Genomic DNA, 56,816 nt, shown 5'->3' on the forward strand with positions numbered 1-56,816 from the left:
GAATATTTTACGGCATTCTCCGCTAATGCTCAGGCGAATATCCCTGAAGGACGTTCTTAACAATTTAACAAGGGTTTACCACAAAATGGTGCTGGTTTATTAGCGTCAATTTGTGGGGATCCCTCAGCCCCAAAGCCACCCCATCAGAATCTGTGATAATGGAGAGGTGAAAGTGAAGAAGGTTTAAGGGCGAGAAATTTACAGAAATGTAGGCGTACAAAGAGAACCGTAATGACGAACAAGGACGACTCGGTTGGCAGGACGATGCGCCCGGTTTATCGGCCAGTCAGCAATAACGTCCAGGACATGCCGGAAATCGCTTTCAGATTCCACATCGTTCAGTTTGCACGTCCCTATCAGGCTGCACATCAGCGCCATCGCGGACTGACGGCCAGGCGAAGCGGCCGCGCTCCAGCCGTTTGGCCAGCAGGCACAGCCCGTCACTGGCAGACCACAGCCGTATGATCTGACTGCCGCTGCGGCCCGGGAAGATGAAGACGTGGCCGGACATCGGATCGTCTTTCAGCGTCGTCTGCACTTTTGTGGCGAGGCCATTGAAACCGTTACGCATGTCGGTGATACCGGCAACCAGCCAGATTTTGGTGCCTGTTGGTAACGGGATTACCGTTTGAACGCCTGTATCAGCAGGGTCAGCAGATTTTTGCTGACAGTGCCCTTGAGGCAGAGCGTTCCGTGCCGGAACGTTACCTCACAGCCAATATTAAGGGTTCCCGGGTCCTCTGCGAGTGGCTCTGACTATACGGCAGCTGCATCGAGAGTCACAGGAAGTAGCTGAGGACTCTCTGAAGAGAGTAATAGCAGCTTTCCCTCACGCTATTGTTGGTGCCATTTAAACAACAGATTGGCGTAAGTGCCATTGCAAGCGCCAGCTTTTAAATGAATTTCCCGGGTTCGCAGGGGGCAGCAACGCGCTGCTGTTTAAATTCAGGAGAATAATCAGGGCAGTCTTTACGCCTGCCGGGAGTCATATTTTTCTGCATATCTGACACTTCGGTTCCCACTACTTATTTGGTGAACATCACTTTGTCGGATGCTTCAGATTATGAGCAGACAGTTTGCGCTGTACGCTTACCTTTTTTGCATTATTCAGGGTGATTATTATGGCGCTTGTCGCGAGGGTGATAAGGAAAATACCCAATGCAATCATCGCATTAAATCCATAACCTTTAAAAAGCATTAAACCGGCGATACACCCGGACAAAAATGAAAAGACGGTGGTCAGATGGGTATGCAACTGTTTCTGTGCAAAACGTCTGTCGCAGGGTTCGGCACGAGAAACGAACGAAGAGACGTACGTGCCAAGTGCAATTCCGGCATCAGTAAGCGTACCTGTGATATGTGTTGATCGAACACGACCATTTGAGAGTTGAGTAGACGTCGCATTATGCAATCCCATCAGGAAAGCCAGCATCAATAATACTTCGCCATTATACTCAGGAGAATAAAACATTTTCTCAAACAGCGAAGCAGACGTCAGAGCAATTCCTTCAGCCAGGATAATCTGACAAAAAACCGTCCTTATTTTCCGCCTTTCTCCGGCAATGATAAATAATCTTGCCGACGTGCATCCAACAACAAACGCCATAATTAATCCAGCAAGAAAGATGAGGCTGTCAAAATCGGATGTAAAAACTTCAGTTGAAATTTGAGAGGTATTTCCACTCATATGTGACGGAAAAAAACCAAACGCGCCAAGCGCCATGGCATTAAGAATACCTGCCGTTGTCGCTAATGCCAGAGCAAGATAACGGTCTTCGGTATGTGAACGCAATTTCTTCTTTTTTATCAGCATATGATTCCCCTGTTACTGTTTTTCCGCACCATTTATGATTTCGCCTGTTGTAGATTTTTTAGCATAGTCGGTTTTAAGAAACGTAACGGTAAATACAGACTAGTCTGGACAGATAACACCCTAATTATATTGATATTTACAGTTATTTACAGGAAACGAAAAGGCGCGTAAAAATGTTAAAAATGGGTGTTCGCAGTTGATTTAATAAAACAACGAAAGACTGTTTCGCTTGTTTCCCCAGCCATGTGCTTTAACAACACTTCATGTTTATGGCAGGATACGCAACCAAACCCGTAACTGTGCAGACTGTCAGTCATATTTTTAAGGTTGTATCATGGCAAAAGTTGGTCCTAAATTTATTGTTCCTGTAATTATTGTGCTGGCTTGCCTGGCCTGGTGGCTCGTTCCGCATTATGATGCGGAAGAGGAAGCTTATTATGTATCAGTGCTCTGTGCAGTGCCTCAGCAAAATGAACATCAGATATACAATGCAATGAATAATGCTATCGAAGGCAGTAACTCTGATTATGCATTGCAAAAAATCCATTTTATCCCGGGACTGGCTAAACGTGTCATCACTGTCTGGAAAAATCTGACGCCCGACCAGCAGCAACTCGCCGCGAGTAATAACACGCAGTGCCAGCACTTGCTCACCCACAATAAATAACTGCGCAAAGGGTCACTTAATCATGCTGCAACGCAAAAACTACGCTGCGCTGGGCCAAATAACAGCGCCATATGTCCACGCCGTCAGCCATAACGGAACACTGTATGTTTCAGGCCTTACCGCCCACGGCACGACAGCAAGCCAGCGTGACATAGCAGCTCAGGCAGAAGCGATATTCGATCAGCTTGAGGTTATCGCCAGCGCTGAGCAAACGTCGTTAGAGAATTTGATAAAGGTGACCCTGTTCATTACTTCATTCACTGATATTGATGCGCTTCGTAAGGTATTGTTTAAACGCTATGGCACCGCTCTCCCAGCCAGTTCACTGGTTCAGGTTAACGCCCTCTTTGCACCTGAATTGTTAATTGAGATTGAGGCGATCATTGCACTTTAAGAAAAGTTCGCCCTGCCCTTTTCATACGTGTAATGTCACCAACGGGTAAGAACATGCTTTTCGTACAGCATGTTCTTAATGTATTTTCCATCTCCTATCCTTTTCTGACTTCACATCGTTTCAGATAAGTACGGTACACGTTTGCTCTGCACGTTGACGTGGTATTCCTCTTATGACGCCGGCTTTTATACTTTCCCCTCCTGGCTATCTGGTTTTCAGGCATGCTCAATGCGAAAGATGCTGGCTGGCTATTAATATTGCAGCGATCGCGCTTGTATTCATACTGACGAAAGCTTTTTGACATGCCATACAGATATGCCACATTGTCGTTGCGATATGAATAACAAACCGAGTGGCTGACGTTTCGCAGCTCGCTTATCAACCTGTCGCATACCTGTCATAACCAGAATTGCGGTTTATCTGCATAAGGCTTTCTCATTCAGACAAACTTGCTGGGCCTGTCAAAATGGAGCTGACTAGTGAAGTCCTATTTCGCGTGGGCCTGCGTAAAAGGGATTCATTCAGAAACCCATGACATGTGAATTTCAGCCTGAAATCGCCAAAGAGAAGCACTGATTACAGTGAATGTTTGAGTATTCACTGTAGTCAGTTCGCGTGAATAGATGACTGCGTTATTGGCACGCTTATTCTAGGAACAGATAAAAAAGACGGATAACAGCGATGCTGCGGCGATGTTAAGATCGAGGCAAGTGGCAGCTCTAAACCGCTTGATATTAAGGTCATTGAGCCGGCCTGAAAGACAAGCGCGCTGAACATGAATCACGGACAGCAATACGGGTACCGCAGGCTTGCGATATGCAGCAAGCCGCTAAAATGTCACGGTCATCTTAGCTGGACGCGCATTTTATAGTGCCGTGATTTCTTTAGTTTAACTTTTACCCGATTTCGCTTTGCGGCCTTCCGGATTATATTAATTCTGTATTTCTTCAATAACGATGCGAGTCAGTTTCAGCGTGATGAGTGGTAAAATACTGACTCAGGCGCGTAACCGCATTCACGGCTTAGCTTTTAGCGTCCGCCCGGAAAGGTTGATGACCAAATTTCAGCCTGAAATCGCCAAACTCATTTGGCTCACTGATTACAGTGAACACGTAGCAGACGTCCACTGTAATCAGTAATCAACTGCATTTTTACATATAGCCCCTCCAGGCTAAGCAAGAGATCTCATGTCATTGCCATACTCATCCCAGGCTGCGCACCGCGCCGTCAGTAAACGGCATATTCCTGACTAACAGCGGTACCAATGCGTGGCAAGTGATTCACTGTAATCTGTAGTGTGAAGCATCGGCAAGCGTCAAAGCCTGAGCAACATGCTCAGGGCACCTGAATACTGATTACAGTGAATTCAATATTAAAACCTGAGCTCCCATCGCTTTGTTCTTTTGAACATGATTAGCCGGAGCAGATGTAATAAGCCTTTCTTTGTTTTCTAAAAGTGAGATTAAAGCCAATGATGGTGTCACCTGCATTCTGGTGCCTGAAACGTTTTGCGGCCGATTCAACAGCAATGATACTGACGCAACCCGCAGGCTTAAGCGGTTTTATTGATACACCGCGAATTTGCATCATCATTCACAGCGCCTTACAGAAAACGGGGTGATATCATTTGTCTCACCTTTCCTCACTCGCTGGCCCCAGTCCTGCAGTGTGCGGGCGACTACAGGCTTCACTTTTAAAGAAAGGAGGGATGAGGGCGCTAATCAGCGTGTGAAAGAGATTCGGCCAAAATCGTGATGGTGCCATGCATTGACAACTTTGGCTTACTCATTACCAAATACTTTCCCGTTAGCACATCATCATACAGAGTGATTTATCCATCACAGCCTTAGTTATCCACTTTTTCTGTGGATAACTAAGGGATATTTTCTGTATATCGTCATTATTGATAATTTTATTGTTTATCAGATTTTCTCGCGGCAAATAAGTTTAGTGAGGATACGGTGTCAGCTCATATCGATGAGGTTTACATTGCTGGCAGTTTTAGAAAAATTTCAGGGTGAAATCGCCAAAATAAAAGCTATATAATACAAGCATATATAAGAGAAAATCGCAAATTTATCGCCGTTATAGCGTAACATCAAAGCATTCCATCACTCCTTCAAACTATCCTTTTAGTACGAACAGTCGAGAGACAGCACGAAGAGCTGATAAAAGCGTAAGCGGTTGAACAAATATCATCCATAAGATGATTATAAGACCGGATTTCTGAACGTCAGGCTTTCATTACAGTCTTACAGATCATGCACAATTTCGACCAGCACAACCAAGACCCGAAACAGAATTTCGGGCGAAATTTTACGGCAATGAGATAAAAAAGAACTTATTTTTCAATATATTAATCTCGACAATGAAGACTATTAGATGGCGATTTCAGCCTGAAATTGCGAGTGTAAATAGCAGCATAAACAAAGCAGGAAGGGAGGAAAGAAACCAGGCAAAGGCTATTTGCCTGGTCAGGGTTAGACGCTCATCGTGTCATGAATTTTTTCAGGGTTTCTGAGATCACTTTATCCAGCTCATCCTGCAGCTCTTTAGACTGGCGATTAAATTCATAACTGAACATCCTTCCTCGCGTTTTTTTACGCGCAAAACGATCTTTATCTGCGAAAGACCACAGCGCAATGGCAGTGGTTTTGTCTTTTTCGGGCTCTTTAATCAACGTCTGGCTACCCTGACGGATTAAGCGAAGAATATTATTCTTTAGCTCATCTTCAGCTAAATTTTCACGCGCTCTGACCACATCGATTTCAGCAGAAATCGCATTAATCAATGCGTCAACTGATTGCCCTGTTTCACTGAGCTTGTCTGAAGCCTGGAGCAGAGCTTTATAATCAGGATAAGTCAGTTCAGATTGATTGGGGAAAAGCGAAATCAGATCGGCAGGCACACTCGCCGCCTGTAATGCACGGGTCACTTTAGCCTGAGACAGCCCCTGATTTTCAGCTATTTCTTTTTGTGAAAGTCCGCCTTCTTTAAGCGCAAGCAAACGCATGCCGACCTCACGTAAATTATGTTCGCGCGCCGTCTGTATATCCTGAGCAAGCTTGCGTGCCTCATCTGACGTGATTGCAGCATCGGTAACCAACACATCAAGACCGGTTTTACAGTGCAACGCTGCGGCCCGTCGCCTTGAACCATCCAGTATCTCGATACGTTCGTCCTGCATGATGCCAATGGCAGGAAAAAACTGCTGGAGTTTGATGGTACGAATAATGTCGCGTAATGAATCAGGTGTAAGACCAGACTGGTCGCGACCATTGGTTTCCATATTTACGAAGGTTTTAGCAGCCACTTCGCTGGCAGGTATATGATTAAACCTGAACACGGCGCGTTTCCCCGTCGAAAGCACAAAGGTTTGTGAGGGGAGTTCAGAGGATTTTTCGGTAGTTAACGGCGTCTGGCTGAAGGTTCGACCAATCGTTATTCTTTTTGCACTCATAAAAACCTCAGTTCAGGCGAATAAATTCGATGCGGTCAAAAACCGCTTTTGCAAAATCTTCAGCGGCAGAACGCGCATTTTTTAGCGCTTCGCTGCTGCCCACATAGGTGGATGGATTAGCAGATATAACGGTGTCAAATGACTCTCCACATCGTTCAAAACCATCCAGTCGCGGAAGCGTTGCATCTAACATATCGCCGCCAAAAATTTCTTTAGCGAGACTGTGACACAGCTTATGGTCAGCTTTATTCGAGAGTTTCGACATAAAGCCGATATTTCCCTGAAGGCGACACTCTGCCCCCGATTCTTCAATGATGCCAATCAACTCAGGTAAACGCGTCAGATATTTGAGAGTAGAATGAAAATCCACCTGTGCAGGCGGCACCGGCGTCATGAGAAGATCAGAAGCAGCAATCGCGTTCTTTAAAAAGGCATCCAGATGGGGACCACTGTCGATGAAGATAAAGTCGTAATCTTTTTTGAGTTTTGAGACAACATTGTCATAAAGTACTGAATGAACATTCTGTCCTGGAAGATGCGTGGCACAGAGCTCATCCCAGCTAGATGCAATAAACGCATCATCGATGGAGGCGGGTAGCACATCCACGCCCGGAATGATGGACGATACGATAAACTCATTCACCAGCTCGTCACGGCTCACGTTCTGTAGCATGGCCTGCGCGGCCGTAGCCTCAACCAAACCGACTGAGCGTTCATGATTTAAAAACATGGTCGCTGAGGATTGTGGGTCAAGATCGATAACCAGAATGCGCAGGTCTTCATAGAGCAGGTGAGAGTGAGCGCGAAGCGCATGCGCCAGAGAAACTGTCGAAACGGTCTTAGATACGCCGCCTTTTAAATTTCCGACAAACAACGTAAAGGCTTCAGGATGGCGATCACGGTATTTCGGTACGCCGCGATGGTGATAGATATCAATGATATTCTGTATGGACATGGCGTATTTGACCGAACTTCCCGCAGCACGCTTATCAAACTGGTAGCCACTTTCTTCCATCTCATTGACAGCATAATCCACACTGGCGCGGGTTAATTTTGGCAGTTTAGCCAGCGCAGCCTTCGCATAAATCTGGTAATAACTGTTTTCCTGTAACTCAAGCTTTTGCGCCTGAATTTGTTCAGTAAGGCTCAATAGCATCCGTTCAGAACGCTGAGCAACTTTCATGACCTGACTGTCATCGTTAGCCATACTTACTCCAGATATGTAGGATTTACGACTTTATACCTAAATCCTGCACATCGGGCAAGAATTTATCTTATAAACGCTATCCTGTGTTTAATGCTGAACTTATGATTTATGTGACGCTATACACATAATTTACTGTAATAAGCATCTGCGATGCGTTCAGAGGTGGACTATACAGGAGGATGAACTTAATCCGTCTCGCCCACACAGCTGGACAAAGATACCGTGAGGCTATCTTCGCTCGGTTTATACAGGAAAAGTAGAACGTCAGTACGTACAACGAGAAGCGAACATTCACTGTAATCAGTAAAGCCCGCCGATCACATGGGCGCAAAACTGCGTAGCAAAGGGTCAGCAGCTACTGCGCTTGTGGCGTCACTGCTGGCGGATGTATTTAACGGGCATCTGACCAGCAGGTGCCTTTTAACCTGTATTCGTTCACTGTAATCAGTAAAAGATTCACTGTATTCAGTAGCGGATGAGCGCCGAGCGTGTGGCCAGAATCAGGATGACAGACAGCTAAAACAGCACAGCAGGTGATTCAGCATCAATATCTATTACTCAGACTCAGCGGGGGCGTTCTGGACCCATCCTGTGTTCACTGAAGCAAGCTGTGTCTCAATGCTAACTCTCTAAAAATCTGACAGAGCGAACATATACATCCGCAATGTTCACTATAATCAGTATCCCTTCCAGTTGCCTGCAGATGAAAAGCCTGACCACAGAGATGCCGCTATTTGCCACACGACTTGCTTCTGTCGCAACAGATGTGGAAAGGCATCGACTAAAACATTCACTGTAATCAGTAAGTGATGCCGGGCCAGCTTTAAGGCCGGACCTGGCGATAAAGGCGTAGCGATACAGACCGTGACGAGCCTTTAGCGAAAAATAAACAGGGAAGGGGAATGACGTAAACATTCACTGTAATCAGTAGGAGAAACCCCATACCAGCGTGGCAGTCTTTGTTGTCGGGTAGAGAAGTCCGGAAGAGGCTTCATCAGCCCGGTCCCCTGAATATTCACTGTAATCAGTAACACTTGCAGCCTTCAGAAGGAGAAAATGCTCATGGCATCAGGCTGGAAAGGCTATAAGAATGATACATTTCCCAGTAACATTCACTGTAATCAGCAGGAACCTCGTGACGAACAGAGGACAGATTCACTGGAATCAGTAAATGCATTTTGTCGGCTTAACCCGTCATAACATTCACTGTAATCAGTGTTCCACTAACCCTGTCACTTTTTTAGTGTGATTGTTCATTAATGCCAACGTGTTCAACCCTGCGTTGTCTAACCCAAAAAAATACAAATAAAATCAATTAATTAATAACAATATTCACTATAATCAGTTATATCATTCTCCACAAACGTTCACTGTAATCAGTGAAAGGCAGGGCGCGAATAAACGCAGCCAGTATTCACTGTAATCAGCAAGGCGAGGCAAAAAAGGATAAGCAGAAAATTAATAAAATAATAGTAAGCGCACACTTACTTGTAAGTCATTGAAATATTATTAAAATAAAATCAGATGGCAGACGTTCCAACAGCATAACTTCAGCGGCGTTACTGACTATAGTGAATGCCGCTGATTACAGTGAATGATTGTAGGTAAGGAGTGAAAGAAGTATATGAACTGGCGTGCAGTGTCACTTTTTAGTTAAAAGTGACACTGCAACGCAAAACTTACTGATTACAGTAAATGTGCGCGCTATTCTTCAAATTCAATGTCTTCAAGGGTATCAATGCCTTCAAGATTGCCGATACCATCCAGTTTAGGCGTCCTGCTGTGGATAATGAAAAACACAGAGCGTCCGCGTTTGACTTCAGAATAGTCGAGATAGCCAATCTCTTTAAGCTGCTCCATTGCGCGTCGCACAACGTGGTTCTGCGTCGTAATTTTAGATCCTAAATTCAGGCGCATACGCAGGCGTGCCAGTGATATAGGCGCAGGGTTGGTGGGAAGGCTCTCAAGGAACGTATAGAGCGCCTGAGCCGATTCTTTACGTTTCAGACGGGAGATGGCGCGTAGCTGAAGTAAAACCTTGTGATCGAAGTTATAGAGCTCAAAAAGCTTGGGATCAGCTTGTATGCGAACAATATCTTTTTCACGATCATAGTAGGCAGACTGAACAAGGTGCGTGTGATAGGCCTTACCGTTTCCTTCAAATGACAGGGTATTGGTCGCAATTCGCCGTAGGGATGCATCAAGCCGCTTACGTAAGGCAGCAGAAGAGTTTGCTGAAGGTATTCCACACATTTTAACGAAATCGATAAAGGGCAGCGTGACCGTATCGCCCTGAGTAGGATAACGCGAAAAAGACTGGATGATGCCTGCCCATGTCTTGAAATCATTATCCATATCCAGCCTGGCACCGGTGATGGTAATCTTTTCATACCCTTCCGCTTTCACCAGCGAGAGGTTTTTAAGTTCTTTCGTCGCATCCGTGGACGCCATCGCGCCTGAAATCCCGCGCGCGGTGGATTTAAGGGTTGGTACAAACAGTCCCAGTCGCATCAAGGCAACAGGCTGAACAGTGTTATTTTTATTGGGATGAAGCTGAATAACTTCACCGCTGTTTTTAGTCACAGACAGAAAAGGCTCTAGTAACGCTTTGTTTTCACTATCTTTATCTGCCATGGGATAAGATCTTCATTCTGTGGATGAAAAGGATCGTTTTCTGATTACAGTGAACATTAGCACTGATTATAGTGAACTTTCTACAGTGTGTAGTGAATAAAGTACTGATTACAGTGAATAGTTTGCTGATTACAGTGAACACCAACCCCCTCTCAGCCCTTGTGTGGTGCGGCCTGCAGCGATCGGGGATCTCTTTGGATCTATTATGGATCTCTCTATGATCGTTATATAGGAACTATTCACTGTATAAGTGGATAACTCAGCGAGAACAGATCATAGTGATGTTTCTCTGAATAGCGTTTTTTTTAAAAACGATAAGGTAACTGCCACCCGTCCCGGACAAACGCACTCACTTGTACCTTCATTTTTCAGAAACAAGTTCATCACTATTATTCATTTTTCATCAGTATTACTACGGCGTATGGTGACAGAATTTCGTCATTACTAAGGATCACGATCATGACTGACTTTGCCATTTCCCGTAATCCAACAACGGGTGAAATTCTTGCAAAATATCCAATGCAAACCGCTTCTGAACTGGAGCAGACGTTAGACTCAAGTGCCAAGGCCAGTAAAGCGTGGCGGCAAAGCAGCATGGACATGCGTGTCAACGTACTTCGTCAACTGAGCGAACAACTTCGCCAGCGTGAGCCAGAACTGACGCGAATGATAACCCTGGAAATGGGTAAACCTGTTGCACAGGCAAGAGCAGAGATCCTGAAATGTGCCAGTTTGTGTGACTGGTACGCTGAATTTGGCCCTGCCATGCTGCAAGACCAACCCTCACAGATTCCCGATGCGTGGCAGTCATTCCGGCCAATCGGGACTATTCTGGCGGTAATGCCCTGGAATTTCCCCTTCTGGCAGGTTCTGCGCGGTGCTGTAGGGATGCTGCTGGCGGGTAACACTTATCTGCTTAAACACGCCCCTAATGTCATGGGAAGCGCAATGCTGATGGCAGAGCTGTTCGATGCTACAGATCTGCCTGAAGGCGGTTTTAACCTGATAAACGTCGATAACGAAGGCGTTTCAACCGCAATCCGGGATGATCGCATCGCAGCGGTTGCAGTAACAGGCAGCGTCCGGGCGGGTGCCGCTATAGCTGCCCAGGCGGGTGCGGCGCTGAAAAAAACCGTGCTGGAGTTAGGTGGTTCAGATCCTTTCATCGTGCTGGCTGATGCTGATCTTGATGAAGCCGTTAAATCCGCAGTCACAGGCCGTTTCCAGAACACCGGGCAGGTTTGTATGGCAGCGAAACGCTTTATCGTTGAAGCGCCGATTGCGGAAGCGTTTGAAATGCGTTTTGTTGAAGCCGTTAAGGCGCTTAAAATCGGCGATCCGCTGGATGAACAAACGTACATTGGCCCAATGGCCCGTTACGATCTCCGCGATGAACTGGATGAACAGGTCAAAGCGAGTCTGCGTCAAGGTGCACGTCTGGTGTTAGGTGGCGAAAAAATAGCAGGGCAGGGCAATTATTATGCACCGACGATCCTGTCTGATGTAACAAGTGACATGACAGCCTTCAGGCAAGAGCTTTTTGGGCCTGTCGCCGCTATCGCAGTCGCCCGTGATGCGGATCATGCGCTGGAAATCGCTAATAACAGCGAATTCGGACTCAGTGCAACGGTATGGACGAACAACACCGATCGTGCTGAGCAGATGACGGCAAACCTCGAAGTGGGTGCTGTATTTATTAATGGCAATGGTGCATCCGATCCACGCGTGACTATCGGTGGCGTGAAGAAGAGCGGCTATGGTCGTGAGTTATCGCACTTTGGCGTCCATGAGTTCTGTAATATTCAGACAGTCTGGAAAAACCGGCGCTAACCAGTATTTTCTTATCCCCTGAGTCTACCGGCGCAGCAGTGCGCCGGCTTACTGTCTTTTCCCATCGGATAACAACATTGATTTCTGCCTGACACAAAACAGGATCCTTTGCAGAAAAACATCCGTTACGATTCAGCGTTATCGAACCAGCCGGGCAGGGGATCGGAAAGCGTCACCCAGTATCCCGGCCCCGCCGCCATTTCCTGAGGGGTTAACAATGCGTGATCAAGCGCAGCACGCACTGTCGTTTCATCCATATCAATGCCGATAAAAACCAGTTCCTGTCGTGCATCGCCCGTCCCGTCTATCCAGTTGTCGGTAATAAACGCGAGGGATTCACTGTCCTGTGGCCATTTATCACGCGGGATACTGGCCCACCAGCTGCCTGCATAGCCATGCCGGGCTATCGCACCCGCCTGAGACCACGACGCTGCATATTCAGGACGGCTGGCCAGCCAGAAATAACCTTTCGAACGGATCACCCCCTCAAGCTGATGATTAACCGCATGCCAGAATCGTTCAGGATGAAACGGACGTCTTGCGCGATAGACAAAGCTACGAATACCGTACTCTTCTGTTTCTGGCTGATGCTCGCCGCGAAGTTCTTTTAGCCAGCCTGGTGCCTGAGCGGCCTGGTCAAAGTCAAACAGGCCGGTATCCAGTACCTGATCGAGCGGAACATTACCAAAATGGCTGGTGATAATGCGCGCCCGTGGATTCAACCTGTGCAGCATCGCTTTGAGCGTACGTTGATCCTCATGGCTGATAAGATCGGTTTTGTTCACAATCAAAACATCGCAAAATTCAATCTGATCGATCAGCAAATCCACAACCGAGCGCTCATCCTCTTCGCCCAGTGATTCGCCACGCGCCTGTAAGGAGTCCAGTGAACGGTAGTCACGAAGAAAGTTATAACCATCCACAACAGTGATCATGGTATCCAGCCTTGCCACCGTCGACAGGCTTTCACCTTCTTCATCGGCAAAGGTAAACGTTTCAGCAACGGGCAGCGGTTCGGAAATGCCGGTTGATTCAATGACCAGATGGTCGAAACGATCTTCCGACGCCAGCCGTTTCACCTCCAGCAAAAGATCCTCACGTAGTGTGCAACAGATGCAGCCGTTGCTCATTTCCACCAGCTTTTCATCCGTACGAGACAGTGCCGCACCGCCATTACGTACTAAGGCTGCATCAATGTTGACTTCCGACATGTCATTGACAATCACGGCGATGCGCCTGCCTTCACGGTTATTGAGGATATGGTTGAGAAGGGTGGTTTTGCCTGCCCCGAGAAAGCCGGACAGCACGGAAACGGGCAAACGTTTGTCTGTGGGCGATGAAAGAGAGTGGCCTGACATGAAGTGATCCTTAAATGGCGAATATATTATGTTATAACATAACAAAATGGAGGCCATTTTCAATATGCTTTGTTGGACTCAGGGTTTCCATTTCTTTGCTGTTAAGACTGAAAGCGAACAGGCTGATGCGACTGGCTGAGCGTTAAACGGGTTCATATTTTAATTGTTATGTTATAACATAATTAATTCTGGGAAACATTATGTGGTAAACAGACATATCATGACACAATTCAAATACTGGTTTTTCGGTACGCTTACTGGCCTGCTGTTTGCGTCATTAAGTGCTTACGCCGATCGCAATCAGCCCGTTCGCATTGCCGCACCTTTCGAGATTAAAGGTCCCGATCCCGCCCTTTCAGGCGACATTCTGCTTCGTATGGATGTGGTCGAAACGCTGGTGGAAACGGATGAGAAAGGCAAGGCGGTACCCGCGTTAGCCGAAAGCTGGGACATTTCGCCTGATGGGCTACAATGGCGTTTTACGCTGCGGAGCAACGCCCATTTTCATGATGGATCGCCTGTTACTGCTGAGAGCGTCGTAAAATCGCTGAATACCGCCCGCAGTAAGCCAGGTTTACTCGACAAGGCACCCATTACGTCGGTCAGCGGAGAAGATCGGCGTGTGACGGTCACGCTGAGCGAGCCTTTCACGCCGCTGCTGGCGGTGCTGGCTGAAAGCCGTTCGCAAATCCTCGCGCTGAGTTCCTGGGACGATACCAATACCATTACGCGCGTCATCGGCAGTGGCCCTTTCCAGCTCGTCAGTTTCCAGCCACCTCAGTCACTGAGTGTAAAACGGTTTGAAGGATACTGGGGAGAGAAACCCAGCATTGAACGTGCCCGTTATTTGTCCGCGGGTCGGGCCGAAACGCGCGCATTACTTGCAGAAAGTGGTGATGCGGATTACGTCTTTAATCTGGACGCCGCCAGCCGTCAGCGCTTGTCACACAAAAGTTCACTACAGGTGCTTACCGTTTCCGTACCCCGTACGGTGATGCTGAAGCTGAACGTCGCTCATCCGTTCCTGAAGGAACAAACCACGCGCGAAGCGCTCAGCCTGGCGATCAATCGGAATGCGCTGTCTGCGGCCATATTACGCTATCCCGGTGCGGCAACACAGATGTTCCCGCCCTCTATGGCCGGGTGGCACAACGCGTCTTTACAGCCTCTGGATTATGCTCCTCAGCGTGCCGCCGCCTTACTGGCACAGTCCGGATGGATATCCGGCCGGGACGGCATGTTAACCCGCGCTGGCCAGCGCTTTACCCTCACGCTGCTGACATATCCCGATCGCCCCGAGCTGCCCTTAATCGCCATGGTCATTCAGCAACAACTGCGAGAGGTCGGGATCGAGGTCATCATTAATTCAACCAATTCCAGTGAGATACCCGCGCGTCACCATGATGGCAGCCTGCAAATGGCGCTCTATGCCCGTAATTTCGCCCTGACGCCGGATCCTGGCGGCACGCTACTTCAGGATTACGGTTCGCAGGGAGGTGACTGGGGCGCAATGAACTGGCACGACAACGCGTTTGATAAGGCGCTCAGCACGCTTTCACGTAGCAACGATCCTGATCAACGACAGCAGGCAAGAGCGGTCATCACCGCCGCATTACAGCGTGATTTACCGGTTATTCCGGTTGCCTGGTACCAGCAGTCAGCAGCAGCAAACGCGAAGCTCGCCGCCATAAAACTGGATCCCTTTGAACGCCATTTTGGCCTGCGTGAAATGAAATGGGTGGAATAATGCTTAAACAACTCGTCTGGCGTTTGGGTCAGGCTGCCTTTGTGATTTTTGCCGTCGGTATTTTAACGTTCGTTTTAGTACAGGCGTTACCGGGCGATATGGCGTGGCGCATTGCGTCGGGACGATATGGTTATGACCGGGTCGACCTGGCGGCGGTTACCCGCGTGCAGCAACAGCTGACGGACTTTTCCGCTCAGGGAAATGCACTATGGCACTGGATGTGGGATCTGCTGCGCTTCGATTTCGGGCGATCTCTCGTCTCAGGGGAGCCGGTCAGCAGTGAGCTGGGCTGGCAGTTAACACAAACCCTTGCTCTGGCCGGTGTAGCACTGCTGATGATGTTGATTCTCATTATTCCTGCGGGGGGCTGGGCAGGATGTCGGCCGGGCGGTGTTGTTGATCGGCTCATTAACGTGCTGGCACCCACGTTTAAATCGATTCCACATTTTGCCCTGGGTTTACTTCTGATTATGTTGTTTTCGCTGCGCCTGAACTGGCTACCCAGTGCGGGGCATGGGGAAGGGCAACATTTCATCCTCCCGGCGCTGACGCTGGCATTAACGCTGAGCGCGGTAGGGGCGCGTGTTGTCCGTGAGGCAACCTGTCAGGCAGTGAAAGCAGGCTGGTATCGCTGGGGAGCGCAAAAGGGCCTTTCCGCGCCGCACCTGTTTTTGCGACATGGTTTGCGCAATCTCAGTGTCCCTGTCGTCACCTGGATCGGCATGCAGTTCGTCTGGTTAGTGGAAGGTGTGGTGGTGATCGAAACTCTTTTTGCCTGGCCAGGTGTCGGACACGCGCTGGTACATGCGATTTTTGCCCGGGATGTTCCGGTGATTCAGGCCAGTGCGGTGGTACTGGGATTGACCTTTGTCACCTTAAATATGCTTGTTGATGGCGTGTGTTATGTCCTGGATCCCCGAGGTAAACGCGTATGACGTACCGCCAAAAAACGGGGCTGGTGATAATTTTAACCTTGCTGGCCTTTGCATGGCTGATGCCGTTGTTGAATCAGAACGATCCCCTGCAGCTGGATTTGTTACAGATGTTAACGCCGCCCTCGGGTAACGCGTGGCTGGGTTATGACCATTTAGGGCGTTCGATGCTGGCGCGCCTGAGTGCGGCGCTGCGATTGTCGCTGGGGCTGGCGGCCCTGTGTGTGATTACAGCAATGCTCATGGGGCTGCTGGCGGGAATAGCCAGCGCCTGGTACGGCGGATGGGTCGATCGACTTTTCGGTATGCTGGCCGACATGTGTCTGGCGCTGCCGGGCCTGCTGTTAGTCCTGCTGCTCGCCGCAATCGCACCTGACGCGCCGCTCATGTTATGGCTGGGACTTTCACTGGTACTGTGGGTGGAATTTTTCCGTGTGACGCGCGCCACGCTGCGGCCTGTGGTCATGTCGCCAGCCGTTCAGTCATCTTCACTGCTTGGCTTCTCCATTGTTTATCTCTTTCGCCGACATCTTTGGCCGGCCCTGTCTCCGTTATTGCTGACACTGACCGTCTATGCATTCAGCAATGCCATTATGGCCGTATCGGCGCTGGGATTTATCAGTGTTGGCGTACGTCCACCCACACCTGAGCTGGGCCTGATGATGACGGAGCTGTTCCCCTATGCCTGGGAAGCGCCCTGGCTATTACTGCAGCCTGTGGTTGTGCTGTTTATCCTGCTGGTGGGGCTGAATTTGTTGGTCAACAAGGAGCGCAAATGGCAAGCATCGTAATCAAACAGGTCGCCGTCTTCGCGGATACCTGCATTCTTGAGCCTGTAAGTCTGAGCATCCATCCCGGCAGGCCCGTCACCTTCATTGGTGAGACAGGATCGGGAAAAAGTCTGTTTGCGCAGGCCATTTTCGGCGCCTTACCCGACGGACTGCGGGCTGAAGGAACGGTAGTCATTGACGGGCAGCAATATAATCTGCGAACCGATCTGACAGCACTCCGTGCGCTGTGGGGACACCGTATTGCCGCTCTACCTCAGGAGCCCTTGCTGGCGCTTGATCCGACGATGCGTGTGAAAGGCCAGACAGAAGAGGGTTATCGGTACATACAGGGGTACACGCGTCAGGGCGCGCAGCAGGCGGCAGGTTTGGCGCTGGACTCGCTGGGGCTGGCCCACGCGGCAGAGCGTTTCCCCTGGCAGCTTTCCGGTGGAATGGCCCAACGGGTGTGCTTTGCCGCTGCGCGGGCGGGCGGTGCCACTCTGCTTATCGCGGATGAACCGACGAAAGGACTGGATGTGGCGCGACGGGACGAAATTGGTGACATGCTCAACCTGGCCGTAGCCCGCGGCGAAGCCTTGCTGACCATCACCCATGATATCGCGCTGGCCAGGCAGTTAGGCGGTGACATTGTCGTGATGCATAAGGGAAAGGTGATTGAGCAGGGCAATGCCACGCAAGTCCTGAATGCGCCGCAGAAGGCTTATACGAAACAGTTGCTGGCCGCCGAACCCCATGCCTGGCCACCGGCCACGTTGTTGCCCTGTGATGACACCCTCGTATTACGGGCCGAAGGGCTTACTCTGAAACGCGCCGGGAAAACGTTGTTCCGCAATGTAAATTTATGCTTTCGCGCCGGTGAAATCGTTGGGCTTTATGGTGAGAGCGGCAGTGGCAAAAGCAGCCTGGGAGATACGCTATCGGGCTTGATTAAGCCTGATAAGGGAACGATAACCCGACCGGGCAGGTTTCATCCGTTGCGTTATCAAAAACTGTACCAGGATCCTTCTGCGGTTTTTCCACCGGATATCACTATGGCCCAGATCATCGACGATCTGCTGCAGCGCCACACAATTCCGGTGAGGCGACGTGATGAGCGGATGCGCCAATTGGGGCTCGGACAGGCGTTGTTACACCGTCCGGCTTCAGGATTGTCAGGCGGTGAGCTTCAGCGGTTTTCGCTGCTTCGGGCGATGTTGCTGAATCCCGTGTTCCTGTTTGCCGATGAACCCACGTCGCGTCTCGATCCTGTGGTTCAGCAACAGACGCTGGCCTTACTGACTGATCTGGCCATGCAGCAACGCTGCGCCATTCTGCTGGTCAGTCATGATCTCACGCTACTTGAAAGGAGTGCACATCGGGTCATTTCCCTTGATGCGATTAGCCTGCCTGATGACTGAGGCAGAGCACCCTCAGATGTGCTCCATGACCAGCACGGCCAGCGTATCCGGCTCCAGCGCTCGAAAAATATGTTCAGTGTCGCCGGGATAGCTGATGTAGTCGCCCGGTGCCAGTTCGACGGGCGAGTCTGTGGGCCCGACCAGCGCGCGTCCCTGAGTCAAGATGAGATGCTCAATGGTGTTTGGCGAGTGCGGTTGCGAGCGGCGCTCGCTGCCGGGCTGTATGTGTAGCAGATAGATATCCCGTCGCGCGCCGGGCGGACAGGTTGCCAGCAGGACGGCTTTATAATCCGCCTGCTCGGCGGCAACGGCAGGGCCTTCACCGCGACGAATAACCTGCAGGCGGTTCGCTTCCGGCTCCATCAGGCGGGCAAACGGAATATTCAGGGCAACGCAAAGTGACCACAACGTCTCAATGCCAGGATTACCGTTCCCCGCCTCAAGTTGAGAAAGGGTCGACTTTGCTATGCCAGCCCGACGCGCGACTTCTGCGAGAGTCAGTCCTGCCCGCTGGCGCTCTCTGACTAAACTGCTGGCGATAATATCAATGGGTGTACTCATCCTGCATCCTGTTCGTTATGGCGAACGTATCGTTCATCTTGTAATGCTGCTGCGGTCCGTTCATTATAATGGGTATATCGTTCGTTATGGGATTTAATCGTGATGCTGGATAAAAAAGGGACGCTGGACAAGGGCGTGATAAAAGCCATTTTCCTTGTCTGTCTTGCCGATGGCATTGTTGGCCTGTCATATGGTTCGCTCGCTCTTGCAGAAGGTTTTCCGTTTTGGGTGCCGCTGGCGTTATCGACGCTGGTGCTGGCGGGGGCGTCTGAATTCCTGTTTATCGGTATCGTGGCGGGCGGTGGCAGTCCTCTCACGGCGGCAGCGGCGGGGCTGTTGGTCAATGCGCGTCATCTTCCTTTTGGTATCACTGTCAAGGATTTGGTCGGTCAGGGCAGACGGGGTCTGCTAGGATGCCACATCATGAATGATGAAAGTGTCGTGTTTGGCATTTCCCAGCCTACGCTGGCGCAACGTCGCCAGGCATTCTGGATATGCGGCATCAGTATTGGCGTAATCTGGCCTGTGACCGTAATGGCTGGCGCGGCGATAGGGCAGTTTATTCCGAATGTGTCTGCTATCGGCCTGGATGCGGTCTTTCCCGCGATCCTGATTGCGCTAATCTTTCCTGCCTTACGCAAAGCGCGCACCCGCATTCCTGCTATGACTGGTGCGTTTTTGTCGCTGGTGGTCACGCCTTTCGTACCTGCCGGTATGCCCGTATTGTTTTCCTTGCTTGGCCTCTTTACATGGAGATCGCGCAAATGAATCACGCCATGATTATTGCAGGTATTGCGTTGCTGGCTGCTGGCACCTACGCCATCCGTTTCGCGGGTGTTAAACTCGGCAATCGTCTGCCCGTCAGTGAACGAACCCAAAATATGTTATCCGATGCTGCCACTGTACTGCTGCTTGCGGTTGCGGCAACCACCACGCTGTTTGAAGGCCAGCATTTTGCAGGGATGGCCAGAGTGCTGGGCGTCGGGTTTGCCCTGTTCCTTGCCTGGCGTAGAGCTCCGCTGATTTTCATTATTCTGGGCGCGGCCTGCATGACGGCGTTGTTGCGCTACATGGGTGTACCCTGAATGCGCTATTTATCTTGCCGGACCCGGCGATAAATTGCGTGTCAGCCTTGACGAACAGCGTCGCTTAAAATACAACTAGAACCCGTCAGGGGAGTCTCGCCAGAGAGACTGAGAGGCTAATAGCGCCATGCGCGGCTTAGCGACCCTTAGAACCTGACCCAGTTGATACTGGCGTAGGAAGACGGGCATCTGCGCATCGCGTAGATGCTTGCCGCAGAGCCTGTTTCTGTCAGGCTTGTGCTTTTTCCCTTCTTGTATCGCGGGTCTCTGAGAGCTAACAGAGAGGCCAATGTGACTATCCTTATTCCGTTTTTACCCCATCAGGATGGCGGACAATGAGCCGCTGGTCAGTGCTGGGCAGCGGTGTATCCGGACTCTGTATCGCGACGTTACTGGCCGAACACGGCGAGAAGGTTGAAGTCATTACGCAACCGAATTGTCAGGCGGCGTCCTACTGGGCTGGCGGCATGCTGGCACCCTGGTGTGAGGCAGAAAGTGCGCCTCAGCAGGTCGTTGAATGGGGACAGCACGCTGCAGCGTGGTGGGCAGCCCGCGTAAGTGGCGTTGAACAGCAGGGCACACTCGTACTCGCGCCACCGCGTGACAGCGCCGAACTTACCCGGTTTGCCAGCATGACCCTAGCGCATCAGTGGGTTGCGCCAGGTGACATCGAACCCGCGCTGGAAAACCGCTTCGCCCGGGGATTATTTTTCCCGGCTGAAGCGCATCTCGATCCGCGTCAGGCAATGCAACAGTTACGTGCACGTCTGGTCAGCGCGGGCGTCAGTATTCACGCTGGCAAGCCCAGCGGACGCATTATTGATTGCCGCGGTATTCATGCGCGTGAGGCACAGCCAGCCTTGCGTGCGGTGCGGGGCGAAATGCTAATACTGCAAACGGATGAGATCACGTTTTCCCGACCTTTACGCCTGCTGCATCCCCGTTTTCCTTGCTATCTGGTTCCCCGGGCGCAGGGGCACTTTATGCTCGGGGCCACCATGGTTGAGAGTCAGGATACCAGCCCCATCAGCGCGCGCGCCATGATGGAGCTGCTGAGCGCTGCTTACAGCATTCATCCTGCGCTTGCCGAAGCGCGCATTATCGAAAGCGGGACGGGGTTACGTCCTGCTTATCACGACAACCTCCCCGACGTGCGTTATGAAAACGGTGTCTTTTCCATTAACGGTATGTATCGCCATGGCTTTTTGCTGGCACCGGTTATGGCCGAAAAGCTCATGCATCAACTTGCAACAGAGAGACTACTATGCGAATCGAACTAAATGGTCGTGCTATCGAGACGAAAGCCGGGACGCTTGCGGAGTTGTTAGAAGAGCAGGGCATTGACGCTGGCTGTGTGGCCAGTGCCCTCGATGGAACCTTTGTTCCCAGAGAGCGCTATGCCTCACAGTTGCTTGAGGCCAACTGCCGTCTGGAAGTGCTGTCGCCAATGCAGGGAGGTTGATCATGTTTTACGACTACAAGGGCGACTCCCGTTTTTTACTGGGTACGGCCGGTTATCCCTCACCGGATATTCTTCAGCAGGCTGTTGTGGCCTCCGGTGCGGATATCATCACGGTCAGTCTGCGTCGGGAAGGGAATCAGGGTGGGGCCTTTCGCGATTTACTGAATACGCTGAATAAGCGCGTGTTACCCAATACAGCGGGTTGCCATACCGTCAGGGAAGCCGTCACGACGGCGCATATGGCGCGCGAACTGTTTGCCACGCCATGGATCAAACTGGAAGTGATCGGGCACGCGGATACCCTGCAACCGGATCCTTTCGCCCTTGTGGAGGCCGCCCGTATTTTATGTGCCGAAGGTTTTCATGTTTTTCCTTACACCACAGAAGATCTGATTGTGGGCGAAAAACTGCTGGAAGCGGGCTGTCAGGTGCTGATGCCCTGGGGCGCGCCCATTGGCTCGGGGCAGGGGCTACGCAATATTGACGGTTTACGCACCATGCGTGCCTGGTTTAAAGACGTTCCGCTGATCATTGACGCAGGGATCGGTGCTCCCAGCCAGGCGGCGCAGGCGATGGAGCTGGGCTTTGATGCCGTGTTGCTGAATACCGCCGTCGCGAAATCCCACGATCCGGTACGCATGGCGGGAGCGTTTGCCAGTGCCATTCAGTCAGGACATCAGGCGCGGTTGGCCGGCATGATGGAACGTCGGGATATGGCGGTCGCCTCCACGCCCGTTTTTGGTCTGGCGCAGTTCAGTTAAGGAGCGAAAATGTCGCGATATCAACGACAGACTATGTTGCCCGAAGTCGGTGATGAGGGGCAGCAGGCGCTGGCTGCAGCCCGCGTTCTGGTCGTGGGCGCGGGTGGACTCGCGTCAACCCTGTTGCCCCTGCTCGCAGGTGCCGGCGTGGGCTATATTCGGCTGTATGATCATGATGTCGTGACGCTGCATAATTTGCATCGCCAGACGTTGTTTACCGTTGCCGACATTGGCGAGCCCAAGGTTTTCTGCGCGCAGCGTGCGCTGGCGCAACGCAATCCTGACATACTCATCGAGCCGCATGTTGATGCCCTGCGTGCCAGCATTATCGATACGGCAATGACAGGGATTGATTTGGTCATTGACGCCGCAGACAATTTTGCAGTGACCTATCTGCTCTCCGACAACTGCTATGCCCGACGAATTCCCCTAGTGAGTGCCTCAGTGCTGGGAAGACAAGGCTATGTTGGCGGATTCTGCGGCGGAGCGCCCAGCTATCGCGCGCTGTTTCCCCGTTTACCCAAAGCATCAGGCAACTGCAACACTGCGGGGGTTTTAGGCCCGGCGGTCGCCACCTTAGGCGCAATGCAGGCTCAGATGGCGCTCAGCATACTGCTAACGCTGTCGCCGTCACCGTTAGGGTGCATGATTAACTGTGATTTTGTGTCATGGCAACTGCGTCAGTTCCGCTTTGACGCGGCACCGGAACCGGAAAAACCCGGGATTCCGTTTATTGATCCTGCCTTGTTGACGCCAGACGACTGCGTGGTGGAGCTACGTGGGATGGATGAAGCCCCCGTGAGCGTCAGCACGAATGCTGAGAGGCTACTGCCACAGGATATTGCCTGCTGGCAGCCGCCCGCGGATAAGCGCATTGTTCTGGTCTGCGCCAGCGGCATGCGTGCCGCTCAGGCCGCGCAGGCACTGGAGGCGCGTGGCTGTGAGCGGCTGGCCATCATCGCCGACCGCTAAATCTGACGGAAAAGCAGGCTTATCAGGCCCGGTCTGAACGACGGGCCTGATAGATATCGGGTCGGGTAATCGTCCAGGCGTAATCGGGCCGGTTGACGGGCTCGTAACCGAACTTTTTATATAGCCATGGCGCGGTTGAGGTGAACAGTAGCATCCTGCGAAGTTTATCCACGATGGGATGGGACTGACAGCAGGTAATCAGCCAACCTCCCAGACCTGCGCCCTGATACTCTTCCAGCACGTAGACATCACATAAATAGGCAAAGGTGGCGTAATCAGTAACAAAGCGGGCAAATCCGATCTGCTGTTGATGATGAAAAAGGCCAAAATTTAAGCTGTTCTCTACCGACAGGGCCACGGTTTCTCCATCAATACCGGCTGCCCATGTTGAGCGGGTGAGATAGCGATGAATCGCCTCAATATCCATCCTTGCGCGATCTGTCGTGATCAGATAATCGTCTTTATACCATTGCTGAACGGCTACCATCTGTTTCCCTCTGCCTTCCGATATGAATGAAAGTTATGATGACCGCGTTGAGCTGACGATCAGGATACCAGGTTGTGTACGGCAATCACTATCAGCAAAAGGCCCCCTGCCATGTTTACATAGCGTTTCAGAACAACGGGATTCACGCTTTGCGCTGAAAAAACCAGTAGCTGGCTGATAAGCGTGAGCCAGAGACACATCACTACAATGTGTACGGTGGCCAGGCTCAGGAAGGCAGCCAAATCGGTTCTGTCGCCTGTAAACTGGGAAACCACCGTCAGGTAGAACAGGATAGCTTTAGGGTTAATGACGTTGGCCAGCCAGGCGCCTTTTATCGTCACCGCTCTGTCCATGGCGTTCAGCGTAAAGGTTTTTGTCTTTATCCCGGTGATAAACAGCAGTCCGCCAAGCCACAGTAAATAAACGCCCCCCACTATCTTTAGCCAGGTGAACAGTGTGGATGACGCCACCAGCGCCGTCGACAGCCCCAGTCCAATCAGCAGCGCGTGCGTGTAAATACCCAGCGCAGTGCCGAACAGTGTTTTAAACAAGCCTCTGTAGCCTGATGTAAGTGCACTGTTCATCGCCAGAGTGAAACTCGCCCCAGGTGACAGCGCAATCGGCAACAGTGCAGGCAGAAAGCCAGCGAGATTAATATCCAACGGCTCTCCGTTTACAAGGCTTTTTCGCTGCGTGCACAGAACCGATCATACACTATGACGGATTGTAAAAAGCACACAGCTTGTTACCGGTGGGATCTCTGAGATAAGCGACACAGCGACCATCGGTTTCTCTGATATGCGGTGGGGATTCAGCCGAGGTTCCGCCGTTTTCGAGACCCTGCTGATGCCAGCGGAAGACGGCGTCAGATGAGGGCATCGCAAAGCCAATGGTTCCGCCATTGGCAAAGGTGGCGGGTTGACCATTAATGGGCTTAGTGACAATAAAACGTTGGTTATTTTTCGAATAAAAAGGGCGGCCTATGGCATCAATTCCCTGCTCTTCACACGCTATTACGGCAAAAATGGCGTCATAGAATTTTTTAGCCTGTTCAATATCGTCTGTACCAACAACCATATGACTAAACATGATTAACTCCTTTTAACATCGGTAAGCATATACTTAACATACCCGCAATGTGTGCGGAAGAGCTGATGAATGAGCTACCTGTTTTACAGGTTATCAGACGATGCGACAGGGCGATGACTTCCCGTGGTTACGACGCATTGATGCAGCACTATGCATAGGATGCCTGCCTGATGATAAAGCCGGGAATGACGGTAACGCGCAAAGCCGCCATGCGTCGTGCTTTTAAGGCCATTGTTCAGGATAAGCGTGTGGTTGAGCAGGGCAGAATGGCGGTCATTGAGGGGGGAAACGGCGCTGGTGATCATGGAAACCGTGCTGCGTTATCCCTGTCAGCAGGAAAACCATGTTGAAACGACCCGGCGCGCCACCTATGTGTTTCGCCGGGACCGTGATGGTCAATGGCGCTGCACCGTTGATTCGGCCTGCTGCCCCGGAATGAAAACGCCCGTTCGGATGTAATACGGGCGCGAACGGGCGGTTTGTCAGATGACTTCCACCAGCTGGAAGGTTTCAAAGATCAGCTCCATTTCGGGACTGAATCCGCCGTTGCGCTGGAAGAAGCGTTGATGTTCACGCTGCCAGTATTCAAGACTCAGGTCGCCTTCTCCTTCCATCATGGCCATTTCCGGCGTGACGCGATCAAAGCGCGTCAGAAAAAGCCCGGTCGTTCTGACGACGCACAGCGGTTTTTTCTCGCCATCTAAAATAATGTTGTAACCGCCAGGCAGCGGCCTGACGTCGTCATCGTACCAGCCCTGCAACGAGCTGCAGGTGGCAATTTTCTTCCCGGTCAGGACCAGGGTCGCCAGTTCATTCGCCAGCTCAGGTGAATCGCCAAATGACCACGACAGTGCGCCAGGATATTTAGCCTTTATTTGTTCCACATTCATTGTCATGGGAATATTACGTCCGTTTATGGGTTATCCACTCAGTTTGTGTGCATCGCAGGGGAATATCAGGCCAAAAGGCGTTCTGCCCACTGTTCAACCGAATCGCCGCTGCCGATATCGGGCTGGACCAGACCATAAATCATGAAGGTTGGCGAAACATGAATCCCGTTCTGACGGGCATACTTACAGTGCCATTTCACCAGATTTTGTAAGTCAGGGCGATCGAAAGCCGCATAAGCATCAATGCCGCTGTAATCCCTGAGCCGTGCCAGGAGTTGGTTAGGCGTGGTGTCCATGTTAGGACCACGGCAGTGGTCAGTGAACTCAAACGCTTCGCGGTGATCGGCCACCGCCTGGAGGACGGCTTTAGTCGCCGCTTTACCTTGTACTGAGGCGGCAAGAATATAGCGCACAATAACCCCGGAATACATATGCCAGGGCTGGGACTGAAGATGGACTTTAAGCGTCATCTTATCTTCTCCGACCAGGCTCAGGAGCGCATCCAGCTTATTGAAAGCCCGAACGGAGAAAGGGCAGGTGGGCTCGATAAAAACTTCAAAAAGATGAGGCCCATGACCCCAGGTAAGCGGTTCTGCCCGTAGTGTTTCATTGTTCATAGCGGCTCCTGTTGTAAAGCATGAAAGTTGGCTTCAATGACTGTGACAAACTTAGCCAGGTTCTGCCAGTGCAGACCTTATTTTAAACCGATAAGGATTAATCTCATTTCTCCCACATCAAACCAAACCAAACTAGAATTAGCTATCCGGCGGTTTCGCTTTAAAGGCCAGCACTATCAGATTTCATCAATGTTAAATCATGATATTAAACATTATTTTTAACGTTAAGGCACAAAGCGGCAAACTGAAGCGAAATAAAAGCCGCTAAGGTAACGCGCTTTATTCCCTGATATTGGGGTTCAGTCGCGTCATTTATGCTTGGTTCAGGTCTGAGGAACACTGCATGTCGCATTTTCGTCCGGTAGCGCTGGAACACGCAAGCCGTCTGCTTAATCACGGTCCCACGGTGTTAATTACCAGTCGCGACAGTCAGTCAAAGCGCCGCAACATCATGGCCGCAGCCTGGTCGTTACCCGTTGAGTTCACACCAGCAAGAATGGCTATCGTTGTGGATAAATCCACATTGTCACGTGAGATCATTGAAGCCAGCGGGGCATTTGGCATTTGTGTACCGGCGGCGGGTTTTGTGGATATGGCTTATGCGGTGGGCAGCACGTCCGGGCGCGATCAGGACAAGTTTGCCGACTTCGCTATTCAGGCACACGAAAGTCCGCACTATGGCGTGCCGTTGCTGGAAGAGAGCTGTGTCGCGTGGATGGAGTGCCGTCTGCTGCCTGAAACGGAAGCGCAACAGGCCTATGACACGCTGTTTGGTGAGGTGATCACTGCGGCGGCTGACAGCCGGGTATTTTATGACGGCCGCTGGCATTTCGAGGCCGTGGATCCCGCGCTCCATACATTACATCATCTTGGCGGTGGTCAGTTCGTGACCGTTGCGAATACGCTGACTGCCAAATCAACGCGTTAAAAGAGGTACAGAATGACAATTAAGAGTTACGCAGCCATGCAGGCGGGACAAGCGCTGGAGCGTTACGACTATGATCCCGGCCCGTTGGACGCTGAAGATGTTGAAGTCGAGGTTGAGTATTGTGGTGTCTGTCACTCCGACCTGTCGATGATCGATAACGAGTGGGGAATTTCGGCTTATCCCGTGGTTGCTGGTCATGAGGTCATCGGACGCGTAGCCGCACTGGGCGACAGTGCAAAAAATAAAGGGCTGAAAGTTGGTCAGCGCGTGGGCATTGGCTGGACGGCCAAGAGCTGCCAGCACTGCGATCCCTGCATCAGTGGCGATCACGTTAACTGTGCACAGGGTACGACGACGACCATCGGCAACCACGGCGGTTTCGCTGAGAAGCTGCGTGCTAACTGGCAATGGGTCATTCCGCTGCCGGAAAAACTGGATCCTGCCACGGCAGGCCCACTGCTCTGCGGCGGTATCACGGTATTTAAGCCTCTGCTGATGCACAACATCACGGCGATGAGCCGGGTTGGTGTGATCGGGATTGGTGGACTGGGTCATATCGCCATTAAAATCCTGCATGCCATGGGGGCGGAAGTAACGGCGTTCAGTTCATCTGAAAGCAAAAAGCAGGCTATCCTCGACATGGGGGCAGACCATGTGGTGAACAGTCGCGATCCCGAGGCGCTGAAAGCGCTGGCCGGTCAGTTCGATCTGATTATCAGCACTGTCGCGGTCGATCTTGACTGGCAGCCGTACTTTGCGGCACTGGCTCCTCGCGGCAAGTTCCATACAGTCGGCGCGGTGCTGAAACCTTTCGATGTCCCGGCTTTTAGTCTGATTCTGGGCGACCGTGCCGTTACTGGCTCGTCAACAGGCTCTCCGGCTCAGTTACGTTCACTGCTGAAGCTGGCTGGTCGTGCAGATATCGCCCCAACGGTAGAGTACTTCCCAATGTCCAAAATTAACGATGCGCTGGCGCACGTACGCGCGGGTAAAGCCAATTACCGCGTGGTTCTGAAGGCGGATTTCTGATGCCAGGCGCGCCTTTCTGGCGCGCCTTTTCTCTTTCCCGTAAGTAGACGGGCTAATCTCTGTTAAAATTAACTCCTCACGTTTGATGCCGGACGTCTGTACTGGAGAGATTATGTTGTGGATTTGGAATGCCCTGATCGTGTTTGTCACCGTGGTCGGCATGGAAGTGGTTGCTGCACTGGCACATAAATACATCATGCACGGCTGGGGTTGGGGCTGGCATCTTTCACATCATGAACCGCGTAAAGGCGCATTTGAAGTTAACGATCTCTATGCCGTGGTATTCGCCATTGTGTCGATTGCCCTGATTTACTTCGGCAGTACAGGAATCTGGCCGCTCCAGTGGATTGGTGCAGGCATGACCGCTTATGGTTTACTGTATTTTATGGTCCACGACGGACTGGTACACCAGCGCTGGCCGTTCCGCTACATACCGCGCAAAGGCTACCTGAAACGGTTATACATGGCCCACCGTATGCATCATGCTGTAAGGGGAAAAGAGGGCTGCGTGTCCTTTGGTTTTCTGTACGCGCCACCGTTATCTAAACTTCAGGCGACGCTGAGAGAAAGGCATGCGGCTAGATCGGGCGCTGCCAGAGATGAGCAGGACGGGGTGGATACGTCTTCATCCGGGAAGTAACTGCCTGACCGGATGCCGTCAGCAAAAGCGTTAATTTTTCGGCGGTGGACGTGGACTGGCGATGATCCCAGGCCTGCTTACCGGCCTGTTCAACTTTCACGCCAATTTTACGGTACACCTGCTTCGCTGTCGCGATGGCCCAGGCCGAGCGTAAGGGTAATTGTGCCAGACCGGCCATTGATGATACGTAATAGGGTTCCGCTTCCCGTACCAGTCGCCCGGCGATACGGCTTAAGGCCTGCCGGTTTTCTGGCGCAGCATAATTCGCTTTCGTCAGTCCTTCCTCTTCCAGCCAGCTTTCAGGCAGATAACAGCGGCCCACCTGAGCATCGTCGACAATATCACGCGCAATGTTGGTCAACTGGAAAGCCAGCCCGAGATCGCAGGCGCGATCGAGCGTGGCGTTATCGCGAACGCCCATAATTTGCGCCATCATCAGGCCCACAACACCGGCGACGTGATAGCAATAACGCAGCGTATCGTCCAGTGTCAGGTAGCGCGTTTCGCGCACATCCATGGCAAAACCTTCCAGATGGTCGAACGCGTAGGCGGGAGCGATATCATGCGCCATCGCGACCTCCTGAAACGCGGCAAAAGCGGGCTCGTGCATTTGCGAACCGGCGTAGGCCTGACGCGTTTTCATTTCAAGCTGCTGCAGGCGCTGCTCAGGCATCTGCGAAGAGGGCTGGTCGGCATGAAAGCCCAGTGTTTGATCGTCAATGACGTCGTCGCAGTGGCGGCACCATGCGTAAAGCATCAGCACGCTGCGACGGGTTTTGGCGTCGAAAAGCGTCGATGCAGTCGCAAAGCTTTTCGAGCCAACCGCCATGGTTTCGACGGCATGATTCAGTAATGACGTATTCGTCAAATCAGGTCCTCCAGCATTAAGCCTGCCGTCGCCTTCGCCGAGCCGATTACGCCGGGAATGCCCGCGCCAGGATGGGTGCCTGCGCCAACCAGATAAAGATTATCAATGTGCTTATCGCGGTTATGTGGTCGGAACCAGGCGCTCTGGGTCAGAATAGGTTCAACCGAGAAGGCCGAACCTTGCCAGGCATTGAGCTCGTCGCGGAAATCGAACGGCGTAAACATACGGTGCGTCACCAACTGGCTTCGCAAGCCAGGCATGTAATGTTGCTCAAGGTAGTCAAAAATACGATCGCGCAGTCGGGGTCCTTCTACCGCCCAGTCGAGGTTCGCCGTGCCTAAGTGTGGAACAGGCGCCAGCACATAATAGCTGCCGCACCCTTCCGGTGCCAGTGACGGATCCGTGACACAAGGTGCGTGTAAATAAAGCGAAAAATCCTCAGCCAGACCATCATGGTTAAAAATTTCGTGAATCAGTTCACGGTAGCGTGGCCCAAAACAGACGGTATGATGGGCGAGTTGATCGTGATGATGGTTGAGACCAAAATAGAGTACAAACAGTGAGTTACTCATACGCTTGGATTGCAGTTTTTTCGCCTGCTTAGCGGCTGCGGGATGCTGAGACAGCAGATCGCGATAGGTATGTACAACATCAGCGTTCGACGCCACCGCGCAGGTTTCAAACCGTCTGCCGTCTTCCAACTGCACGGCCTGAATCTTGTCCCCAACGGTTTCCATATGACTGACCCGGGCGTTAAGCACGACTTCGCCGCCCAGATCCTGAAACAGCTTGATCATGCCATTGACCAGCGCACCGGTTCCACCGCGTGGAAACCAGACGCCCCATTCCCGTTCTAACGCGTGAATCAGCGTATAAATGGACGAGGTTGCAAACGGATTCCCCCCCACTAAGAGCGAGTGAAAAGAAAACGCCTGCCGAAGATGCTCATCCTCAATGTAGCCGGCAACTTTACTGTAAACGCTGCGCCATGCCTGCAGCTTTGCCAACTGGGGCGCGGCCCGAAGCATGTCTTTGAACGATAAAAAAGGCACAGTGCCGAGCTTCAGATAGCCCTCATTGAATACGGCACGCGAATAGTCAAGGAACGCTCGATAACCCGCAACATCGCGCGGATTAAACTGCTGTATCTGCGCTTCTAACTGGGCCTGGTCGTTATCGTAATTGAAGACCTTGCCGGACTCCCAGCACAGGCGATAAAACGGCGTGACCGGCAACAGCTCGACGTAATCCTTAAGCTGTTTACCGGCCAGAGCAAACAGTTCTTCAATCGCGCTGGGATCGGTGATAACGGTAGGGCCTGCATCAAAAGTAAAGCCCTGCTCCTGATAAACATAAGCCCGGCCACCCGGCTTGTCGCGCTGCTCAAGCAGCAAAACAGGAATACCTGCGGCCTGTAAACGAATTGCCAGTGCCAGGCCACCAAAGCCCGCACCAATTACCGTAGTTGGTTTCATGTAGTCGCTCTTCAACGATGAGTCGTCATAATTGCCTGCAATGCCGCGAAAACGGGAACGGGCGGCTTGCCGCTCAGAATGCGTAGCCGATCGGTCACGGTGAGTTTTCCCGCATAAAAGCGGGCAATCAAATCCTCGGGTAAGCCATAGAAACGCTGCATCACACGCCAGCGTGACTCGGCCGGTCCGGCTAAAAACAACATGCGATTCAGCATGCGGAAAAACCCCTGTTGCTGCCAACGTTGCTGGGCAAAGTGAGCAATCGTCTGGTGAACAGAGGAAGAGGTAAACACATCCAGCGCGCTGAGACGATCGGCCAGCGCCACCGCGAGCGGTAGGGAGTAGCCGGTTGTCGGATGAAACAGCCCGGCGCGTAATCCGCTACAGGCTTGCGGTTGCTGTTGCCAAAACTGACGATTATCGCCCGTTAACGTAATGGGCAATGCACCCTGTTCTTCCCGCAGCAACGTCTGTAACGGCCAACCCTGTCGCGCAGCATAATCGCGAATGTTCTGACGCGCCCGTTCGGCCTGAAGATTAGCCTTGTCAATGTAGTGTGTGTCTTCGATCAGCAGTGCGGTTGCGGAAAGCGGCAGGGTATAAACAAAGCGGTAGCCATTTTGCTGATCGACCGTCGCATCCATGATAATCGGTGACGATAAACCATGCGGCGCGCTCAGTTGCCACTCCTGACCGATAAATGCCTGGAATCCTACGCGTAGTGCAGAATCAGGCGTGTAACCCCGTCCGTCGATCACTGTACTGGCATGAATAATCCGGCCATCCGCTAACTGGACCGATTCAGCATGAACGGCTGAAACCGCGGTATGCAGCCATAAATGTTGTCCAAACTGTTGCCGGAGTATCCCGGCGAAATGCCGGGAGGTCACGCAGTAGTAGCCACTGTTCACATGGCGACGGCGTTGGGGGAAACGAACCTGGTAGTCGGGCCAGTGATGGACCACAAGCGGCGCTATCCAGCGATGCTGATTCAGCGTTAAATCCTCTTCGTGAAAGGACCAGGTATGGTTCCCTCCCGCCTCAGGACCCGCCTCAATAAGCAAGATCCGCATATCCGGATGCTGTTGCTGAAGCCGGAGCGCGATAAGGCCATTAGCCAGACCGGCACCGACCAGAATGAGATCATAGTGCGGTTGCATAATCCTGCCCACTGAGTACTGGCTGACAGGTCCGCATCGCCTGTTCAACAATATCGGCGGCGGCTGGTGTGCCGCCTGCCAGACGCAATGCGGCCTGAATTTTTGTCATACGCTGCGGGTAATCGGTGTTAGTCAGCAGCGATCGAATCTGCCGCGCCAGCGCATGGCTGGTAGTAAACCGAGACGCACGCTTGCCGATGCCATGATAAACAATTCGTGATGCCACGCCAGGTTGATCAAATGCCAGCGGCAGCGCCAGTAGCGGTGTGCGGGAAGCAATAGCGTCCAGTACCGTATTCATCCCACCATGTGTGATTGTCAACTGTGCCTGTGAAAGTGCTGCGGATTGATCGGCAAAATCCACAACCTGAATGTCCCCGCCCCGGGCCAGTTCACCTGCCTGCGTGGCTGAGAGGCCGCCACAGTGTGCCAACAGTAACTGCGCATCCACCTCTTCGCAGGCTTTGGCGATGGTCCTGAACAGGCCATAACGATGTCCCTGCAGGGTGCCCAGCGAGGCAAAAATACGGGGTTTGTCCGGGGACGGAAAATAAGAAGTTGATGACCCCGGCGTCCCCTGGGGTTGCCGTAACGGTCCAACCGCATGAAAGCAGTCTGGCAGCGCTTTGCGGGGAAAATCCAGTTCGGGGATCAACTGGCTGATTTGTGCCAGTGGAGAAAAACAATGATGCAGTTTTTCACGCGGGGCTAAACCCATTCTGCATGCATGATGCGCGATCACACGATCGTGACGTCGCATCAGCCAGTCATAAATTTTTTCGCTGGTGGTATAGCGTTCCCGAGCCGCATCGCTGGTGCCGTACTCGAAAGGCATCACCGCCAGAGGCAAACCCGGTTCGCGGTTGAGCGGCAGCGCGCAGGCCACCGAAACAAACGGCAGACCTGACGCTTCTGCGACTACTGCACCTGCCGGCTCCATTTGATCAACGATCACGCCCTCTATCTGCAACGCATGAAAAGCGGCGGGCAGTTCCCGGCAAAGCATATCGCTGGTACGTGCCATTTCATTGATCAGTCGTAACATCGAGGGTCCGAGTGGGTGCGCGGCCAGGTGCAGCAGGTGCGATAAGGAACCGGGAGGATGCGTTTGCAGTCCGACGGTCTGGAATCCGATATCGCTGCCCGTTACCAGCGCTTTGCAGTCATGTTGCTGAAAAAACGTAACACGATGACCGCGGGCCACTAATTCCTGAGCAAGGTTTTGCAGAGCGCGAACATGGCTGAAAAAGGGCGGTGCGATCACCGCAAAATGGCTCATGCAGCATCCTTAACTGACGGCAGCGAGTTTTTTGTCAAACCAGGCCTGAATAAAAAGTTGGGTGGTGGAATGGCCGTTTTGGCATGCCGCGGAAAGGTGTTCACTGGCCAGGCGCAAATGCTGTCGCAGGCGTTCTTCGACCGCGCCTGAGCCTAATAAATTGACCAGCGTTGATTTACCTGCATCCTGATTGATGTCTTTGCCGGTATCGGTCATGCCATCGGTAAGATCGTCAAGCAACTGAAAGGCCTGGCCGAGATCGAGCGAGAAACGATGCAGGTTCTCACGCGCTTCGCAGGACGCGTTGGCCGCAATGGACGCCATTTGCGTTGACGCGCAAAACAGCGTGCTGGTTTTAAACTGATTGGTTAGCAGTATGGCATCGGCGCTGCGGGGTTTATCGCCTTCCGAGAGGTCCTTAAACTGGCCCTGAACCAGACCCTGCATGCCAATCGCAGTGGACAGCTCCGACACCGCGCGAGTTTTGGCTATCGGCGTCAGACCTTCAGCCTCGGCAATCACCCCAAACGCTTTGCTGAGTAAAGCGACCGCCGCCAGAATCGCCACATGTTCACCGTACTGCGTGTGAATGGTGGGACGCCCCCGACGCATCTGCGCATCGTCCATGCAGGGCATATCATCCAGAATCAGCGAGGCAGCATGCACCATTTCAACCGCGCAGGCTAAATCCAGTAATCCCCCGTGACTGATCGCACAGCCAAGATCGCGCGCTGTTAATAACAGCAGCATCGGACGAATACGTTTGCCCGGTGCCAGCGTGCCTTCACGCATCGCGGCACCCACACAATCCCGCTCACCCTGAACCGGCAGTAACTGATCAAGGCGGCTATCGATATCAGCCAGCAACTGCTCAGCCGAAATGCCAGTAAGGTGAACGTGTTTTTTTGCGCAGACCATCATTCGGGCTGTCCTTATTAACGGATACATTTACGACAACGCTAAAACGTGCGATGCCATTTTAAAAGACACTTTAACTGCCAGAGCATCGTTGGCAGGGCTACCCGTTTTTTTACCGTTCGGGTTTTCAGTTTTTATTGGGCTAAACCCATATAATTAATACTAGTTGAGCTTTAAGAAAAGAGGGGAAATTCATCAACCTCCGTCACTGCCCTCTGCCGGACTGGCCTTAATCACCTGGATCGTTCTTCAGCGCGTCAGCACCCGTAATAGCGAAATAATCTGCGAAATGTCATCCGCGCTCAGGGGAGTGTCTTTGGCAAATTGCACATTGCCTTGTGCGTCAAGAACAATTGCCGCCGCCCCGCCCGGTTTAAGCTGCCAGCGATGGCGGGCAAGGCCACTGCTGTCAATGATGAACTGCTGCCACGGCGACGCTTTTTTACTGGCGCGAATGCTGTTAACCACAAAAATACTGCTGCCCGGCAGCGCATCGTCGGTATTAACGATGGTGGTTGTCTGAAAGGTATTTTCCGGCAGACTGGCCTGCTGAATGGCGCTGATGAGGCCTGCGGACTGCTCTTTAGCCGATAACCGGCCAGCCACATGAATAAGTAAACGGGCTTTTCCTGTAAGTGACTGACTGTTCCAGGTTTGGTAGTGAATTTGACCGTTGCGTAACTGCATTTCACCTTTATCTGCGACAGAAACGGCCGGAACAGGTTTGCCCATCGTAAATGTGTGAGCATGAGACCAACAGGAAACAAGAAAAAGCACCATCAATCCATAACGTTGCACGTGGTCTTCTCATGTTGTCTTCAGGAGAACTTCCAGCTTAGCAACTTTCTCCCTCTTTCGTCTGTTTAATGCGTGTATATGACGCAGATCAATAAGAACTGCCCTGAATTGAACAAAAATGCAGCATTAACGACAGGTTGGGAGGTGAACATGCATGCAGAGTTTATGACATTACCCGAAATGGCGACCTATCTGGGTATTTCGCAAACAAGCCTGGTCAGAGCGCTTTGCAATCGTGGGGCGTTATATGGGGTGCCGTTGCCTGAGGGGCTGGAGCATCTGCCTTTGACGCAGCGTAACTGGTTACGCGAGGATGTGCGGCAGTTTAAACATGCGCTACAACGTGCCCATGTTATCCATCATCACTGAACGGACAAAACGTTATTATGCCTGACAGCAATGTCGCCCGCTTTTAGCGGGCGACATTGTTTATTTACCTTGCTCGTCGCTTTCACCCAGGAAGAAGTACCAGAGCGGAATGGACATTAAGCCTGTAAACACTGTTGTATAAAGCAAAATCATCAAGGCCTGCGTGATATACATCATCGCGGTCCAGTCGCTGAACGGAATATTGTATTGCTCAATTACACCACTCACCATGGCGCGAGCCATCACCGTTCCGACAATAATGGCGAGAATGGCGACACTGCGCAGGAAATAGCGCATCTCTTTACGCTTTACTGCAAAACGGGACTGCACAATCGCCAGCGGCGATTGTTGATCTTCCGGCGTAGCGACCACCTGGCGTACCGCACGCTGCGCTTTACGCCAGCGTTGCAGATCCAGCAGCACAAAGACCACTAAACTGACGCCCATCAGCGGCAACGCATAACCCAGAGCCATGGCGAGAATCAGGCTTGAGCCCTGAAGATAGCGGGGTAACGCCAGCCAGGCCGCGAGCAGCGTTTGCACTGGATTGGCCTGCGGCAGTGCCGGGCGTCGAATCCACCACATGCGGTAGCCGAGCACGATCATGGCGCACAAACCAAAACCAAAGAACGCGAGAAGCAACTGATTGGGTAAGCCAAACAGCACGCCCATATGCGCATCCACGCCCCAGCGCGTAAGTTTTGCGACCAGCGGGAAACGGGCAAACTCAACGTGATCAACAATGCTGAAGTCATGCGGATTTACGGATACCGAGTCGACCTGCGTCGGCCAGCGACGATCTATCTCACTGACCGTCCAGGCCTGGTCAGGGTTTTTGGGCTGGCGCAGCTCAATTTTGGCAGCGTGTAAACCGGCCAGGCGCGCGGCGTGTTCAACGCTGTCCCAGTCCGCGTCCGGCTGATTGAATACGGCGGGCATACTGGCATGATGACCCGGCATTGAAGTCTCCATCACCATGCCGTCCATGTCGGAATGATGATCGGCGTGGGGATCGGCAGGCGCAGAGGGTGCAGCCCCGTTTAATGCCGTTCTGACCTGCGGTGTCAGCCAGCCAAGATCGCTACGCATTTTATCAATATTGCTCCCGGCCCACTGCGACCAGGTCAATCCCGTAACGGAGAAAAAGATCAACCCCAGAGATAACACCAGGCCCAGCGTAATATGCCAGTATCGTGTCAGTGCAAAACCCGTCTTGCGCGTTTTTACCTGACGCCGGGGCCGGGTACCAGACCACAACACGATCCCGCCCAGCGCCGCTACCCACAACCACGACGCCGCGAGTTCACTGTAGTTGCGGCCAACATCCCCCAGAAGCAGTCCACGATGCATCTGGTCAAGCCACATCCGCAGAGGTAACACGCCGCTGGTGCCGTATACGGTCATATCACCTTTGACGCGAAGCGTATAAGGATCGATGAAAACAGAGCGTGACTCTGATGGGCCTGACTGTGCATCCGTAAATTGCACGCGAGTGGTGTCATGAGCGCCGGGCGCAGGCCGTACCGCATAAATCCGCGCATCACCAACATATCGCCGCGCCGCAGCAATCTGAGCGGACAGCGGCTGAGTGGCACCCACAGGCTCCGCGGTTAACGCATCTTTATAAATTACGTTTTCTATCTGTGGCGTCAGGACATAAAGCGTGCCGGTTAATGCCGCAATAAAAATAAACGGCGCAATAAACAGGCCAATGTAAAAATGCAAACGGCGCAAAACATTCAGTACCGTGCCGCGCGGCGGCGATGTTATTTCTTGTGAAACACTCATAGCGATTCCATATTTCGAGAATACCGGGCTTTTCTTCTTCGTGGATGACGAAGAAGAAAAGATCACATTAAGCTGAGGCGCGCATTTGCAATGGTGGGGCGCGCTGCCGGTAAACCCGCTTGTGGCGCGGTAACAGAGGGCAAAACGTATCGGGAGTCGGTGGGGCCCGGCTAATTAAACACATTAACCAGATGAACGGAATAAACACCCACAGCATAAAGGGGATATGGACCAGCAGATCGCAGTAACCACAGGCACTCATCATCATGCTGTGATCGCCCATGGCCATATCGCTATGGTGATCCCCCATCGGCATGTCGGCCATGATCATATCGTTATGCTGATCCAGCATCGACATGTCGGACATCGCCATCGCGTCACGATTTTCAGCCAGATTTTTGGATACCATCGGTGCAATGAACAACAGCAGTACCGCCAGTATCGCAAGACAGGCGGTAAAACGTTGTCGATTATAATGGGTGGCGTTAATCATCTGAACGGCGGTAGTCGGGTACACGATAGAGGCGGCAGTGTAACGCGTCAGAGAGTTTAGGGTTAAAAGAAATGCCTTTTTGCCCCAAAAAATTAGCACCTTTTGAACACCTTCACTTAATTAGATATTAAGAATAACTTATCTGTTACTGCTGCCATACATTTGAGCAACATTATTCATCCGCAAAACGTGATAAAGGATACGTCATGAAAATCGTAACGCTTGATGGCGGCACGCTGCCCGTCCCTCCTCCTCAACCTGACTGGTGCAGCGACTGGTGTTTTCGTGAAGAAACGCACGACAATGAGATTATTGAGGCGTTAAAGGGCGCAACGATTGCCATCACTAATAAAGTCCCGCTGCGTGCGGCGACGCTGGCGCAGCTTCCTGACCTGCGCTACATCTGCGTCACCGCCACGGGCTTTGATTGCATTGATATTCCGGCGTGTCGGGAACGTGGAATCGTCGTGAGTAATATCCCCGGCTATTCAACGCAAAGCGTTTCAGAATGCGTGATCGCCTTTATTTTTGCGTTGCGTCGCCAGATAGTGGAATACGCGACGCTCACGCGTGAAGTATGGCCTGCCTCTTCTCATTTTTGTTTTCACCGTTCACCGATTCAGGATATTGCGGGGGCAACATTAGGCATTGTGGGAAAAGGAGACATTGGTATCGCCGTGGGCAGGCTGGCACAGGCGCTCGGCATGAAGGTGTGCTTTGCCGAACGCAGGGACAGCACCAGGGTGCGTGAGGGCTATGTAAGTTTTGACGAGATGCTGGCCGCAAGCGATGTGATTTCGCTGCATTGTCCCCTGAGCGAACAAACCCGGCATCTGATTAACAGTGAAACCCTGAATAAGATGCAACCCCATGCGCTGTTGATCAACACAGCGCGTGGCGGTCTGATTCATGAAGCTGATTTGGCGGAGGCATTGCAACAGGGCACGATAGCCGGAGCGGCACTGGATGTGCTGAGCAGTGAGCCGCCGCCAGCCGATCATCCTCTGCTTCAGGCCGATGTGCCGAATCTGCTTGTCACACCGCATATTGCCTGGGCAAGCAAAAGTGGTATGCACAATTTGTTGCAAGGCATCATGGTCAATCTGGCTGGCTTTGAGCAAAACCGACCTGTAAATGTTGTCAGCTGAGTCAGAATATTGAGCGGCCCAGCCTGTCAGTCAGGCACTCCAGCGCGGCAGTGCCTGCCAGCGAGTTGCCTGCACTGTCCAGCCCGGGTGACCATACCGCTATACTCATTTCGCCCGGGACCACGGCAATAATACCGCCACCAACGCCCGATTTAGCGGGCATGCCGACACGCCAGGCAAATTCACCCGCCCCATCGTACATGCCACTGGTGATCATCAAGGCATTGATTTGTCGGGCCTGACGGGACGTGATGAGCGCCGAACCGTCAAGCGTTTTTCCCTGGTTTGCCAGGTAAATAAAACTGCGGGCCAGTTCAATACAGTTCATGGACAATGAGCAGTAGTGAAAGTAGGTCTGCATCACGTTGGTCACGTCGTTGTCAAAATTGCCAAATGACTTCATTAACCAGGCGATAGCCGCGTTACGGGCTGAGTGTTCAAACTCTGAACGCGCAACATGACGATCGTACTGAATATCAGGTTGCTGGCTCAGTTGACGGATAATCTCAAGCATACGCTGGCGCGGTGCTGTAAGACGCGTTTCAAGCAAATCACAGATCACCAGCGCGCCGGCGTTAATAAAAGGATTACGCGGTTTTCCCTGCTCAAGTTCAAGCTGAACCAGTGAATTGAACGGCTGACCTGAGGGCTCTTTACCCACGCGTTGCCATATCTCCGCATCCTCATAGCGCGTCAGTGCAACAGTTAAGGAGAGGACTTTAGAAATCGATTGGATGGAAAAGCGCGTTTCAGCATCACCCGCCTGAAAGACTGTGCCGTCACGCAGACAGACGGCAATACCTAAATGATCGGCAGCGACGTCGGCCAGTGCCGGAATATAATCGGCTACCTTACCGCGATGAATTAAGGGACGAACCTGTTCAAGAACCTCTTCCAACAAGGCATTACTCAGCGTGGTCACACGTTTCACTCCAGAATAAGCGATGATGGCGCAGGATGATGAGCGCCCTTCAGGCGCAAATCAATGGTTTATGGATAAAATTGCCGTGCACATCCTGAAATCATGTTCTTCGCGGGTGGCGAGTGGCAGAACAGCAGGCGTTGCTGGCGTAGTAAAATCCAGAGATAAATAAAAGCGAGGAATAATGCTGCAAATACGCTAACCTCTCGATTTAATTTGGGTCGTCAGTTTTCAGCAGGATATTTGAGGTCAGGCATGCGCGCTTCTGTTTCAAACCGACATGGGATTTTTCGGCCTCGTCGGCTCCGTCTGTTGCAATATATTATACGTCGAGACAAAACACCGGCCGCGTTGCTGCTGATGGCCGCGCTGGTGGGTGTGCTGACTGGCCTAACCGCGGTGGCGTTTGATAAAGCCGTTGGCTGGGTGATTCATTCGCGGGTCAACTGGCTGAGCCAGCATGAAAATAATGTCTTTCTTCTTGGCTGCTACGCTTTTATTTTTTCCGCCGTGCTGGCCGCGACAGGCTATTTTCTTGTCAGGCGCTTTGCGCCGGAAGCAGGCGGTTCGGGCATTCCTGAAATCGAAGGTGCGCTGGAAGAACTGAGGCCGGTGCGCTGGTGGCGCGTGTTGCCGGTTAAATTCTTTGGCGGACTTGGCGCAATTGGTTCTGGCATGGTGCTGGGTCGTGAAGGCCCGACGGTTCAGATTGGTGGTAACATCGGGCGCATGTGCCTCGATATCTTTCGCATGCGCTCCTCTGAATCCCGCCACACTATTTTGGCTACCGGGGCCGCATCAGGTCTGGCCGCAGCCTTTAATGCACCGCTGGCGGGCATTCTGTTTATCATTGAAGAAATGCGTCTGCAGTTCCGCTTTAGCCTTATCTCCATTAAAGCCGTGTTTGTAGGCGTCAGTACCTCAAGCATCGTTTTTCTTGCGCTGAACGGTAATCAGCCCATTATCAATATCGGTCAGTTAAAAGATGCTCCGATCCAGACGCTCTGGTTATATTTACTGCTGGGGATTTTATTTGGCGGTTGTGGCGTCGCTTTTAATCGCCTGATATTTACCCTTCAGGATCTGTTTCAAAGGTTGCATCAGGGACGAACATCACGCTGGGTCCTGGGTGGGGCGATATTGGGCGGCTTATGTGGCTTACTGGGGCTGATATTGCCCCAGGGCGTAACCGGCGGGATTACGCTCATCCCCGACTTTACCGCAGGAAACTATACGTCGATTGCCTTACTGTCCTTATTTTTATTGCGGGCGGTCGTCACGCTACTGTGTTTTGCCTCTGGTGCCCCAGGGGGCATTTTCGCCCCCATGCTGACGCTGGGCACCTTACTGGGTACCTGCGTGGGGCAACTGTGCGTTAACCTGTTCCCTGCCTATCATCTTGAAGCCGCGACGTTTGCCGTAGCAGGCATGGGCGCCTTGTTTGCCGCTTCTGTTCGGGCACCGCTCACCGGGATTATTCTGGTACTGGAGATGACCAACAATTATCAGTTGATCCTGCCGATGATTATTACCTGTCTCGGTGCGACACTCTCTGCACAGTATTTCGGCGGTACACCGCTGTATTCAACGATACTGGCACGTACGCTGGCAAAACAACAACCTCAGGAGGAGGGGGCAACGGCGCGGTAAAAGCATCCCGATTACGGCAGGCAGGGCGCGCGCCATCTGTAAAAGGATGGCGTCCGTATGTAAAGCAGACTGCGCGGAACAGGTGCGATATCACGCACAGGCTTGTGCAGGAAAACGTCTGGCAGAGAGAAAAGCGATCAGGAAAAGCCAGCCGGCACGGGCAGGAGAAAGGCCTTAAAACAACGCGAACATAAGGGCGACGGGGAAACTCATCGGCCAGGTTGCACCCACCAGAAAGGCACTCAGTAATTTAATGCTGAGTTTGTCGCGGGCGATAAAAAACGTAATGAGCGCGGCAACAAAAGCAACCACGCCGTAGAAAACCAACATGTGTTGATAAAGTGTCATTTGAGCCCTTATCCCTGATTCATGATTTGTTACGATCATGCGGTTTTTTGTGACTTAGATCAAGTATCAGACCTTTTGTGTAAATAAAAAAACAATGCCCTTCTAAGAAGGTAAACCGTAGAGCAGACAAGGTGAGCTGGCGATTTCATGGTGAAATCGTCGAAAGTTCAGGCGATTATGTAACAGCATGCTCGCGCTTACTGTAAGCCTTCATGCTGATGACAGCCCTCGCTTTCATAGCGCCTCATGCTTCTGCACAGCCAGGCTTTGCGACATATACTGTTTACGGCAACGTGCCTCACGCTTACCTCCTCTCAATACGGTTTCGCACAGGAGTACCCGGTGAATAAACTGATTTCTCTGCTATTAATTTGTTTGAGTCCTGCGGCATTGGCTTTGACGCTGCAGTCAAAAGATTTTAGTGATAACGGCGTGCTGGATAAGAAGTTCGCGGGCGCAGATAAAAGTAAGCCAGCCTGTACCGGGCAGAATGTTTCTCCTGAACTCAACTGGTCCGAAACACCGGCGGGCACAAAAAGCTTTGCCTTGCTGATGACCGATCCTGTTGGCGCAAAAGGGCTCGGGGTTACGCACATGGTGGCGTACAACATTGCCGCTGAACGCAGCGCATTTGCTCAGGGCGAACTGACGCAGGGGAAAGGCTATACCGGCGGTAAGAATTCACCGGGTACGGCGCACTATTATGGTCCTTGTCCCCCTGTGGGATCTGGGCTTCATCACTACAACTTTGTGCTTATTGCCACAGACCTGCCGCCGTCTGCGCTTGAAGCCGGTTTAACGCATGATCAACTGCTGAGTAAACTTAAAGGGCATGCGCTGGCTGCTGCAAGCACCGTCGCCCGTTTCGGCAATGACTAACGTGCTATGCGATCAAAAAAACACCCTGCATGTGCAGGGTGTTTTTGGTTAGTTTGCTTTATTTCGCGTCGGCTGGTGAGGGTGGCACTGGTTCTGCGCTTTTATCCAGTTTTCTAATCAGGCTATGCGCTTCAGCTTCAGTTGCCACAGCGGGGGATGAACCGCTTAACGGCTTACGGGCGGTTTCCCTGACCGTCAGAATCGTCAGTAATCCAATCACACCCGCCACCATCATATAGTACGCTGGCATCATGGTATTCTGCGTGGTATCGACCAGCCATGCTGTCAGTAACGGGGTTGTCCCGCCAAACAACGATACAGACAGATTAAAGCCGATGGCTAGCGCACTGTAACGAATATCCGTGGTAAACAGTGCCGGTAATGTCGAGGGCATTGTGCCGCTGAAGCAGGTATGGAGCACGCCCAGAATCAACAGTCCCGCAAAGACGGCCCACATATTATGTGTCCCGATCAACATAAAGCAGGGGATTGAGAGTAAAATCAGCCCTACCGCACCGAAACCAATCACCGGGCGGCGCCCAATGCGATCGGTCCAGCGGCCCCACATCAGCGTGAGCGGCATCATCACAAACATGACAACCATGACCAGTAACAGACCGCTCAGTTCAGGTAAACCCAGCACGCCGGTCAGATAGCTGGGCATATATGACGTCAGCATATAGTTCGATACGTTAAATAACAGGACCAGGCCGATACATTTCATCATCGGGACACGATGCTTACTTAGCATCTTAAACAGGCTCAGGCGCGGTTTGCTTTGCTCCAGTTCCTCCTGCTTTTGCATATGCTGTTTGAAGGCCGGCGTTTCTTCCAGTTTCAGACGCACATACAGGCCGAACAAGCCCAACGGTGCGGCGATAAAAAAGGGCACGCGCCAGCCCCACGACATCATCGCCTCGGACGAGATTACCGAAGTCATGACCGTCACCAGACACGCGCCCAGCAGGTAACCGCCAAGCGTTCCAAACTCCAGGAAGCTGCCCATGAAACCGCGATGTTTGTCTGTTGAATATTCTGCGATGAAGGTGGCTGCACCGCCGTATTCGCCACCCGTTGAGAACCCCTGCACCAGGCGGGCGACCAACAAGAGGATGGGTGCCATGATCCCGATAGAGGCATAAGAAGGGATAATGCCGATACAAAACGTGCCAATCGACATCATGATCATTGTTATCGCCAACACCTTCTGGCGTCCAATCCGATCGCCAAGTGGACCAAAGACCATCCCACCCAGTGGACGCACTAAAAAGGCGGCCGCAAAAGTACCAAAGGTGGCGATAAGCTGAATCGCGTTATTGGCATCGGGAAAGAAAACCTTACCGATGATCACCGCCAGATAGCTGTAAACCCCGAAGTCGAACCACTCCATGGCATTGCCTAATGCCGCGGCCCCTACTGCCCGCTTCAGCATGTCATTATCAATAACGGTAATATCATCAACAGTGAGTTTTTTTGGCCTTTTATTCCAGAAATGCTTTTTTGGCCTGGTTGACGATGAATGGTTAGTATCCATATTTTCCTCATACGACTTAAATGGGACGACCTATAGCTTTCGCAGCCAGTCAGCGAGGTTAACGGAAGAGAAGGAAGTGAAAGCTATAAGAGGCCAGTAACTTTAATGATAGAGCGTTCTTAACCGCAGCGTAGAAACATAGTCGATGAATGTCATTTTTTGCAAGTCTCTGGGAAAAAAGACTGTCTTATAAATGAGATAGCAGAAAATGAGTTTTTACTTTTATTTACATTTTGCCATGTTTTCGAAAAGGCACCGAGAGTGACCCGGGAGCCCGTTAAAAGTGGTGCGCGAAGACTCTCTGCCAGCCAGGGCTGGCAGAGGAGGGCACATCAGGCAGGCTTCGCCTCGGGCGTCCGGCCCGAGAACCACCACAACATCAAGGCTACCAAGGCAATGCAGCCTAATGCGCTAAAGGCAATACTGTAAGAGTAACGGGCCACAATCAGGCCTGTCATGGCCGGGCTCATGGACGCCCCAACGCCCTGCATCAGCATTACCACACTCTGGCCAGCGTTCACGTGCCCACTGCCGCGCAACAGCGACACGATATAGCCCGGCACGGCGACGCCCAGTATCCCGGCCGCAATACCGTCCAGGATTTGTACGGGAACCACGAAAAAGGTCTCCGGAAATTCTGCTGCAATAACCGCGCGCAGTGGCATCATTAACAGTGCGGTCATGATTAAACGGCGATAGCCAATGTGATCGACACGTTTAGAGACAAAGATCGCGACAGGGATCATCACTAACTGGGAAATTACGACCGTTGCGGCAGCATACAGGCCGGGATCCACCGTATCAGGTCCGGTTGAGGAGGCCACACGCATGCTCAGCATGGGCAACAGCGCAGCGTTAGCAAGATGGAACAGCAGCAGCGTCAATCCGGCCACCAGCAACGCCGGTTTGCGCGCCAGTATCCACAGGCTGAGCGTAGGTTTATCCGACGATTTATCGTCCAGGCCGCGCGCCACATCATGGTCAATATCGTCTGCACGAATAGCCAGGGTGGCGATAGCCGCAAATACCGCCATGACCATCATCAGGATGAACACCGCACCCAGCCCCCATTTCCAGGCGGCAAAACCTGCAAGGACAGCCGCCAGCGTATTACCCGCATGGTTATAGGCTTCGTTTCGTCCCATCTGACGGTTGAACTCTTTTTGCCCGGTCAGGCCCAGCGTTATACCTGCCACCGTCGGACCGATGAAGGCGGCAGCGATGCCCGCGACGATTTGCGAAATAATCGCCGTCCATGACTGATTGCTGTACCAGAGCAGTAAGGTAGCGACCGTGATAACGACACAACCCGCCAGGATAATAAAGCGTTTGTAACGTGTGGCGTCGGCAACCACACCCGCCGGTAACGTTGAGAGCAGTCCGGCGATACCGCCTGAGGTCATCACCAGGCCTATTTCATCCGGGCTCCAGTGGCGTTCTGTCAAAAAAATGCCTAAAAAGGGCCCAAGGCCGTCTCTGACGTCGGCCAGAAAAAAACTCATCAGGCACAGCGCCTGAAGTGACCGTTGTGACATGTGCTTTTCCCTGTAGCTGATAAGAAGGTGTGGGTAACGACCACATTTCAATGCGTAACGCAATGCATCATGGCAGTAAAAATACTCAGTAACATAACGTTAAAGTTACAAAATGAAAAAATTCACGTTTTGTGTAATTTAGTCTAATGACTGGCTGACTGTGTGAGGGGCACTGAGGCTGCCAGCGGTCAGGCTTTATGCCATAGCGTGCCATCCCCTTATTGATGCGGCACTGTCTTCATCGTTGCCACTGGGGAGGCCTGCGGAGGGAGCAGTGTTGGGTCGTGCAGAATTTCACAATTTTTATCCAGAAGCGATTCGACGGATGCCCGGTTCCCTTTATCCCAGCCTCGTCGCGTCACCAGCAGGATAAAGCCGTTTTTTCCTGAAAACGTGGCAGGAACAACGGCAATCCCGTATTCCGCCAACTGAGGCGGAGACAGATGAAAATCGCGGGCAACGGATGCAACAGGATAAATGCCCATCACACTGGGCTGCAGGACGCGTCGCGCATAATAAGTGTGCGTTAACAATTTGTCTGGCAGGGGATGCCAGTCATCCTGAATATAAGGGCGTTCAGCCTGTAACTGGCGATAGACATCTTCCCGCAGGCAGGTGAGATGAATATGCAGTTGATTCTGGCTGCGCCCCCAGGCGGAATTGACAGCCATGCCCAGCCTGTCTTCCGGCACCGTTCCGCCATACGCCGCCATTACGCGATAACGCATCAGCCACGCATAACCGAAATAGTCTGTGCGGGTCGTATACGACAATAAGGGGCTTTCGATACCAGATAACAAAAGTGTGGGCACCAGAATAAAATGATACGGATAACGTGGATTTTGAATAACGCTGAAGCCCTGCTGTTCCCCTTTTGCAAGATAGACTTGCTGGCAGGGGGCAGCATAGCCAGTGTACGCGTAGTTCACCCTGCAAACGTCGTTCGTCACCATCCACAACGCATCCTGGCGCGCACAGCCTGACAGCGCAAAAGCTATCCCTGCCAGAATACTCAGGCGGCACAGAAGGGGCAGGAGAGGCATCAGACTGCCGCCGGTGTTAACGTGCCGCGTGGCGCCGTACTATGTGCATAATCCGAAGTGTTCGCGCTCTGAAATGCCATACCTTATTTGTCCTTACAGGCTTATCCGTTCCACCGGCTACACAATAAATTAGCGCCACGCCACAATAAAGGCCACAGCGTGTGTGACAGAAGATCATCCCGTGCGTGTTTCTGCGCTGGCCGTGCCGAACGCCCGTCGGCCGCAGAGGTGAGATCTTTGATCACTTAGCGAATCACCAGCTGTGTCAGTGCGGATAACAAGGCATCTACCTTCGGCAGCAGTTGCTTACGGCGTGGCCAGATGACGCTCAGGGCCAGACCATCAGGCTGTAATTGTGGCAGGATAATCTCCAGTTCGCCTTTAGCTACGGCACTGTTTACCAGCCAGGAGGGCATTTGCGCTATGCCAAGTCCAGCTATGACCGCCTGGAGTTGCGCATCTACATCACCCAATGCCATCCGAAACGGCATATCTCGCCACTGGACATGTCCTTCTTCACGGGGGAATAACCAGGGTTTGGGCGTGTTATCCGCGCGTTCGTAAAGAATGGCCCGATGTTGCATCAGCGCCTGTTCGTCCTGTGGCCGGCCTTCGCGATCCAGCCAGGCTGGCGATGCACAAAACACCATTCTCTCTCGTCCCAGGTAGCGACTGCCCATTGAGGCTGGTAAATCGGCGGATCCGCCAATCCTGACCGCGACATCAATACCTTCGTCGAAGAGATCAATAAAACGATCTGAAAAGCTCACTCTGAGCTCAAGCTCGGGATGCTGCTGGCAAAACGGAATCAGCAACGGCATCACATTCAGGCGACCATACGTATGCGGCACAGCGAGTCGCAGGCGTCCTGACGGAATAATACGTTGTGCTGCCAGAACTGACTCAGCTTCAGCAAGCTCCTCCATGATGCGTATGCAGGTTTGGTAATAGGCGTTACCGGCATCGGTGAGCTGCAGCCTGCGTGTTGTGCGCTCCAGCAGGCGCGAGCCCAGCCGCGCTTCCAGCCGACTGACGCTTTTACTGACGGCGGAGCCGGTGACATGCAGACGTGCTGCCGCAGCAGTAAAACTGCCGCTTTCAACACTGGCAACAAAGGGAACAATATCCTTAAGACGTTGATCGTGCATGATTGATGAACTCAGGTTGAGAATGCTGTGAATAATTACCAATAATAGGAATTAAATTCTCTATTACGCTTAGCATTACGCAAAACGAGGAGAATTAACATGCAAAAACAGGCTTTGATTGTCGGAATCAGCGGGGTTATCGGGCGAGCGCTGGCTGAAAGATTAATGAAAGACGGATGGCAGGTCAGCGGATTATCCCGCGGTCGCGGCGCTGTTCCGCAAGGCTGCCACAGTCTGACGGCCGATTTGATCGATCCCGATGCGGTGCGCGCTACCCTGAAAGATACCAAACCCGATGCGGTATTCTTCAGCGTGTGGGCGCGTCAGGACAGCGAAAAAGAGAATATCCGCGTCAATGGCGGGATGATCCGTAATGTTATTGAGGCACTCGGCGAGCGCTTACAGGGGGCGCATGTTGCCCTTGTCACCGGGCTGAAGCACTATCTGGGGCCGTTCGAGGCTTACGGTAAAGGTGAGGTGCCGGTTACGCCTTTCCGTGAAGAACAAGGTCGTCAGCCCGTTGATAACTTTTATTACGCGCAGGAAGATGAGGTTTTTGCAGGCGCTGACAAGTACGGCTACCGCTGGAGTGTCCATCGTCCCCATATCATCATTGGCTATGCGCTCGGCAATGCCATGAACATGGGGCAAACGCTGGCTGTTTACGCGACCTTGTGTAAAGAAAAAGGCTGGCCGTTTATCTTCCCGGGCTCACCTGAACAGTGGAACGGCGTTGTGGATATGACCGATGCGGATCTCCTGGCTGAACAACTTGAGTGGGCGGCAACCAGTCCAGATGCGGCCAATCAGGATTTTAACGCTGTCAATGGTGATGTGTTCCGCTGGAACTGGATGTGGCCGAAACTGGCTGAATATTTTGGTATTGAAGCCGCTGCTTATCCGGCAAAAATGATGCCGCTCGATGGCCGTATGCAGGACGCTGCCAGCGTATGGCAGGCCATTGCCGGGCGCGAAAACCTGCGCGAGAGCGACGTCACCCGACTGGCGTCATGGTGGCACACTGACGCCGATCTGGGCCGTCCAATGGAAGCCTTTACCGATATGAGTAAAAGCCGTAAAGCGGGGTTTACCGGCTACCGCAGCACGCTGGATTCATTCATCCAGCTGTTCGATAAGCTGAAGCAGGAAAAAATTATCCCGCAGTAACGGGATTCGGCCCTGTCAGCGCAAGGCCATCGCCGCTGCGCTAAGGGTTATACTTGTAGTCTGACTGACGTGAAATAAAGACCAGGACGATGGCAACGTGTTTTATCATTGGCGCGGCGGGAAAAGTAGGTACCCACCTGACGAAACAGCTTTGCGCCAGACAGCATGCGGTCTCGGCGCTGCACCGTAAACCTGAGCAGGCCGAAGCCATCACCGTTGTGGGCGCGACACCGATCATGGGCGATCTTCAGAAACTCAGTGTTGAGACGCTGGCGCAGAAAATGACCGGTCATGAGGTGGTGATTTTCAGCGCAGGGGCGGGTGGTGCTGGCATTGAACTCACCAATGCTATTGATGGTCAGGGTCTGGCGCTGGCGGTTGCTGCAGCAGAGAAGGCGGGGGTTAACCGTTTTTTGCTGGTGTCGGTTTTTCCGGATGCGGCGCGGGGCGAAAAAACGTCTGAAGGCTTCGAGAACTACATGCATGTGAAGCGGCTGGCGGATGTTCGCCTGGTGGAAAGTCAGCTTGACTGGGTAATCCTGCGTCCCGGGACGTTAACGGATACGGCGGGCAGTGGCACCGTACGAGCCGGTTACGCCATCCCCTACGGAGCGGTTCCACGTGAAGACGTTGCCGCCACGCTGGTGGCGCTCGTTGAAACACCGCAACTGAATCACAAAATCATTGAACTGACCGCAGGTGATGAAAGCATCAGTCACGCTCTGCAACGTTTGCAGCGCTAAAAAAAACGGCCCCTGTCAGGGGGCCGTTTTCTGTTACTGCCAGCTTATTTTACACAGCGCGAGCAGTGTTCACGTTCGATATGCTGGAAAAAGTCATTTCCTTTGTCATCGACCAGAATGAAGGCCGGGAAATTTTCTACTTCGATTTTCCAGATTGCTTCCATTCCTAACTCAGCGTATTCCACACACTCCAGGCTCTTGATGCTCTGTTGCGCCAGAACTGCCGCGGGTCCGCCAATACTGCCCAGGTAAAACCCGCCGTGTTTATGACAGGCATCAGTAACCTGCTGGCTGCGGTTGCCTTTTGCCAGCATCACTTTGCTGCCGCCATTTGCCTGCAGAAGGTCAACATAGGAATCCATGCGGCCTGCTGTTGTCGGGCCCAGTGAACCCGATGCATAGCCTTCAGGCGTTTTTGCCGGTCCGGCATAGTATACCGGGTGATCCTTGATGTACTGCGGCAGGCCTTCGCCGTTATCAATACGCTCTTTCAATTTCGCATGCGCAATATCGCGGGCCACGATAATGGTGCCGGTCAGGGACAGACGGGTGGACACCGGATACTCAGAAAGCTGTGCAAGAATCTCATTCATTGGGCGATTCAGGTCAATATGCACCACCTCGCCCTCACCCTGTTTGCGCAGCGCTTCAGGAATATAGCGTCCTGGATTGGCTTCCAGCTTCTCAATCCAGATACCGTCGCGGTTGATTTTGGCTTTGATATTGCGGTCAGCGGAGCAGGAGACGCCCATACCGACGGGGCAGGATGCGCCGTGGCGTGGCAGACGGATAACGCGGATATCGTGGGCGAAATATTTTCCGCCAAACTGTGCGCCCAGCCCTAACTGCTGTGCGGCTTCCAGTAATTCCTGTTCCAGCTGAACATCGCGGAATGCCTGGCCATGCTCGTTGCCTTCTGTTGGCAAGCCATCGTAGTAGTGCGTTGACGCCAGCTTCACGGTTTTCAGCGTGCTTTCAGCGGAGGTACCGCCAATGACAAAGGCGATATGGTAAGGCGGACAGGCTGCGGTGCCCAGGGTGCGCATTTTATCGACAAGATAATTCTTCAGCTTACCCGGGCTGAGCAGGGCTTTGGTTTCCTGGTACAGATAGGTTTTGTTGGCTGAACCGCCCCCTTTGGCGATGCAGAGAAACTTGTATTCGTCACCATCTACGCTGTAGAGATCGATCTGGGCGGGCAGGTTAGTCCCGGTGTTGACCTCTTTATACATGTCCAGCGCCGCGTTCTGTGAGTAACGCAGATTGTCTTCGATATAGGTATTGTAGATCCCCTTTGACAGGGCGGCCTCATCACCTCCACCTGTCCACACGCGCTGACCTTTTTTCCCCATAATGATGGCTGTACCGGTGTCCTGGCAGGTTGGCAGTACACCTTTGGCCGCGATTTCTGAATTGCGCAGGAACTGGAGTGCCACATATTTGTCGTTATCGCTGGCTTCAGGATCATCAAGAATAGAGGCCACCTGCTGCTGGTGGGCCGGGCGCAACATAAAGGAAGCATCATGAAAAGCCTGTTGTGCCAGTAGGGTTAACGCTTGAGGCTCTACTTTCAGCACCTCCTGCCCGTCAAATTCAGCAACGGAAACATAGTCAGGGCTGAGCAGGTAGTATTCGGTATCCTCGTGGGTAAGAGGGAAGGGGTTCTGATAATAAAAAGGTTTGTTCGACATGGTATCTCACTTAATGACGTGCTGGCTCCTTTTGAGACAGGCTGACAGGAGCAACATCACAGGCGAATTCGTTGTTTATTATGCTTGCCAGCCGTAAGCGCAGGCTGGCAAGTAGTGGCATGTTATCGTATGACGCGCTGGATTGCACAGGGCGCGGTCAGAACATCCACACCATCCAGGGATAAGCAATCAGCATCATTGCAATCAGGAAGATAGCGCCGAAGATAGTTCCCAGTCGCCAGTAATCCTTAGTAGGTAAGTAGCCGCTGCCGTAATAAATAGGGCTCGGACCTGTACCGTAAGGTGTGATGATGCCCATCACGCCCAGAGAGGTACACAGCATCAGACAGAACACGGGCATATTGATGCCAGGAATCGAGGCGGCAATCGTCAACATGGCAGGCAGTAACGCCGTTGTGTGCGCGGTGGTACTGGCGAACAGGTAATGCAGCAGGAAAAAGGCAATTAACAACACGACCGCCGAGATCTGTGGATCATAGCCTTGCAGTAATATTCCTCCTTCTTTACCCAGCCAGGCGATAAAGCCCACTCTGGCCAGACCGTCAGCCAGGGCTACCAGCGTGGCAAACCAGGCAAAAGTGTTCCAGGCCGCTTTGTTGCTGATGATATCATTCCAGTTAAGCACACCAGTCCACAGCATCAGGATGATGACTAACAGTGCCGCCATGGCCGGTTCGATCCAGGCAGTAGCAAAAATCCACATCAACAGCGCACAGACCACAAACACCAGTAACAGGATTTCATTGCGGGTCAGTTTACCCAGTTTTTCAAGCTCTGCCATCGCCCAGCGTGGCACCTCATCATTCACTTTGACTTCAGGTGGATAGAACCAGTAAGCCAGCAGCGGCATGGTCAGAATCAGCAGCAGACCTAAAGGAATAAAGGCAAGAAACCACATTCCCCAGGAAATATCGAAGCCAATGACGCTTTTGACTAAAGCAAGGGCTAACAGATTCGGCGCCAGTGCAGACAGGAACATGGAGCTGGTAATACAGGCCGCCGTGATGGCAACCCACATTAAGTAGGATCCGATTTTGCGCGCGCTGGGATCGTTGGGTTTAGATCCATACAGCGGTGGCAGGTTGGCGATAATCGGGTAGATGGTACCGCCACTGCGCGCGGTGTTAGACGGAGTAAAGGGTGCTAACAGCAGGTCAGCAAAAGTGATGGCATAACCTAATGTTAAGCTGCGGCGGCCCAGATATTTCACCAGAATCAGGGCCAGACGACGACCAAACTGCGTTTTATCGTAGCCAGCAGCAAACATGAATGCGCCAAAGATCAGCCACACGGTTGAATTACCAAAGCCGCTGACGGCCCATTTAAAGGACTCCGTTGCGAGTTTAAATGTCGGATTGGCCAGTTCTGTCGGACTAAACAGCAAAAACTGACTGAAGAGGGCGATGACTACGACGCCTGTCAGACCAATTACGGCACCGGGCAGCGGCTCAAAAATCAAGCCTACAATCACCCCAACAAAGATGGCGAAGAAATGCCATGCATAAGGTTCAAGACCGGACGGTACGGGGACGAGTAATAAAAGCACTGCGACGATGACAGGCAGGGCTAGCATCAGTGCTTTATTTTTTTTGCCCGCAGCTGCAGGGGCTGCTTTAGGGGGCTCTTTCATGTTTGAGAGTGTTTTCATAGTGTTTTTCTACGAGTTAAGGATAATACGATTAACGCCCCGGCGAATTCTTCAAGACATTTTATTTATTCTACATTATAAGAATAACCCGTGGTGTTTTATATTCTTTTAACGTTTTTACTCGTGCGATGCAGAAAATTTAAGAAACCATGTGAATATGATGCGACTTCTGGAAAATAAAATTTTGATCTGGATCAAATAAGTTAAATTGTATTTTTTATGTTTTAACAAATTAAACAATAATCAATGAGGAACAGGTGAGTAAGATAGCATTGAATACTTTTTGCAACCACGTCAGGAAGAAAAAACACAGAGCGTTAATTTTAAATTATTGTTTTTAATCGGTTTATTTTACTGCTGTTTCACTATTGCTTTTTGGTAACTATTGATTAACAATAACCATACATCACGAAATCACTCCAATCAAACAAAATGTCTAAAGATATTTAAAAGTTAAATAATTAAAATTATGCCTTATGAAACTAAATTAACTGATATATTATGAGTATGACATCGGACCACTTAAATTAAATTAAAAACGTCCAGAAAGAATTCCCGGTTTTTGATATTTTGGAGTTAATCGCAATGAATACACTCACCCCAATTCTTAATCCCCTCACCTTGCCGCGTGGTGCAGTTTTAAAAAATCGTCTGATCATGGCACCAATGACAACCTGTACCGGATTTTATGATGGTACGGTGACCAGCGAGTTGGTTGAATATTACCGTGCACGTGCGGGCAGTATCGGAACAGTGATTGTTGAGTGCTGCTTTATCGATCCAAAAGGCCCGGCTTTTCCGGGTGCGATCGCCATCGACAGCGACAACAAAATACCCGGCTTAAAACGCATCGCTGACGCCATCAAGGAAAAAGGATCCACCGCGATTCTTCAAATCTATCACGGCGGACGCATGGTTGAGCCTGAACTGATTGGCGGTAAAACCCCTGTCGCGCCCAGCGCAATTGCGGCACCCCGTGAAGGGGCAACGACGCCCCGCGCCTTAACGGCAGAAGAAGTGGATACCATGATCACCAAATTTGGTGATGCCGTTAACCGCGCCATCAAAGCGGGTTTCGATGGCGTAGAAATCCATGGCGCTAACACCTATCTTATTCAGCAATTCTACTCACCTAACTCAAATCAGCGTGAAGACAAATGGGGCGGCAGTCGTGATAACCGCGCCCGCTTCCCGCTGGAAGTGCTGGATATCACGCATAAGATGGCCGAGCGCTTTGCGCATAACTCGTTCATCATCGGTTATCGTTTTTCGCCTGAAGAACTCGAAGTGCCCGGCATCCGCTTTGACGACACAATGTACTTACTGGAGAAACTTGCAGCACGGGGCCTGGATTATGTGCACTTCTCTGTCGGGCAGTTGATGCGCCCATCCATTGTGGATACCACCGATCCTACACCGCTTATTGAGAAGTTTATTGCCATGCGATCAGAAACCCTGGCGAAGGTCCCGGTAATAGGTGTCGGCGGCGTGGTTAACAAAGAGGATGCAGAAAAGGCACTGGAAAAAGGCTATGACCTGGTCGCCGTCGGTAAAGCCTGCATCGCTTATCCAGACTGGACTGACCGCATCATCAATAATGAGCACCTTGAACTCTATATCGACAGCAACAAACGTGAAGCTTTACTCATCCCCGAGCCTCTGTGGCGTTTCTCACTGGTTGACGCCATGATTCGTGACATGAGCGAAACCGGTCGTAAATACAAAGCGGGCGTTTATCAGGAGAAAGTTGAGGCTGAAGCGCTGAAGCTGAAAATCAACGTTACGCTGGATACCGATCGTATTACCGATATTTCCCTGGTTCCTGATGACACGCTGGATGTGGATTTCACCACCACGTTTGAAAGTCTGCGTAATCGTATTCTGGTGGCAAACAGCCCACATGTTGACGCGATTACCGGTGCGACGACACAGAGTGAAGCGCTGAAAAAAGCGGTCTCACGCGCAATGACCACATCGAACAAAGCACACGTCATTGAAGAGGGCGGCAATCCCAACGCGCCACAGCAGTATGACGTTGTGGTTGTTGGCAGTGGTGGTGCAGGGCTGGCCGCCGCCATTCAGGCCCACGATGAAGGCGCTAAAGTGGTGGTCATTGAGAAGATGCCGACCATTGGCGGCAACACCATTAAAGCCTCTGTCGGGATGAACGCCGCAGAAACGCGTTTTCAGAAGCTGAAAGGGATTCAGGACAGCAAGGAGCTGTTTTATGAAGAAACCCTCAAAGGCGGTAAATTTAAAAATAATCCCGCGCTGTTGCGTGAGTTTGTTGACTTAGCGCCGGAAGCCATCGACTGGCTGGCAGATCACGGCATTGAGCTTAACGATATCACTATCACAGGCGGTATGAGTATCGACCGTACGCATCGCCCTGCAGACCGCTCCGCTGTCGGCGGCTTCCTGATTAGTGGTCTGGTGAAAAATATCAACAGCCGTAATATCGACGTGCTGCTTGAAACCGCAGTTGAAGAGATCCTGTTTGAAAATGGCGCGGTCAGCGGCGTGAAGGTGGTGGATGAATACAATGACAGCCGTATTTTGAACGCAAAAAGCGTGATTGTGGCGACAGGCGGTTTCAGTGCTAACCGGGAAATGGTGGTGAAATATCGCCCGGAACTGGATGGTTTTGTCACCACCAACCATAAAGGCGCTACCGGTGCAGGCATTGCAATGCTGCAAAAAATTGGGGCGGATACAGTCGATATGGGCGAGATTCAGATTCACCCGACCGTCGAGCAGACGACATCTTACCTGGTCTCAGAATCGATTCGCGGTGGCGGGGCGATCCTGGTCAGCCAGGCAGGCCAGCGCTTCTACAACGAAATGGAAACTCGCGATAAAGTTTCGGCGCAGATTATTGCGCTGCCAGAAAAAAGTGCCTGGATTATCTTTGACGAGCAGGTCCGTATGAACAACAAGGCCGCTGATGAATATATTGCGAAAGGCTTTGTGATCAGCGCCCCGAGCGTAGCGGAGCTGGCGGTTAAGCTGAATATGGAACACCGTACGCTGGAAGAGACACTGCAACGCTACAACGGTTTTGTGATTAAACAGAAAGACGAGGATTTTGGCCGTCAAACCGCGCTGCGTCATCCGTTAAGCGAAGGGCCTTTCTATGCCATTCGCATCGCGCCCGGCGTCCATCACACAATGGGCGGCGTGACTATCAACACGGCGACTGCAGTGCTAGACACCAATAAGCAGGTTATTAACGGTGCCTGGGCTTGTGGTGAGGTCGTCGGTGGTATCCACGGTGCAAACCGTATCGGTGGAAACGCGGTTGCCGATATCATCATCTTTGGTATCCTTGCTGGCGCAAACGCAGCGGCTTTTGCCAAACGCTAAGCCGTGATATCCGGCATCCGTATAACATCGGATGCCGGTTCTTCTTTCTCCCCGAGTCCTGTCGCTTATGCAAACTG

53 protein-coding genes, 3 pseudogenes and 1 riboswitch (1 of these 57 running past the window's edge) are annotated in these 56,816 nt (G+C 52.0%); of the genes and pseudogenes, 26 read left to right on the plus strand and 30 right to left on the minus strand.

Annotation, left to right across the window (positions count from 1 at the left end; translation table 11 throughout):
* Positions 1–198: 198 nt before the first annotated feature.
* The 3 genes and pseudogenes from F7Q90_RS27040 to F7Q90_RS02980 all read right to left on the minus strand — a co-directional run.
* A pseudogene (locus F7Q90_RS27040) lies at positions 199–375 on the minus strand (transposase domain-containing protein); the annotation flags it as partial.
* Positions 374–571, minus strand: a pseudogene (tnpB, locus tag F7Q90_RS02970) (IS66 family insertion sequence element accessory protein TnpB); the annotation flags it as partial. The pseudogenes F7Q90_RS27040 and tnpB, both read right to left, overlap by 2 nt.
* A 468-nt stretch (positions 572–1,039) precedes the next feature.
* Positions 1,040–1,813 carry a YoaK family protein gene (locus F7Q90_RS02980; RefSeq protein WP_006122016.1) on the minus strand — a complete coding sequence of 258 codons (774 nt, stop codon included), beginning with the start codon at positions 1,811–1,813 and terminating at the stop codon, positions 1,040–1,042.
* 334 nt (positions 1,814–2,147) lie between these two features.
* Between F7Q90_RS02980 and F7Q90_RS02985 the strand changes: the two genes are divergently transcribed.
* Positions 2,148–2,480 carry a hypothetical protein gene (locus F7Q90_RS02985; RefSeq protein WP_006122017.1) on the plus strand — a complete coding sequence of 111 codons (333 nt, stop codon included), beginning with the start codon at positions 2,148–2,150 and terminating at the stop codon, positions 2,478–2,480.
* Between the two features lie 22 nt (positions 2,481–2,502).
* Entirely contained in the window at positions 2,503–2,874 is a 372-nt protein-coding gene (locus F7Q90_RS02990) for a RidA family protein (RefSeq protein ID WP_006122018.1), read from the plus strand.
* Positions 2,875–4,287: 1,413 nt separating this feature from the next.
* Here F7Q90_RS02990 and F7Q90_RS02995 read toward each other — a convergent pair.
* From F7Q90_RS02995 to F7Q90_RS03010, 4 genes are all read right to left on the minus strand, one after another.
* Positions 4,288–4,467 (minus strand): hypothetical protein, encoded by a 180-nt coding sequence (locus tag F7Q90_RS02995; RefSeq protein WP_133745716.1) that lies wholly within the window; start codon positions 4,465–4,467, stop codon positions 4,288–4,290.
* Between the two features lie 895 nt (positions 4,468–5,362).
* Positions 5,363–6,334 carry a ParB family protein gene (locus F7Q90_RS03000; protein WP_006122021.1) on the minus strand — a complete coding sequence of 324 codons (972 nt, stop codon included), beginning with the start codon at positions 6,332–6,334 and terminating at the stop codon, positions 5,363–5,365.
* A 7-nt stretch (positions 6,335–6,341) separates the two neighbouring features.
* Positions 6,342–7,541, minus strand: a complete 1,200-nt coding sequence (locus tag F7Q90_RS03005; protein WP_006122022.1) for an AAA family ATPase — start codon at positions 7,539–7,541, stop codon at positions 6,342–6,344.
* 1,704 nt (positions 7,542–9,245) lie between these two features.
* Positions 9,246–10,175, minus strand: coding sequence for a RepB family plasmid replication initiator protein (locus F7Q90_RS03010; RefSeq protein WP_006122024.1), 930 nt, complete (start codon positions 10,173–10,175; stop codon positions 9,246–9,248).
* Between the two features lie 459 nt (positions 10,176–10,634).
* Here F7Q90_RS03010 and F7Q90_RS03015 point away from each other — a divergent pair, with 459 nt between their 5' ends.
* Positions 10,635–12,005: an aldehyde dehydrogenase family protein gene (locus tag F7Q90_RS03015; RefSeq protein WP_006122025.1), complete on the plus strand. Its 1,371-nt coding sequence runs from the start codon at positions 10,635–10,637 to the stop codon at positions 12,003–12,005.
* Positions 12,006–12,130: 125 nt separating this feature from the next.
* Here the strand turns inward: F7Q90_RS03015 and zigA are convergent, their stop codons facing one another.
* Positions 12,131–13,363, minus strand: a complete 1,233-nt coding sequence (zigA, locus tag F7Q90_RS03020) for a zinc metallochaperone GTPase ZigA (protein ID WP_006122026.1) — start codon at positions 13,361–13,363, stop codon at positions 12,131–12,133.
* A gap of 220 nt (positions 13,364–13,583) precedes the next feature.
* Between zigA and F7Q90_RS03025 the strand changes: the two genes are divergently transcribed.
* From F7Q90_RS03025 to F7Q90_RS03040, 4 genes are read left to right on the plus strand one after another with little or no spacing between them, the layout of a single operon-like run.
* Positions 13,584–15,110 (plus strand): ABC transporter substrate-binding protein, encoded by a 1,527-nt coding sequence (locus F7Q90_RS03025; protein WP_006122027.1) that lies wholly within the window; start codon positions 13,584–13,586, stop codon positions 15,108–15,110.
* Positions 15,110–16,045, plus strand: coding sequence for an ABC transporter permease (locus tag F7Q90_RS03030; RefSeq protein WP_006122028.1), 936 nt, complete (start codon positions 15,110–15,112; stop codon positions 16,043–16,045). The genes F7Q90_RS03025 and F7Q90_RS03030 overlap by 1 nt, the downstream gene beginning before the upstream one ends.
* Complete coding sequence (locus F7Q90_RS03035; protein WP_006122029.1) at positions 16,042–16,833, plus strand: ABC transporter permease; 792 nt, start codon at positions 16,042–16,044, stop codon at positions 16,831–16,833. Before F7Q90_RS03030 ends, F7Q90_RS03035 begins: the two co-directional genes overlap by 4 nt.
* Positions 16,818–18,230, plus strand: coding sequence for an ABC transporter ATP-binding protein (locus F7Q90_RS03040; protein WP_006122030.1), 1,413 nt, complete (start codon positions 16,818–16,820; stop codon positions 18,228–18,230). Before F7Q90_RS03035 ends, F7Q90_RS03040 begins: the two co-directional genes overlap by 16 nt.
* Before the next feature lie 12 nt (positions 18,231–18,242).
* On the opposite strand, the gene F7Q90_RS03045 is transcribed toward F7Q90_RS03040, so the two are convergent.
* Entirely contained in the window at positions 18,243–18,791 is a 549-nt protein-coding gene (locus tag F7Q90_RS03045; RefSeq protein WP_006122031.1) for a helix-turn-helix domain-containing protein, read from the minus strand.
* Positions 18,792–18,893: 102 nt separating this feature from the next.
* Here F7Q90_RS03045 and F7Q90_RS03050 point away from each other — a divergent pair, with 102 nt between their 5' ends.
* The 6 genes from F7Q90_RS03050 to F7Q90_RS03075 all read left to right on the plus strand — a co-directional run bounded on the left by F7Q90_RS03050 (position 18,894) and on the right by F7Q90_RS03075 (position 23,071).
* Entirely contained in the window at positions 18,894–19,559 is a 666-nt protein-coding gene (locus F7Q90_RS03050; protein ID WP_006122032.1) for an AzlC family ABC transporter permease, read from the plus strand.
* Positions 19,556–19,876: an AzlD domain-containing protein gene (locus F7Q90_RS03055; RefSeq protein ID WP_006122033.1), complete on the plus strand. Its 321-nt coding sequence runs from the start codon at positions 19,556–19,558 to the stop codon at positions 19,874–19,876. The genes F7Q90_RS03050 and F7Q90_RS03055 overlap by 4 nt, the downstream gene beginning before the upstream one ends.
* A gap of 77 nt (positions 19,877–19,953) precedes the next feature.
* Positions 19,954–20,073, plus strand: a riboswitch (TPP riboswitch).
* 138 nt (positions 20,074–20,211) lie between these two features.
* Complete coding sequence (locus tag F7Q90_RS03060) at positions 20,212–21,156, plus strand: FAD-dependent oxidoreductase (RefSeq protein ID WP_006122035.1); 945 nt, start codon at positions 20,212–20,214, stop codon at positions 21,154–21,156.
* Complete coding sequence (thiS, locus tag F7Q90_RS03065; protein WP_006122036.1) at positions 21,141–21,338, plus strand: sulfur carrier protein ThiS; 198 nt, start codon at positions 21,141–21,143, stop codon at positions 21,336–21,338. The genes F7Q90_RS03060 and thiS overlap by 16 nt, the downstream gene beginning before the upstream one ends.
* Positions 21,339–21,340: 2 nt before the next feature.
* Entirely contained in the window at positions 21,341–22,099 is a 759-nt protein-coding gene (locus F7Q90_RS03070; RefSeq protein WP_006122037.1) for a thiazole synthase, read from the plus strand.
* Between the two features lie 9 nt (positions 22,100–22,108).
* A complete protein-coding gene (locus F7Q90_RS03075) occupies positions 22,109–23,071 on the plus strand; it encodes a HesA/MoeB/ThiF family protein (protein WP_006122038.1) in 963 nt (320 codons plus the stop codon).
* Between the two features lie 22 nt (positions 23,072–23,093).
* Here the strand turns inward: F7Q90_RS03075 and F7Q90_RS03080 are convergent, their stop codons facing one another.
* Genes F7Q90_RS03080 through F7Q90_RS03090 form a run of 3 tightly spaced genes read right to left on the minus strand, consistent with a single transcriptional unit; the run spans position 23,094 to position 24,647 of the window.
* Complete coding sequence (locus F7Q90_RS03080) at positions 23,094–23,558, minus strand: GNAT family N-acetyltransferase (protein WP_006122039.1); 465 nt, start codon at positions 23,556–23,558, stop codon at positions 23,094–23,096.
* Between the two features lie 59 nt (positions 23,559–23,617).
* Complete coding sequence (locus F7Q90_RS03085) at positions 23,618–24,220, minus strand: LysE family translocator (protein WP_006122040.1); 603 nt, start codon at positions 24,218–24,220, stop codon at positions 23,618–23,620.
* Between the two features lie 52 nt (positions 24,221–24,272).
* Positions 24,273–24,647 (minus strand): VOC family protein, encoded by a 375-nt coding sequence (locus tag F7Q90_RS03090; RefSeq protein WP_006122041.1) that lies wholly within the window; start codon positions 24,645–24,647, stop codon positions 24,273–24,275.
* Between the two features lie 65 nt (positions 24,648–24,712).
* Between F7Q90_RS03090 and F7Q90_RS03095 the strand changes: the two are divergent.
* Positions 24,713–25,106 (plus strand): annotated as a pseudogene (locus F7Q90_RS03095) (YybH family protein).
* Positions 25,107–25,129: 23 nt separating this feature from the next.
* Here the strand turns inward: F7Q90_RS03095 and F7Q90_RS03100 are convergent.
* Positions 25,130–25,543, minus strand: a complete 414-nt coding sequence (locus tag F7Q90_RS03100) for an ASCH domain-containing protein (protein WP_006122042.1) — start codon at positions 25,541–25,543, stop codon at positions 25,130–25,132.
* A 59-nt stretch (positions 25,544–25,602) separates the two neighbouring features.
* A complete protein-coding gene (locus F7Q90_RS03105; RefSeq protein WP_006122043.1) occupies positions 25,603–26,154 on the minus strand; it encodes a hypothetical protein in 552 nt (183 codons plus the stop codon).
* Between the two features lie 343 nt (positions 26,155–26,497).
* On the opposite strand from F7Q90_RS03105, the gene F7Q90_RS03110 reads away from it, so the two are divergent.
* The 3 genes from F7Q90_RS03110 (at position 26,498) to F7Q90_RS03120 (ending at position 28,751) form a co-directional block, all read left to right on the plus strand.
* Positions 26,498–27,082: a flavin reductase family protein gene (locus F7Q90_RS03110; RefSeq protein WP_006122044.1), complete on the plus strand. Its 585-nt coding sequence runs from the start codon at positions 26,498–26,500 to the stop codon at positions 27,080–27,082.
* 12 nt (positions 27,083–27,094) lie between these two features.
* Complete coding sequence (ahr, locus tag F7Q90_RS03115) at positions 27,095–28,111, plus strand: NADPH-dependent aldehyde reductase Ahr (RefSeq protein WP_006122045.1); 1,017 nt, start codon at positions 27,095–27,097, stop codon at positions 28,109–28,111.
* Positions 28,112–28,223: 112 nt separating this feature from the next.
* Positions 28,224–28,751 (plus strand): sterol desaturase family protein, encoded by a 528-nt coding sequence (locus tag F7Q90_RS03120; RefSeq protein WP_006122046.1) that lies wholly within the window; start codon positions 28,224–28,226, stop codon positions 28,749–28,751.
* Here the strand turns inward: F7Q90_RS03120 and crtB are convergent.
* From crtB to F7Q90_RS03150, 6 genes are all read right to left on the minus strand, one after another.
* A complete protein-coding gene (gene crtB, locus F7Q90_RS03125) occupies positions 28,690–29,619 on the minus strand; it encodes a 15-cis-phytoene synthase CrtB (protein WP_006122047.1) in 930 nt (309 codons plus the stop codon). The genes F7Q90_RS03120 and crtB overlap by 62 nt on opposite strands.
* Complete coding sequence (locus F7Q90_RS03130; protein WP_006122048.1) at positions 29,616–31,094, minus strand: phytoene desaturase; 1,479 nt, start codon at positions 31,092–31,094, stop codon at positions 29,616–29,618. The genes crtB and F7Q90_RS03130 overlap by 4 nt, the downstream gene beginning before the upstream one ends.
* Before the next feature lie 11 nt (positions 31,095–31,105).
* Positions 31,106–32,254: a lycopene beta-cyclase CrtY gene (gene crtY, locus F7Q90_RS03135; RefSeq protein ID WP_006122049.1), complete on the minus strand. Its 1,149-nt coding sequence runs from the start codon at positions 32,252–32,254 to the stop codon at positions 31,106–31,108.
* Positions 32,238–33,533, minus strand: a complete 1,296-nt coding sequence (locus F7Q90_RS03140; protein WP_006122050.1) for a glycosyltransferase — start codon at positions 33,531–33,533, stop codon at positions 32,238–32,240. Before F7Q90_RS03140 ends, crtY begins: the two co-directional genes overlap by 17 nt.
* A gap of 9 nt (positions 33,534–33,542) precedes the next feature.
* The gene (locus F7Q90_RS03145) at positions 33,543–34,454 is read right to left on the minus strand and encodes a polyprenyl synthetase family protein (protein ID WP_006122051.1); all 912 of its coding nucleotides are present in this window, start codon (positions 34,452–34,454) and stop codon (positions 33,543–33,545) included.
* 246 nt (positions 34,455–34,700) lie between these two features.
* Entirely contained in the window at positions 34,701–35,231 is a 531-nt protein-coding gene (locus tag F7Q90_RS03150) for a YtfJ family protein (protein WP_044243090.1), read from the minus strand.
* 183 nt (positions 35,232–35,414) lie between these two features.
* On the opposite strand from F7Q90_RS03150, the gene F7Q90_RS03155 reads away from it, so the two are divergent.
* Positions 35,415–35,618 (plus strand): hypothetical protein, encoded by a 204-nt coding sequence (locus tag F7Q90_RS03155; protein ID WP_377776261.1) that lies wholly within the window; start codon positions 35,415–35,417, stop codon positions 35,616–35,618.
* Between the two features lie 60 nt (positions 35,619–35,678).
* Here F7Q90_RS03155 and F7Q90_RS03160 read toward each other — a convergent pair whose 3' ends face one another.
* Complete coding sequence (locus F7Q90_RS03160; RefSeq protein WP_006122054.1) at positions 35,679–37,406, minus strand: DUF2534 family protein; 1,728 nt, start codon at positions 37,404–37,406, stop codon at positions 35,679–35,681.
* Positions 37,407–37,473: 67 nt separating this feature from the next.
* Entirely contained in the window at positions 37,474–37,899 is a 426-nt protein-coding gene (locus tag F7Q90_RS03165) for a DUF2946 domain-containing protein (RefSeq protein ID WP_006122055.1), read from the minus strand.
* Between the two features lie 206 nt (positions 37,900–38,105).
* Between F7Q90_RS03165 and F7Q90_RS03170 the strand changes: the two genes are divergently transcribed.
* Positions 38,106–39,047: a D-2-hydroxyacid dehydrogenase gene (locus tag F7Q90_RS03170; protein ID WP_006122056.1), complete on the plus strand. Its 942-nt coding sequence runs from the start codon at positions 38,106–38,108 to the stop codon at positions 39,045–39,047.
* A gap of 1 nt (position 39,048) precedes the next feature.
* Here F7Q90_RS03170 and glsB read toward each other — a convergent pair whose 3' ends face one another.
* Positions 39,049–39,969 carry a glutaminase B gene (gene glsB / locus F7Q90_RS03175; protein ID WP_006122057.1) on the minus strand — a complete coding sequence of 307 codons (921 nt, stop codon included), beginning with the start codon at positions 39,967–39,969 and terminating at the stop codon, positions 39,049–39,051.
* Between the two features lie 22 nt (positions 39,970–39,991).
* Between glsB and F7Q90_RS26580 the strand changes: the two genes are divergently transcribed.
* Positions 39,992–40,141, plus strand: a complete 150-nt coding sequence (locus F7Q90_RS26580; RefSeq protein WP_155489655.1) for a hypothetical protein — start codon at positions 39,992–39,994, stop codon at positions 40,139–40,141.
* Positions 40,142–40,224: 83 nt separating this feature from the next.
* Entirely contained in the window at positions 40,225–41,619 is a 1,395-nt protein-coding gene (gene clcA, locus F7Q90_RS03180) for a H(+)/Cl(-) exchange transporter ClcA (protein WP_006122058.1), read from the plus strand.
* 174 nt (positions 41,620–41,793) lie between these two features.
* Here clcA and F7Q90_RS03185 read toward each other — a convergent pair whose 3' ends face one another.
* Positions 41,794–41,967 (minus strand): GhoT/OrtT family toxin, encoded by a 174-nt coding sequence (locus tag F7Q90_RS03185; RefSeq protein WP_006122059.1) that lies wholly within the window; start codon positions 41,965–41,967, stop codon positions 41,794–41,796.
* Between the two features lie 342 nt (positions 41,968–42,309).
* On the opposite strand from F7Q90_RS03185, the gene F7Q90_RS03190 reads away from it, so the two are divergent.
* The gene (locus F7Q90_RS03190; RefSeq protein WP_006122060.1) at positions 42,310–42,846 is read left to right on the plus strand and encodes a YbhB/YbcL family Raf kinase inhibitor-like protein; all 537 of its coding nucleotides are present in this window, start codon (positions 42,310–42,312) and stop codon (positions 42,844–42,846) included.
* Positions 42,847–42,904: 58 nt separating this feature from the next.
* Here F7Q90_RS03190 and proP read toward each other — a convergent pair whose 3' ends face one another.
* From proP to F7Q90_RS03210, 4 genes are all read right to left on the minus strand, one after another.
* Complete coding sequence (proP, locus tag F7Q90_RS03195; RefSeq protein WP_006122061.1) at positions 42,905–44,380, minus strand: glycine betaine/L-proline transporter ProP; 1,476 nt, start codon at positions 44,378–44,380, stop codon at positions 42,905–42,907.
* A 332-nt stretch (positions 44,381–44,712) separates the two neighbouring features.
* Positions 44,713–45,915 carry an MFS transporter gene (locus F7Q90_RS03200; RefSeq protein WP_006122062.1) on the minus strand — a complete coding sequence of 401 codons (1,203 nt, stop codon included), beginning with the start codon at positions 45,913–45,915 and terminating at the stop codon, positions 44,713–44,715.
* A gap of 218 nt (positions 45,916–46,133) precedes the next feature.
* Positions 46,134–46,958 carry a CDP-diacylglycerol diphosphatase gene (locus F7Q90_RS03205; protein ID WP_006122063.1) on the minus strand — a complete coding sequence of 275 codons (825 nt, stop codon included), beginning with the start codon at positions 46,956–46,958 and terminating at the stop codon, positions 46,134–46,136.
* Positions 46,959–47,203: 245 nt separating this feature from the next.
* Positions 47,204–48,106, minus strand: a complete 903-nt coding sequence (locus tag F7Q90_RS03210; RefSeq protein ID WP_006122064.1) for a LysR family transcriptional regulator — start codon at positions 48,104–48,106, stop codon at positions 47,204–47,206.
* Positions 48,107–48,205: 99 nt separating this feature from the next.
* Here F7Q90_RS03210 and F7Q90_RS03215 point away from each other — a divergent pair, with 99 nt between their 5' ends.
* Positions 48,206–49,273 carry an SDR family oxidoreductase gene (locus tag F7Q90_RS03215; RefSeq protein ID WP_006122065.1) on the plus strand — a complete coding sequence of 356 codons (1,068 nt, stop codon included), beginning with the start codon at positions 48,206–48,208 and terminating at the stop codon, positions 49,271–49,273.
* 89 nt (positions 49,274–49,362) lie between these two features.
* Positions 49,363–50,016: an SDR family oxidoreductase gene (locus F7Q90_RS03220; RefSeq protein WP_006122066.1), complete on the plus strand. Its 654-nt coding sequence runs from the start codon at positions 49,363–49,365 to the stop codon at positions 50,014–50,016.
* A gap of 44 nt (positions 50,017–50,060) precedes the next feature.
* Here the strand turns inward: F7Q90_RS03220 and fumA are convergent, their stop codons facing one another.
* A complete protein-coding gene (fumA, locus tag F7Q90_RS03225) occupies positions 50,061–51,707 on the minus strand; it encodes a class I fumarate hydratase FumA (protein WP_006122067.1) in 1,647 nt (548 codons plus the stop codon).
* 157 nt (positions 51,708–51,864) lie between these two features.
* A complete protein-coding gene (locus tag F7Q90_RS03230; RefSeq protein WP_006122068.1) occupies positions 51,865–53,376 on the minus strand; it encodes a DASS family sodium-coupled anion symporter in 1,512 nt (503 codons plus the stop codon).
* Positions 53,377–53,961: 585 nt separating this feature from the next.
* Here F7Q90_RS03230 and F7Q90_RS03235 point away from each other — a divergent pair.
* Both F7Q90_RS03235 and F7Q90_RS03240 read left to right on the plus strand, forming a co-directional pair.
* Positions 53,962–56,739, plus strand: coding sequence for a flavocytochrome c (locus F7Q90_RS03235; RefSeq protein WP_006122069.1), 2,778 nt, complete (start codon positions 53,962–53,964; stop codon positions 56,737–56,739).
* Positions 56,740–56,806: 67 nt separating this feature from the next.
* A protein-coding gene (locus tag F7Q90_RS03240; protein WP_006122070.1) for an FAD:protein FMN transferase crosses the window boundary here: on the plus strand, positions 56,807–56,816 show its 5' end (the start). The gene runs 1,046 nt beyond the window's last position; only the first 10 of its 1,056 coding nucleotides appear in the window; it begins with the start codon at positions 56,807–56,809; the stop codon falls past the right edge of the window.

It is taken from the genome of Pantoea stewartii subsp. stewartii, from assembly GCF_008801695.1.
GTDB classification, from domain to species: domain Bacteria; phylum Pseudomonadota; class Gammaproteobacteria; order Enterobacterales; family Enterobacteriaceae; genus Pantoea; species Pantoea stewartii.

What these genes read in the sequence shown, in the direction of transcription:
- F7Q90_RS02980 (WP_006122016.1), bottom strand. Translation starts at nt 1,813, where the DNA reads ATGCTGATAAAAAAGAAGAAATTGCGTTCACATACCGAAGACCGTTAT.
- F7Q90_RS02985 (WP_006122017.1), top strand. Translation starts at nt 2,148, where the DNA reads ATGGCAAAAGTTGGTCCTAAATTTATTGTTCCTGTAATTATTGTGCTG.
- F7Q90_RS02990 (WP_006122018.1), top strand. Translation starts at nt 2,503, where the DNA reads ATGCTGCAACGCAAAAACTACGCTGCGCTGGGCCAAATAACAGCGCCA.
- F7Q90_RS02995 (WP_133745716.1), bottom strand. Translation starts at nt 4,467, where the DNA reads ATGATGATGCAAATTCGCGGTGTATCAATAAAACCGCTTAAGCCTGCG.
- F7Q90_RS03000 (WP_006122021.1), bottom strand. Translation starts at nt 6,334, where the DNA reads ATGAGTGCAAAAAGAATAACGATTGGTCGAACCTTCAGCCAGACGCCG.
- F7Q90_RS03005 (WP_006122022.1), bottom strand. Translation starts at nt 7,541, where the DNA reads ATGGCTAACGATGACAGTCAGGTCATGAAAGTTGCTCAGCGTTCTGAA.
- F7Q90_RS03010 (WP_006122024.1), bottom strand. Translation starts at nt 10,175, where the DNA reads ATGGCAGATAAAGATAGTGAAAACAAAGCGTTACTAGAGCCTTTTCTG.
- F7Q90_RS03015 (WP_006122025.1), top strand. Translation starts at nt 10,635, where the DNA reads ATGACTGACTTTGCCATTTCCCGTAATCCAACAACGGGTGAAATTCTT.
- zigA (WP_006122026.1), bottom strand. Translation starts at nt 13,363, where the DNA reads ATGTCAGGCCACTCTCTTTCATCGCCCACAGACAAACGTTTGCCCGTT.
- F7Q90_RS03025 (WP_006122027.1), top strand. Translation starts at nt 13,584, where the DNA reads ATGACACAATTCAAATACTGGTTTTTCGGTACGCTTACTGGCCTGCTG.
- F7Q90_RS03030 (WP_006122028.1), top strand. Translation starts at nt 15,110, where the DNA reads ATGCTTAAACAACTCGTCTGGCGTTTGGGTCAGGCTGCCTTTGTGATT.
- F7Q90_RS03035 (WP_006122029.1), top strand. Translation starts at nt 16,042, where the DNA reads ATGACGTACCGCCAAAAAACGGGGCTGGTGATAATTTTAACCTTGCTG.
- F7Q90_RS03040 (WP_006122030.1), top strand. Translation starts at nt 16,818, where the DNA reads ATGGCAAGCATCGTAATCAAACAGGTCGCCGTCTTCGCGGATACCTGC.
- F7Q90_RS03045 (WP_006122031.1), bottom strand. Translation starts at nt 18,791, where the DNA reads ATGAGTACACCCATTGATATTATCGCCAGCAGTTTAGTCAGAGAGCGC.
- F7Q90_RS03050 (WP_006122032.1), top strand. Translation starts at nt 18,894, where the DNA reads ATGCTGGATAAAAAAGGGACGCTGGACAAGGGCGTGATAAAAGCCATT.
- F7Q90_RS03055 (WP_006122033.1), top strand. Translation starts at nt 19,556, where the DNA reads ATGAATCACGCCATGATTATTGCAGGTATTGCGTTGCTGGCTGCTGGC.
- F7Q90_RS03060 (WP_006122035.1), top strand. Translation starts at nt 20,212, where the DNA reads ATGAGCCGCTGGTCAGTGCTGGGCAGCGGTGTATCCGGACTCTGTATC.
- thiS (WP_006122036.1), top strand. Translation starts at nt 21,141, where the DNA reads ATGCGAATCGAACTAAATGGTCGTGCTATCGAGACGAAAGCCGGGACG.
- F7Q90_RS03070 (WP_006122037.1), top strand. Translation starts at nt 21,341, where the DNA reads ATGTTTTACGACTACAAGGGCGACTCCCGTTTTTTACTGGGTACGGCC.
- F7Q90_RS03075 (WP_006122038.1), top strand. Translation starts at nt 22,109, where the DNA reads ATGTCGCGATATCAACGACAGACTATGTTGCCCGAAGTCGGTGATGAG.
- F7Q90_RS03080 (WP_006122039.1), bottom strand. Translation starts at nt 23,558, where the DNA reads ATGGTAGCCGTTCAGCAATGGTATAAAGACGATTATCTGATCACGACA.
- F7Q90_RS03090 (WP_006122041.1), bottom strand. Translation starts at nt 24,647, where the DNA reads ATGTTTAGTCATATGGTTGTTGGTACAGACGATATTGAACAGGCTAAA.
- F7Q90_RS03100 (WP_006122042.1), bottom strand. Translation starts at nt 25,543, where the DNA reads ATGACAATGAATGTGGAACAAATAAAGGCTAAATATCCTGGCGCACTG.
- F7Q90_RS03105 (WP_006122043.1), bottom strand. Translation starts at nt 26,154, where the DNA reads ATGAACAATGAAACACTACGGGCAGAACCGCTTACCTGGGGTCATGGG.
- F7Q90_RS03110 (WP_006122044.1), top strand. Translation starts at nt 26,498, where the DNA reads ATGTCGCATTTTCGTCCGGTAGCGCTGGAACACGCAAGCCGTCTGCTT.
- ahr (WP_006122045.1), top strand. Translation starts at nt 27,095, where the DNA reads ATGACAATTAAGAGTTACGCAGCCATGCAGGCGGGACAAGCGCTGGAG.
- F7Q90_RS03120 (WP_006122046.1), top strand. Translation starts at nt 28,224, where the DNA reads ATGTTGTGGATTTGGAATGCCCTGATCGTGTTTGTCACCGTGGTCGGC.
- F7Q90_RS03130 (WP_006122048.1), bottom strand. Translation starts at nt 31,094, where the DNA reads ATGAAACCAACTACGGTAATTGGTGCGGGCTTTGGTGGCCTGGCACTG.
- crtY (WP_006122049.1), bottom strand. Translation starts at nt 32,254, where the DNA reads ATGCAACCGCACTATGATCTCATTCTGGTCGGTGCCGGTCTGGCTAAT.
- F7Q90_RS03140 (WP_006122050.1), bottom strand. Translation starts at nt 33,533, where the DNA reads ATGAGCCATTTTGCGGTGATCGCACCGCCCTTTTTCAGCCATGTTCGC.
- F7Q90_RS03145 (WP_006122051.1), bottom strand. Translation starts at nt 34,454, where the DNA reads ATGATGGTCTGCGCAAAAAAACACGTTCACCTTACTGGCATTTCGGCT.
- F7Q90_RS03150 (WP_044243090.1), bottom strand. Translation starts at nt 35,231, where the DNA reads ATGGTGCTTTTTCTTGTTTCCTGTTGGTCTCATGCTCACACATTTACG.
- F7Q90_RS03155 (WP_377776261.1), top strand. Translation starts at nt 35,415, where the DNA reads ATGACATTACCCGAAATGGCGACCTATCTGGGTATTTCGCAAACAAGC.
- F7Q90_RS03160 (WP_006122054.1), bottom strand. Translation starts at nt 37,406, where the DNA reads ATGAGTGTTTCACAAGAAATAACATCGCCGCCGCGCGGCACGGTACTG.
- F7Q90_RS03165 (WP_006122055.1), bottom strand. Translation starts at nt 37,899, where the DNA reads ATGATTAACGCCACCCATTATAATCGACAACGTTTTACCGCCTGTCTT.
- F7Q90_RS03170 (WP_006122056.1), top strand. Translation starts at nt 38,106, where the DNA reads ATGAAAATCGTAACGCTTGATGGCGGCACGCTGCCCGTCCCTCCTCCT.
- F7Q90_RS26580 (WP_155489655.1), top strand. Translation starts at nt 39,992, where the DNA reads ATGATGGCGCAGGATGATGAGCGCCCTTCAGGCGCAAATCAATGGTTT.
- clcA (WP_006122058.1), top strand. Translation starts at nt 40,225, where the DNA reads ATGCGCGCTTCTGTTTCAAACCGACATGGGATTTTTCGGCCTCGTCGG.
- F7Q90_RS03185 (WP_006122059.1), bottom strand. Translation starts at nt 41,967, where the DNA reads ATGACACTTTATCAACACATGTTGGTTTTCTACGGCGTGGTTGCTTTT.
- proP (WP_006122061.1), bottom strand. Translation starts at nt 44,380, where the DNA reads ATGGATACTAACCATTCATCGTCAACCAGGCCAAAAAAGCATTTCTGG.
- F7Q90_RS03200 (WP_006122062.1), bottom strand. Translation starts at nt 45,915, where the DNA reads ATGTCACAACGGTCACTTCAGGCGCTGTGCCTGATGAGTTTTTTTCTG.
- F7Q90_RS03205 (WP_006122063.1), bottom strand. Translation starts at nt 46,958, where the DNA reads ATGCCTCTCCTGCCCCTTCTGTGCCGCCTGAGTATTCTGGCAGGGATA.
- F7Q90_RS03210 (WP_006122064.1), bottom strand. Translation starts at nt 48,106, where the DNA reads ATGCACGATCAACGTCTTAAGGATATTGTTCCCTTTGTTGCCAGTGTT.
- F7Q90_RS03215 (WP_006122065.1), top strand. Translation starts at nt 48,206, where the DNA reads ATGCAAAAACAGGCTTTGATTGTCGGAATCAGCGGGGTTATCGGGCGA.
- F7Q90_RS03220 (WP_006122066.1), top strand. Translation starts at nt 49,363, where the DNA reads ATGGCAACGTGTTTTATCATTGGCGCGGCGGGAAAAGTAGGTACCCAC.
- fumA (WP_006122067.1), bottom strand. Translation starts at nt 51,707, where the DNA reads ATGTCGAACAAACCTTTTTATTATCAGAACCCCTTCCCTCTTACCCAC.
- F7Q90_RS03230 (WP_006122068.1), bottom strand. Translation starts at nt 53,376, where the DNA reads ATGAAAACACTCTCAAACATGAAAGAGCCCCCTAAAGCAGCCCCTGCA.
- F7Q90_RS03235 (WP_006122069.1), top strand. Translation starts at nt 53,962, where the DNA reads ATGAATACACTCACCCCAATTCTTAATCCCCTCACCTTGCCGCGTGGT.